43 protein-coding genes and 1 pseudogene are annotated in these 53,805 nt (G+C 62.2%); 27 read left to right on the plus strand and 17 right to left on the minus strand.

Annotated elements, in window-relative coordinates; all coding sequences use genetic code 11:
• Nucleotides 1–189 (plus strand): annotated as a pseudogene (gene tdh / locus AC0L3O_RS31475) (L-threonine 3-dehydrogenase); the annotation flags it as partial.
• Nucleotides 190–251: 62 nt separating this feature from the next.
• Here the strand turns inward: tdh and AC0L3O_RS31480 are convergent.
• Nucleotides 252–707, minus strand: a complete 456-nt coding sequence (locus AC0L3O_RS31480; protein WP_287070675.1) for a MarR family winged helix-turn-helix transcriptional regulator — start codon at nt 705–707, stop codon at nt 252–254.
• A 79-nt stretch (nt 708–786) separates the two neighbouring features.
• Between AC0L3O_RS31480 and hmgA the strand changes: the two genes are divergently transcribed.
• The 6 genes from hmgA (at nt 787) to AC0L3O_RS31510 (ending at nt 5,273) form a co-directional block, all read left to right on the plus strand.
• A complete protein-coding gene (gene hmgA, locus AC0L3O_RS31485; protein WP_473617590.1) occupies nt 787–2,100 on the plus strand; it encodes a homogentisate 1,2-dioxygenase in 1,314 nt (437 codons plus the stop codon).
• Nucleotides 2,101–2,111: 11 nt separating this feature from the next.
• On the plus strand, nt 2,112–3,002 hold the full coding sequence (locus tag AC0L3O_RS31490) for an MBL fold metallo-hydrolase (RefSeq protein WP_473617599.1): 891 nt from the start codon (nt 2,112–2,114) through the stop codon (nt 3,000–3,002).
• A gap of 74 nt (nt 3,003–3,076) precedes the next feature.
• Complete coding sequence (locus AC0L3O_RS31495; protein ID WP_287174344.1) at nt 3,077–4,090, plus strand: fumarylacetoacetate hydrolase family protein; 1,014 nt, start codon at nt 3,077–3,079, stop codon at nt 4,088–4,090.
• A 27-nt stretch (nt 4,091–4,117) separates the two neighbouring features.
• Entirely contained in the window at nt 4,118–4,666 is a 549-nt protein-coding gene (locus tag AC0L3O_RS31500; RefSeq protein WP_473536988.1) for a DinB family protein, read from the plus strand.
• A gap of 51 nt (nt 4,667–4,717) precedes the next feature.
• Complete coding sequence (locus AC0L3O_RS31505; RefSeq protein WP_128170246.1) at nt 4,718–4,975, plus strand: BrnT family toxin; 258 nt, start codon at nt 4,718–4,720, stop codon at nt 4,973–4,975.
• Nucleotides 4,962–5,273, plus strand: coding sequence for a BrnA antitoxin family protein (locus AC0L3O_RS31510; RefSeq protein ID WP_027153896.1), 312 nt, complete (start codon nt 4,962–4,964; stop codon nt 5,271–5,273). Before AC0L3O_RS31505 ends, AC0L3O_RS31510 begins: the two co-directional genes overlap by 14 nt.
• A gap of 8 nt (nt 5,274–5,281) precedes the next feature.
• Here the strand turns inward: AC0L3O_RS31510 and hppD are convergent, their stop codons facing one another.
• Nucleotides 5,282–6,394, minus strand: a complete 1,113-nt coding sequence (hppD, locus tag AC0L3O_RS31515) for a 4-hydroxyphenylpyruvate dioxygenase (protein ID WP_128170248.1) — start codon at nt 6,392–6,394, stop codon at nt 5,282–5,284.
• A 139-nt stretch (nt 6,395–6,533) separates the two neighbouring features.
• On the opposite strand from hppD, the gene AC0L3O_RS31520 reads away from it, so the two are divergent.
• Nucleotides 6,534–7,001, plus strand: a complete 468-nt coding sequence (locus tag AC0L3O_RS31520; RefSeq protein ID WP_023803215.1) for an Lrp/AsnC family transcriptional regulator — start codon at nt 6,534–6,536, stop codon at nt 6,999–7,001.
• Here the strand turns inward: AC0L3O_RS31520 and AC0L3O_RS31525 are convergent.
• The 4 genes from AC0L3O_RS31525 to aztA form a co-directional block, all read right to left on the minus strand.
• Nucleotides 6,998–7,336 carry a protein tyrosine phosphatase family protein gene (locus AC0L3O_RS31525; RefSeq protein WP_287257746.1) on the minus strand — a complete coding sequence of 113 codons (339 nt, stop codon included), beginning with the start codon at nt 7,334–7,336 and terminating at the stop codon, nt 6,998–7,000. The genes AC0L3O_RS31520 and AC0L3O_RS31525 overlap by 4 nt on opposite strands.
• A 147-nt stretch (nt 7,337–7,483) precedes the next feature.
• Complete coding sequence (gene aztC / locus AC0L3O_RS31530) at nt 7,484–8,416, minus strand: zinc ABC transporter substrate-binding protein AztC (RefSeq protein WP_128170250.1); 933 nt, start codon at nt 8,414–8,416, stop codon at nt 7,484–7,486.
• A gap of 19 nt (nt 8,417–8,435) precedes the next feature.
• Nucleotides 8,436–9,311 carry a zinc ABC transporter permease AztB gene (aztB, locus tag AC0L3O_RS31535; protein ID WP_023803212.1) on the minus strand — a complete coding sequence of 292 codons (876 nt, stop codon included), beginning with the start codon at nt 9,309–9,311 and terminating at the stop codon, nt 8,436–8,438.
• Nucleotides 9,311–10,135 carry a zinc ABC transporter ATP-binding protein AztA gene (aztA, locus tag AC0L3O_RS31540; protein WP_023803211.1) on the minus strand — a complete coding sequence of 275 codons (825 nt, stop codon included), beginning with the start codon at nt 10,133–10,135 and terminating at the stop codon, nt 9,311–9,313. The genes aztB and aztA overlap by 1 nt, the downstream gene beginning before the upstream one ends.
• Nucleotides 10,136–10,357: 222 nt before the next feature.
• Between aztA and AC0L3O_RS31545 the strand changes: the two genes are divergently transcribed.
• On the plus strand, nt 10,358–10,702 hold the full coding sequence (locus AC0L3O_RS31545; protein ID WP_023803210.1) for a RidA family protein: 345 nt from the start codon (nt 10,358–10,360) through the stop codon (nt 10,700–10,702).
• A 45-nt stretch (nt 10,703–10,747) separates the two neighbouring features.
• Here AC0L3O_RS31545 and hutC read toward each other — a convergent pair whose 3' ends face one another.
• Both hutC and AC0L3O_RS31555 read right to left on the minus strand, forming a co-directional pair.
• A complete protein-coding gene (hutC, locus tag AC0L3O_RS31550; protein ID WP_128170252.1) occupies nt 10,748–11,494 on the minus strand; it encodes a histidine utilization repressor in 747 nt (248 codons plus the stop codon).
• Nucleotides 11,491–12,843 (minus strand): formimidoylglutamate deiminase, encoded by a 1,353-nt coding sequence (locus AC0L3O_RS31555; protein WP_023803208.1) that lies wholly within the window; start codon nt 12,841–12,843, stop codon nt 11,491–11,493. Before AC0L3O_RS31555 ends, hutC begins: the two co-directional genes overlap by 4 nt.
• A 98-nt stretch (nt 12,844–12,941) precedes the next feature.
• Here AC0L3O_RS31555 and hutI point away from each other — a divergent pair, with 98 nt between their 5' ends.
• The 8 genes from hutI (at nt 12,942) to AC0L3O_RS31595 (ending at nt 30,816) form a co-directional block, all read left to right on the plus strand.
• Nucleotides 12,942–14,177, plus strand: coding sequence for an imidazolonepropionase (hutI, locus tag AC0L3O_RS31560; RefSeq protein WP_473536986.1), 1,236 nt, complete (start codon nt 12,942–12,944; stop codon nt 14,175–14,177).
• Nucleotides 14,174–15,709: a histidine ammonia-lyase gene (gene hutH, locus AC0L3O_RS31565; protein WP_036262624.1), complete on the plus strand. Its 1,536-nt coding sequence runs from the start codon at nt 14,174–14,176 to the stop codon at nt 15,707–15,709. The genes hutI and hutH overlap by 4 nt, the downstream gene beginning before the upstream one ends.
• 64 nt (nt 15,710–15,773) lie before the next feature.
• Nucleotides 15,774–16,592: an N-formylglutamate deformylase gene (hutG, locus tag AC0L3O_RS31570; RefSeq protein ID WP_473617591.1), complete on the plus strand. Its 819-nt coding sequence runs from the start codon at nt 15,774–15,776 to the stop codon at nt 16,590–16,592.
• Nucleotides 16,593–16,632: 40 nt separating this feature from the next.
• Nucleotides 16,633–18,303 carry a urocanate hydratase gene (hutU, locus tag AC0L3O_RS31575; RefSeq protein WP_128247823.1) on the plus strand — a complete coding sequence of 557 codons (1,671 nt, stop codon included), beginning with the start codon at nt 16,633–16,635 and terminating at the stop codon, nt 18,301–18,303.
• Nucleotides 18,304–18,311: 8 nt separating this feature from the next.
• A complete protein-coding gene (locus AC0L3O_RS31580) occupies nt 18,312–18,902 on the plus strand; it encodes a HutD/Ves family protein (protein ID WP_128247822.1) in 591 nt (196 codons plus the stop codon).
• 245 nt (nt 18,903–19,147) lie between these two features.
• Nucleotides 19,148–27,706, plus strand: a complete 8,559-nt coding sequence (locus AC0L3O_RS31585) for a glycoside hydrolase family 94 protein (protein ID WP_473617593.1) — start codon at nt 19,148–19,150, stop codon at nt 27,704–27,706.
• Between the two features lie 360 nt (nt 27,707–28,066).
• Complete coding sequence (locus AC0L3O_RS31590) at nt 28,067–29,839, plus strand: glucan ABC transporter ATP-binding protein/ permease (RefSeq protein ID WP_473617594.1); 1,773 nt, start codon at nt 28,067–28,069, stop codon at nt 29,837–29,839.
• Nucleotides 29,840–30,051: 212 nt separating this feature from the next.
• The gene (locus tag AC0L3O_RS31595) at nt 30,052–30,816 is read left to right on the plus strand and encodes a heme ABC transporter permease (RefSeq protein WP_023803199.1); all 765 of its coding nucleotides are present in this window, start codon (nt 30,052–30,054) and stop codon (nt 30,814–30,816) included.
• A gap of 88 nt (nt 30,817–30,904) precedes the next feature.
• On the opposite strand, the gene AC0L3O_RS31600 is transcribed toward AC0L3O_RS31595, so the two are convergent.
• Nucleotides 30,905–31,963, minus strand: coding sequence for a D-TA family PLP-dependent enzyme (locus AC0L3O_RS31600; RefSeq protein WP_473617595.1), 1,059 nt, complete (start codon nt 31,961–31,963; stop codon nt 30,905–30,907).
• Between the two features lie 150 nt (nt 31,964–32,113).
• On the opposite strand from AC0L3O_RS31600, the gene AC0L3O_RS31605 reads away from it, so the two are divergent.
• The gene (locus AC0L3O_RS31605; RefSeq protein ID WP_128170261.1) at nt 32,114–32,800 is read left to right on the plus strand and encodes a D-lyxose/D-mannose family sugar isomerase; all 687 of its coding nucleotides are present in this window, start codon (nt 32,114–32,116) and stop codon (nt 32,798–32,800) included.
• A gap of 17 nt (nt 32,801–32,817) precedes the next feature.
• Here AC0L3O_RS31605 and AC0L3O_RS31610 read toward each other — a convergent pair whose 3' ends face one another.
• The 7 genes from AC0L3O_RS31610 to AC0L3O_RS31640 are packed head-to-tail and all read right to left on the minus strand — an operon-like array spanning nt 32,818 to nt 39,079.
• The gene (locus AC0L3O_RS31610; protein WP_287257741.1) at nt 32,818–33,093 is read right to left on the minus strand and encodes a hypothetical protein; all 276 of its coding nucleotides are present in this window, start codon (nt 33,091–33,093) and stop codon (nt 32,818–32,820) included.
• Nucleotides 33,090–33,986, minus strand: a complete 897-nt coding sequence (locus AC0L3O_RS31615) for an RDD family protein (protein WP_128170262.1) — start codon at nt 33,984–33,986, stop codon at nt 33,090–33,092. Before AC0L3O_RS31615 ends, AC0L3O_RS31610 begins: the two co-directional genes overlap by 4 nt.
• The gene (locus tag AC0L3O_RS31620) at nt 33,973–35,004 is read right to left on the minus strand and encodes a stage II sporulation protein M (RefSeq protein ID WP_128176938.1); all 1,032 of its coding nucleotides are present in this window, start codon (nt 35,002–35,004) and stop codon (nt 33,973–33,975) included. The genes AC0L3O_RS31615 and AC0L3O_RS31620 overlap by 14 nt, the downstream gene beginning before the upstream one ends.
• On the minus strand, nt 35,001–36,311 hold the full coding sequence (locus tag AC0L3O_RS31625; RefSeq protein ID WP_023803194.1) for a DUF58 domain-containing protein: 1,311 nt from the start codon (nt 36,309–36,311) through the stop codon (nt 35,001–35,003). Before AC0L3O_RS31625 ends, AC0L3O_RS31620 begins: the two co-directional genes overlap by 4 nt.
• The gene (locus AC0L3O_RS31630; RefSeq protein ID WP_023803193.1) at nt 36,308–37,264 is read right to left on the minus strand and encodes an AAA family ATPase; all 957 of its coding nucleotides are present in this window, start codon (nt 37,262–37,264) and stop codon (nt 36,308–36,310) included. The genes AC0L3O_RS31625 and AC0L3O_RS31630 overlap by 4 nt, the downstream gene beginning before the upstream one ends.
• Nucleotides 37,251–38,456, minus strand: coding sequence for a DUF4350 domain-containing protein (locus AC0L3O_RS31635; RefSeq protein ID WP_287239464.1), 1,206 nt, complete (start codon nt 38,454–38,456; stop codon nt 37,251–37,253). The genes AC0L3O_RS31630 and AC0L3O_RS31635 overlap by 14 nt, the downstream gene beginning before the upstream one ends.
• Nucleotides 38,453–39,079 carry a DUF4129 domain-containing protein gene (locus tag AC0L3O_RS31640; protein WP_287174317.1) on the minus strand — a complete coding sequence of 209 codons (627 nt, stop codon included), beginning with the start codon at nt 39,077–39,079 and terminating at the stop codon, nt 38,453–38,455. Before AC0L3O_RS31640 ends, AC0L3O_RS31635 begins: the two co-directional genes overlap by 4 nt.
• A gap of 150 nt (nt 39,080–39,229) precedes the next feature.
• Here AC0L3O_RS31640 and AC0L3O_RS31645 point away from each other — a divergent pair, with 150 nt between their 5' ends.
• The 9 genes from AC0L3O_RS31645 to AC0L3O_RS31685 all read left to right on the plus strand — a co-directional run bounded on the left by AC0L3O_RS31645 (nt 39,230) and on the right by AC0L3O_RS31685 (nt 51,754).
• Entirely contained in the window at nt 39,230–40,012 is a 783-nt protein-coding gene (locus AC0L3O_RS31645; protein WP_023803190.1) for a hypothetical protein, read from the plus strand.
• Nucleotides 40,013–40,167: 155 nt separating this feature from the next.
• Nucleotides 40,168–40,662 carry a glycerophosphoryl diester phosphodiesterase membrane domain-containing protein gene (locus tag AC0L3O_RS31650; RefSeq protein WP_128170268.1) on the plus strand — a complete coding sequence of 165 codons (495 nt, stop codon included), beginning with the start codon at nt 40,168–40,170 and terminating at the stop codon, nt 40,660–40,662.
• Between the two features lie 23 nt (nt 40,663–40,685).
• Complete coding sequence (locus tag AC0L3O_RS31655) at nt 40,686–40,886, plus strand: hypothetical protein (protein ID WP_023803189.1); 201 nt, start codon at nt 40,686–40,688, stop codon at nt 40,884–40,886.
• Between the two features lie 114 nt (nt 40,887–41,000).
• A complete protein-coding gene (gene metH / locus AC0L3O_RS31660; protein WP_473617597.1) occupies nt 41,001–44,810 on the plus strand; it encodes a methionine synthase in 3,810 nt (1,269 codons plus the stop codon).
• Between the two features lie 236 nt (nt 44,811–45,046).
• Entirely contained in the window at nt 45,047–45,913 is an 867-nt protein-coding gene (locus AC0L3O_RS31665) for a class I SAM-dependent methyltransferase (RefSeq protein ID WP_023803186.1), read from the plus strand.
• A gap of 361 nt (nt 45,914–46,274) precedes the next feature.
• Nucleotides 46,275–48,887 (plus strand): bifunctional diguanylate cyclase/phosphodiesterase, encoded by a 2,613-nt coding sequence (locus tag AC0L3O_RS31670; RefSeq protein ID WP_287239645.1) that lies wholly within the window; start codon nt 46,275–46,277, stop codon nt 48,885–48,887.
• 383 nt (nt 48,888–49,270) lie between these two features.
• Entirely contained in the window at nt 49,271–49,498 is a 228-nt protein-coding gene (locus AC0L3O_RS31675) for a hypothetical protein (RefSeq protein ID WP_023803181.1), read from the plus strand.
• A gap of 406 nt (nt 49,499–49,904) precedes the next feature.
• Nucleotides 49,905–50,291 (plus strand): endonuclease/exonuclease/phosphatase family protein, encoded by a 387-nt coding sequence (locus tag AC0L3O_RS31680; RefSeq protein WP_473536990.1) that lies wholly within the window; start codon nt 49,905–49,907, stop codon nt 50,289–50,291.
• 62 nt (nt 50,292–50,353) lie between these two features.
• Nucleotides 50,354–51,754 (plus strand): phospholipase D family protein, encoded by a 1,401-nt coding sequence (locus tag AC0L3O_RS31685; RefSeq protein WP_473536974.1) that lies wholly within the window; start codon nt 50,354–50,356, stop codon nt 51,752–51,754.
• A 148-nt stretch (nt 51,755–51,902) separates the two neighbouring features.
• Here the strand turns inward: AC0L3O_RS31685 and AC0L3O_RS31690 are convergent, their stop codons facing one another.
• Entirely contained in the window at nt 51,903–52,985 is a 1,083-nt protein-coding gene (locus AC0L3O_RS31690) for a sensor histidine kinase (protein ID WP_473617598.1), read from the minus strand.
• Between the last annotated feature and the right edge of the window lie 820 nt (nt 52,986–53,805).

The following is a 53,805-nucleotide window of genomic DNA, read 5'->3' on the forward strand; positions in this document are numbered from 1 at the left end:
AAGATGCTGCATCTCAAGGGCATCTATGGCCGCGAAATGTTCGAGACCTGGTACAAGATGATCGCGCTGGTGCAGGGGCCGCTCGATGTCAGTGGGCTGATCACCCACCGCATCGGCGTGGACGACTTCCAGACCGGCTTCGAGGCGATGAAGAGCGGCAATTCCGGCAAGGTGGTGATGGACTGGTGAGTGTTGGCCGGGTGCCGTTCCGGAAACGTTGGAGGGGTGGGAAGGATCGCTGCGTAGCAGTTTCATAGCTGCGTCGTTGATCTATCCAATGCCCCCTTAAGTGCCGCCATTCCTTCCGTGACCGCCGCTCGCTCGCTCGCGTTCAGCCTTCCCAGCAAGTCCCGCTCGAACGCTTTTGCCAACGGCACCATCTCGCGATAGGCGGCTAGGCCCGCGTTGGTCAGCGTCAGGTGCTCGACACGGCGGTCTTTTTCATCAGGTTTTCGCGTCAGCCAGCGGCGCCGTTCGAGCTCGGCGACGGCGCGCGAAACCTTGGTCTTGTGCATGGCCGATTGTTCGCCGAGCGCTGTTGCCGTCATCGTGCCGTGCTGGCCGAGACCGGCCAGCGTGCGCCATTCGGGCCGCGTCAGGCCGTGGCGGTCCTTGTAAACCCTGGAAAATTCGCGGCTGACAGCATCGGCAAGGCGATAGAGCCGGTAGGGCAGGAAGCTTTCAAGTTCGAGGGTGTCAGCCTCCATGGTCTGCTCCATCACGATTGATAGTTACATTTTCGATGGTTACAAATGAAACCAATTTGGTCAATCCAGGGAGGATGCCATGGCCTTTTCCTACATGCCGGGGTTCGGCAACGACTTCGAAACCGAGACTTTGCCCGGTTCGCTGCCGCAAGGGCGGAATTCGCCGCAGCGGCCGGCCTACGGCCTTTATGCCGAGCAGCTTTCGGGCTCGCCCTTCACCGCGCCACGCGGCACCAATGAGCGTTCCTGGCTTTATCGCATCAGGCCGAGCGTCAGGCACACCGGCCGCTTCAAGGTGGCGGATTATCCGCTGTGGAAAAGCGCGCCGAATGTCGGCGATTACGAACTGGCGCTTGGCCAGTACCGCTGGAACCCGGTGCCGATGCCGAAGGAACCCACCGACTTCATTGCCGGCATGCGCTCGATCACCACCGCCGGCGACGTGCTCGGCCAGACCGGCATGGCCGCCCATGTCTATGTCGCCAACCGATCGATGGCCGACGACCATTTCTTCAACGCCGACGGCGAGTTGCTTATCGTGCCGCAAGTGGGCGCGCTGCGCTTCGTCACCGAGATGGGCGTCATCGAATTGCGACCGGGCGAGATCGCCGTGCTGCCGCGCGGCCTCGTGTTCAAGGTCGAACTGGTCGATGAAACAGTGCGCGGCTATGTCTGCGAGAACTACGGCGCCAAGCTGACGCTGCCGGATCGTGGCCCGATCGGCGCCAATTGCCTGGCCAATCCGCGCGATTTCAAGACGCCTTGCGCCTGGTTCGAGGACAAGGAGACGCCGTGCCGGCTGATCGTGAAATGGTGCGGCCAGTTTCATGTCACCGAACTCGATCATTCGCCGCTGGATGTGGTGGCGTGGCACGGCAACTACTCGCCCTACAAATATGATCTGGCAACGTTTTCGCCGGTCGGCGCCATCCTGTTCGACCATCCCGATCCGTCGATCTTCACGGTGCTGACCGCGCCGAGCGGCGAAGAGGGCACCGCCAACATCGACTTCGTCATCTTCCCGCCGCGCTGGCTGGTGGCCGAAAACACGTTTCGCCCGCCCTGGTATCACCGCAACATCATGAGCGAGTTCATGGGCCTGATCCACGGCCAGTACGACGCCAAGGAAGAGGGTTTCGTTCCCGGTGGCATCAGCCTGCACAATCTGATGCTGGCCCACGGGCCTGACGCAACAGGTTTTGAAAAAGCCTTCCACGCGGATCTGAAACCGGTCAAGCTCGACAACACCATGGCCTTCATGTTCGAGACGCGATTCCCACAGATGCTGACCCGCTACGCCGCCGAGGTTGAAACCCGGCAGGACAATTACATCGACTGCTGGGCCGATCTGAAGAAGCGCTTCAACGGCACGCCCGAGGGCGACTGGTCTTGAGCGCTGATCCAATGCGGGATCGGCTGGTGCTGCTGGGCTCGAAGGGCGGCCCGGCGCTCCGGCCGGGCGGTCGGTGGCCGAGTTCGTCGCTGCTGATATTCGGCGGACGTACCATTGTCGTGGATTGCGGGCTTGGCGTGACGCACGGGCTGGCCGAGACCGGCATCAGCCTGAAGTCGCTCGACCTGGTCTTCATCACGCATCTGCATTCCGACCATGTGCTGGAACTCGGTCCGCTGATCCACACCGCCTGGACGGCGGGTCTGGCGACACCGGTCACCGTGTTCGGCCCGCCCGGCACCTGCCATTACTGGCAGCGCTTTTGCCAGGCGATGGAATTCGACATCGAGATACGCATAGTCGACGAAGGCCGGCCTGATATCGCAGATTTGGTTTCGATCATCGAGTTCGGCGAAGGCCGGGTGATGGAGGAGCGCGGCCTGAAGGTTTTGGCGCTACGCGTCGACCATCCGCCGGTGAACGACTGCTTTGCGCTGCGCTTCGAGCATGCCGGACAGAGCGTGGTGTTTTCCGCCGATACGGCGTTCTTTCCGCCATTGGCGGATTTCGCCAAAGGCGCCGACATTCTCGTCCATGAAGCCATGCTGGAAGACGGCATCGAGCGGCTCGTCGCGAAAACCGGCAATGGCGCGCGGCTGAGGGAGCATCTGCTCGCCAGCCATAGTTTTGCTGAGGAAGCGGGGCGCATCGCCAGTGACGCAGGAGCCAAAAGACTGGTGCTCAACCACCTCATCCCGGCCGATGATCCCGAGATCGGCGAGGCCGACTGGATCGCCGCCGTCAGGAAAACATGGGCCGGAGACTTGACGATTGCCCACGACGGCCTTGTTGTGGGACTGGAGCATGATCCCGAACCGAAGGACCGCGTTAGCGAAAAGTGAGAACCGGTTTTCGGAAGAGATCATAAGAACAAAATTCAAAGCGGCACCAAAGCCGCATCAGGAGAGGAAACCGCATGAAGCTTGCCACATTGAAGGACGGGACGCGCGACGGAAAGCTGGTCGTCGTCTCGCGCGACCTGACGCGGTTCACCGATGCCTCGTTTCTGGTGCCGACGCTGCAGTCGGCGCTCGACGACTGGAACCGGATCGCGCCGCATCTGGCGACAATAGCGGAATCGCTGGAGAACAATGCGGTGCCGTCAGCGCGCTTTCACGAGCATGATGCCCATTCGCCGTTGCCGCGCGCCTACCAGTGGGCCGATGGCTCTGCCTATGTGAATCATGTCGAACTGGTGCGGAAGGCGCGCGGCGCCGAGATGCCGGCAAGCTTCTGGACCGATCCGCTGATCTACCAGGGTGGTTCGGACAGTTTCATCGCGCCGCGTGATCCGATCCGCACGGTCGACGAGGCTCTTGGCGTCGACATGGAAGGGGAAGTCGCTGTCGTCGTCGACGATGTGCCGATAGGCGCAAGCCTCGATGCGGCAAGAGCCGCGATCCGGCTGGTCATGCTGGTCAATGACGTCACGCTGCGCTCCCTCACCGCGCCAGAGCTTGCCAAGGGCTTCGGCTTCTTCCAATCAAAGCCGTCCTCGGCGTTTTCGCCCGTCGCGGTGACGCCGGACGAACTTGGCGAGGCCTGGGATGGCGGCAAGGTCAACCTGCCGCTGCTGGTCGATCTCAACGGCAAGCCGTTCGGCCGCGCCAACGCCGGCGTGGACATGACATTCGATTTTCCGGCGCTGATTGTGCATGCCGCGAAAACCCGGCCGCTGGCCGCCGGCACCATCATCGGTTCGGGCACGGTCTCCAACAAGCTCGACGGCGGGCCTGGCAAGCCTGCCTCGGCGGGCGGCGCCGGCTATTCCTGCATAGCCGAGTTGCGCATGATCGAGACCATCGAGGCTGGCGAACCGACAACCCCGTTCCTGGGCCTTGGCGACATTGTGCGCATCGAGATGAAGGACAGGATCGGACATTCGATTTTTGGTGCGATCGAGCAGAAGGTCGAGAAATACATCAGGTAAGATTGCACTGGGAGGACGTCTGAAACGATGAACCTGCTGGACCATTTCAGCCGCATGGCGCGCAACAATCTCTGGTCGAACGACCGGCTCTATCGCGCCGTGCTGCAGCTTGAGCCCGGCGAATTCGAAGCCGAGCGAACCAGCTTCTTCCCGTCGATCATGGCAACGCTCAACCACATCCTGGCGGTCGATCATCTCTATCTCGATTTTCTCGAAGAGGGCGACCTTGGCGCCGCGGCCCATGACGATTTCGTGCCGTTCGATGAACCACAAGCGCTGTTTGACGCCCAGGGCGCATCCGACCGGCGACTGATCGCCTTTTGCGATCATTTGTCGGCGGCCGATCTCGACCGCCGTGTCATCACCGACCGGCGCGAGGACGGAAAAATACCGGAGCGCATCAGCGGTCTGCTCGCCCACCTCTTCATCCACGACATCCATCATCGCGGCCAGGTGCACGCCATGCTGTCCGGCACCTCGGTAAAGCCGCCGCAGCTCGACGAATTCTTCCTCGACTATGATCTGAAGCTGAGGAGAGCGGAGGTCGAGCGGTTGGCGATTGATGGCGGCAATTAATTGTAGTTACGAAAATTCTTGACTTAATTATTGTAGGTACATAAATTTCGGATGAAGATCGTCTGGGACGAACCGAAACGGTTGGCCAACATCGAAAAGCACGGGTTGGATTTTGCCACACTGGATGAGGAATTTTTCCTTACGTCAACGATCCGTGCGGCCAAAGCTGATCGTCTCATGGCAATTGGTCGGATGATTGACGGGATCGTTGCCGTGATCTTTGCCCGGCTCGGCTCCGAGGGCATCTCGATCATTTCGATGCGCCCGGCCAACCCGGCTGAAAGAAGATTGTACAATGACAAAACCTAAGCTGCAGACAAAATTCGAACCGGGGCGCGGCTACAGCAAGGAAGATTGGGATGCCGTTTCGGACAATCCGGAATGGACAGAGGAGGATTTTCGAAACGCTCGTCCCTTCGCTGAAGTATTTCCGGACCTCGCCGAAAGCATTCGCCGTTCGCGCGGGCGGCCGGCGCTCGACAATCCCAAGAAACAGGTGACGCTGCGCCTCGACAGCGATGTGGTCGCTCGCTTTCGCGCCGGCGGTCCCGGCTGGCAGAGCCGGATTAACGACATTCTGCGCAAGGCCGCCGGCTTGCCCAAATAGGCGTCGCCTCACTCCGCCGCCTGCACCTTCAGCACGCCGCGCTTGATCTGGTCCTGCTCGATCGATTCGAACAGCGCGCGGAAATTGCCCTCGCCAAAACCCTCGTCGCCCTTCCTCTGGATGAATTCGAAGAAGATCGGCCCGATTACGGTTTTCGAGAAGATCTGCAGCAGGATCTTGGTCGTGCCGCCGTCAACCACGCCTTCGCCGTCGATCAGGATGCCGTGCTTTTTCATCCGCTCGATCGGCTCATCATGGCCGTGCACGCGGGCATGAGACATCTCGTAATAGGTTTCCGGCGGACCGGGCATGAACTTCAGCCCGTTGGCTGCCAGCCTGTCGGTGGCGCCGTAGATCTCGTCCGTGCCGACAGCGATGTGCTGGATGCCTTCGCCATTATACTTCTTCAGATATTCGGCTATCTGGCTGGTGTCGTCCTTGGACTCGTTGAGCGGGATGCGGATCTTGCCGCAGGGCGAGGTGATCGCGCGGCTGACCAGGCCGGTGATCTTGCCGTCGATGTCGAAGAAATGGATCTGCTTGAAGCCGAACAGGTCACGATAGAAATCCCACCATTTGTCCATATTGCCGCGATAGACATTGTGGGTGAGGTGGTCGAGATAATAGAAGCCGACGCCTTCCGGCTTCGGGTCGGGCTCGCCCAGCCAGTCGAATTCGGCTTCGTAGGCCGAGCCTTTGTCGCCGTAGACCTCGATGAAATAAAGCAGCGAGCCGCCAATGCCTGATATCGCCGGCACATCGAGCGCCTTGTCGGCGCCTTCATAGGGTGTGGCGCCTTTGGCGACAGCATGGTCGAACGCGTGCTTGGCATCGACCACCCGCCAGGCCATCGAGGAAGCGCAGGGGCCGTGCTTGTCGACGAATTTCATCGCATGCGAGCCGGGTTCGGCATTGACGACATAGTTGATGTCGCCCTGCCGCCAGACGGTGATGTTCTTGGTGCGGTGCTTGGCTACCGGTACATAGCCCATGCGGGTAAAAAGCTCGGCGAGCTTTTCCGGTTCGGGATGCGCGAACTCGACGAATTCGAAGCCGTCGGTGCCGGCGGGATTGGCCTTGCTGATCGTTGCGGGCGGTGCATCGTGCGGGAAGGGACCCATGGTGTTGTCCTCCTAAGCTGCTTGGCCGCAAAGGGCCATTTTGACGCTACTATAGCGCGGAGCAGGCGCATGGTGCTTGCATTCAAACGCTTTAAACGAATAAATCATGCGGGAATTGTGCATGGTGGATGAAAAAATCATGGATGAGGCGCGCATAGACCAGTTTGACCGCAAGATAATGGCTCTCTTGCAGGGCGACGCACGGCTGACCAACAACGATTTGTCGGAACGGGTGAACCTGTCGGCGTCGCAATGTTCGCGCCGCCGCCAGAGGCTGGAGGAGGACGGCTATATCAGGGGCTATCGCGCGGTGCTCGACCGCGACAAGCTCGGCTTCTCACTGGTCAACGTCATCTCGGTGACGCTCGCCACCCACAACCGTGACAATGCGCGGCGCTTCGGCGAGTTGGTGGCGCGGTTGCCGCAGGTGCAGGAGGCGCACGCGCTGACCGGCGAGATGGATTACATCCTGAAAGTGGTGACGCCCGACCTGAAATCGCTGTCGGAATTCGTCAACGGCGTGCTCCTGCCGCACGAATCCGTGCAGCATGTGAAGACGGCGATCGTGCTGGAAACGCTGAAGGAAACCGGCGCGCTGCCGATTTAGCCCTTCGACTGCTGGATCAGCCCAAAAAGGTTGGTGCAGCGTGCGCCGGAACGGCAATAGGCGAACACCGGGCCTTCGAGCTCATCGAGCGCCTCAGCCTGGTCCTCGACATTTTGGGCGGTGATCTGGCCGCTGACGACCGGGATGTAGCGAAAGGTAAGCCCGGCGGCTTCGACTGCCGCTTTGACGGTGTCCGCCGAAGGCTGGCCGGGCTGCTCGTCATCAGGCCGGTTGCAGATGACGCTCTTGAAGCCGGCGGCCTTGATGGCGGCGACTTCTTCGGGCTGGATCTGGCCGGAGACCGAATAGTCCTCGGTGATCTGACGATATTCCATATTTCCTCGCAAAACTGGTTTGGCCGCAGTCTTTAAGACTCCCCGACGAGATCGGCAATCCGCGCAGAATGAAATCCCACTGCGCAGATAGTTATTTTCGACGGAGAATCCAACAGAGCCGGCGCGGCCCGGCTGGCCAGGAAGGCATCAGCTTCCGAGGATCGCGCCTTTGATCTGGGCGATGTTGTTGTGCATCAGGTCGATATAGGTCGATGCCGGGCCGTCGGGTTGCGACAGCGCATCCGAATAAAGCGTGCCGCCAACCTTGGTGCCGGTCTCGCTGGCGATCTGCTCGATCAGCCGCGCGTTGGTGATGTTCTCGATGAAGACCGCCGCCGCCTTGTCCTGCTTCACCTGGCTGACCAGCTTGGCGACGTCGGCAGCGGACGGCTCCGACTCGGTCGACACCCCTTCGGGCGCCAGGAAGGTGAGGCCATAGGCCTTCTCGAAATAGCCGAAGGCGTCATGCGAGGTGATGACGACGCGCTTCTCTTCCGGGATCGACTGGATCGCCGCCTGCACTTCGCCCTCAAGCACGTCGAGTTTCTCGGTATAGGCGGCGGCATTGGCCTTGTAGCTGTCGCAACCCCCAGCGTCGGCGGTGCAGAAGGCATCGGCGATGTTCTTCACATAGATCTTGGCGTTGGCGATCGACTGGAAGGCATGCGGATCGGTCTCGCCATTAGTATGGGCGCCTTCAGCGGCGTCGGCATCGGCGAATTCGGGTTTGAAGTTGATCGGCGTGACGCCCCTGGTCAAAACGGCGATCGTCGCCTTGGAGGCACTGGCGTCGACCAGGCGCTGCAAAAAGCCTTCGAAATGCAGGCCGTTGACCAGCACCACATCCGCACCCGCCATCGCCACCGCGTCAGCCGGGCTCGGCTCGTAGACATGGGCATCGCCATCCGGCCCGACGATGGTGGTCAGATTGATCCGGTCGCCGCCGACATTTTTGGCGAAATCGGCAATGATCGTGAAGCTGGCGACCACTTTCAACGGCTCCGCGAGGGCCGACGACGCGCCAAAGGCTGACAATGTCATAACGCCCACTGCCAGGGCGGCGCGGATCGATTTCAGCATGGACAGCACTCCTTTGGGATCAGGCGGTTCTGTGGCGGTGATGGATAATGCGGGCGCGCAGGATGCCGCGCGTGCCGAACAGGATCGAGGCAAAATAGACAACGCCGGCCGACAGGATGATGGCCGGGCCGGAAGGCAGCGACACGTGGTAGGACAAAAGCAGCCCGGCGACGCAAGAGGCAAAGCCGATCAGCACCGCCAGCACGCACATCGGCTCGACGCGCATGGTCCAGAAGCGGGCGGCAGCCGCAGGCAGCATCATCAGCCCGACCGATAGCAGCGTGCCGAGCGCCTGGAAGCCGCCGACCAGGTTGAGCACAACGAGGCCGAGGAAGATGAAATGCACCGGGCTGCCCAGCCGGCTGACCGAACGCAGGAACAGCGGGTCGAGACATTCGGCGACGAGCGCCCGCCAGAAGATGGCGAGGCTGACCAGCGTGACCAACACGATGCCGCCGATCAGTGTCAGCGCTTCATTGTTGAGCGCAAGCACGGTGCCGAACAGCACATGCATGAGATCGACGCTGGAGCCGCGGATCGATACCATCAGCACGCCGATCGCCAGCGAAATCAGGTAGAAGGCCGCCATCGAAGCGTCCTCGCGCTGGATGGTGAAGCGCGAGACGGCGCCGGCGCCGAGCGCGACGATGATGCCGGCAATCAGCCCGCCGATGGTCATCGGCAGGATTTCCAGCCCATAAAACAGGAAACCGGCGGCAGCACCCGGCAGGATGGCGTGGGCCATGGCGTCGCCGGAAAGGCTCATGCGCCGCAACATCAGGAACACGCCGACCGGGCAGGCGCCGAGCGACAGCATCAGCGAGCCGGCAAGCGCCCGCTGCATGAAGGCGAATTCGGCGAACGGAGCAACGAGAAGACCGTAGAGCGTGTCCATCATGCTGCCCGCGGCCCGGAGCCGTGATGATGGTCGTGCGCATGGTTGTGCCCAGGGTCGTGCCCGGGGCCGTGACCGTGATCACCGTGTTTGTCCGGCTCGCACCAGGGCGCGTTCTCCTCCCAGGCTTCGTGGAAGCGGCGCGCGCGCAACAGGTTTTCCGGCCGCAGTGTTTCCCTGGTTTCGCCCCAGGCGATTGGCTGGCGCGCCAGCAGCAGCGTCTCGGGGAAGTTCTGGCGCACCAGTTCCAGATCGTGGACGACAACCAGGATCGTGCGTTCCTCGCCATGCCAGCGCTTGATTAGTGCGATCAGGTCGCCGACGGTCTTGGTATCGACGGCGTTGAACGGTTCGTCGAGCAGAATGAGATCGGCGTCCTGCAGCAGCACGCGAGCGAACAGCGTGCGCTGCAGCTGGCCGCCCGACAGCGTGTCGATCGGGCGCTTCTCGAAGCCGCCGAGGCCGACGGCCATCAGCGCCTGGCTGACCGATTCGCGATCTTCCCTAGTGTAGCGGCCGAGCAGCCCGCGCCGTGGCCACAGGCCGAGCGAAACCAGATCAACGACCCGGGCGGGAAAGGAGCGGTCGAGTTCCGACTGTTGCGGCAGATAGGCGGCGCGCACGCCGGGCGCCCGGACAACCGTGCCGGCCATCGGCTTCAACACGCCGACGATACCCTTCATCAGGGTCGACTTGCCCGATCCATTGGCGCCGACGACTGCTGTCAGCGACCCGCGGCGGATTGTGCCATCGAGATGATGGATCGCCGGATGGCTGTTGTAGCCCAGCGTCAGGTCGCGGAATGTCAGGCAGGTTTTGGTCATGTGACGATCCGTGGGACACCACTAGTACGGCAGCGGGGTGGATATGTGATGTTATTACATTAGTCAACAAGTCAATCCGGCGGAATTGCGGCGACCGGAGCAATTTGCGTGTGCCTATTTTCGCCCCACGCCTGCTGGCTCAAGAGGATTCGCTCATGCAACCTTGCCGCCAGCGAACCGCGACTCTAAAGAGGCGCGACCCACAAAGGAAGGAAACGTCCAATGAGCATTCGTCGCATCGATGTTGGCCCACGCATGAGCCAGATCGTCATCCATGGCAACACCGTCTATCTGGCTGGTCAGGTCGGCGAACCAGGCGGAAACGTCGGCACCCAGACCAGGGACATCCTGGCGGCCATCGACGAATTGCTGGCCAAGGCCGGCACCGACAAGACCAAGATCCTGCAGGCGATCATCTGGCTGGCCGATATGAGCACCTTTGCCGAGATGAACGCGGCATGGGACAAGTGGGTGCCACAGGGCCATACCCCGGCCCGCGCCACCGGCGAGGCCAAGCTTGCCGGGCCGGAATACCTGGTCGAGATCATCGTTACCGCCGCCATTTGAGATGCGGCTCTTTACTCTCCCCCTCGAGGGCCCTCGAGGGGAGGGTTACCCCTGCGACGGTGTGAACCGCGCGACCAGCGTGTGGCTGTCGGCCGCATAGGTGAAACGGACATGGGTGACCGGGTGCTCGGCGCTCCATGTCCGTCGCTCGACCACCAGGCAGGGGGCGCCGGACTCGATTTCGAGTGCGGTCGCAATGTGTCTGTCGGCGGCGACGGCGCGGATGCGGTGCTCGGCGGCACTCCATGGCACGCGGGCGATCAGCCACGGCCCAGGCGCGACGGCAAAAAATTCCTCGTTGGCGGCCTCGGCCACAGCGGCCAGGTTGATCAGCCGCTGTTCGTGGGCGAACGGCCGCTTGCCGGCGAAATGCCGGCATTCCAGCGCCAGCACCGGCCCGTTGCAGTCGAGTTCCAGCAAGGCGCGATCCTCGGCGCTGCTGCGTCTTTTATGTCGTGCCACACGCTCGTAGCGATAGGGCAGGCCGAGCGCCTCGACCTCGATCCTGATGTCATGGATTTCCAACACCGCGGCTTGCGACTGCGGCCGCCGGACAAAGCTGCCAGAGCGGCGGCGGCGCTCTATCAGCCCCGCCTTGGCAAGCTGCGACAGCGCCTTGTTCACCGTCATGCGCGAACATTTGTACTCGGCCGTCAGTTCGTGCTCGAACGGGATGCGGTGGCCGGGCGCCCAGGCGCCGGACAGGATTCGTTCGCTGATGTCGGACAGGATGCGTTGATGCAGCGAGAGGGGCTCGCCGCCGTCCGCATCCATTGTCTGGATCATGCTCATGCCGAAAGCGCCGTCATCACCGTGCGAAAACGCTCGGCAATAAAATCGCGCCTTGCATGCCTGCCACTGCTGACCAGTTTCTTGCCATGCACCCAGACACAATCGACCTTGGAACCGTTGGCGAAGATCCAGGTGTCGAGCACTGCATCGCCCGTCTTGCCGGCAAGCGAGGGGTGCTTGCCATCGAGCGAGATGAAATCGGCTGGGGCGCCGGCGGCGATCCGCGAGGGGCTTGCGCCGAGCGCTGCGCTGCCGCCGTCGAGCGCGGCATCGAACAGTGCGCGCCCGGTCGAACCGCCGGCGACCGCCAGCAGGTTGCGGGCACGGTGGGCGAGGCGCTGCGAATATTCGAGCTGCCGCAATTCGTCCGGCAGGCCGATCAGCACGTTGGAATCGGAGCCGACGCCGAAGCGGCCGCCATGTTGCTTGAACAAAGGTGCTGCAAAGGTGCCGTCGCCGAGATTGGCCTCGGTGATCGGGCAGAGGCCGGCGATTGCTCCGCTTTTCGCCATGGCCGCCGTTTCGGACTCGGTCATGTGGGTGGCGTGGATCAGGCACCAGCGACCATCGACCCTGGCATTGACGAGCAGCCATTCGACCGGCCGCGCCCCGGACCAGGCAAGGCAGTCCTCGACCTCCTTCACTTGCTCGGCGATGTGGATGTGGATCGGTCCGCCGGGTGCCATTGTCGCGATGTTTTCCAACTGCTCCGGTGTCACGGCGCGCAGACTGTGCGGGGCGATGCCGACGACCGCGTGATTCAAGGTGCGAACGGTTTCGTGACATTTCTCAACAAGCCGCGAGAACCGATTCATATCGTTGATGAATCGCCGCTGGCCTTCATTCGGCTCTGCGCCGCCGAAAGAGGAATGTGCATAGAAGACCGGCAGCAGCGTCAGCCCGATGCCGGTGTCGGCAGCCGCGGCGGTGATGCGGTCGGCCATTTCGGCGACGTTGGCGTAGGGCTGGCCGTCGCGGTCGTGATGCAGATAGTGAAACTCGCCGACGCGTGAGAACCCAGCCTCCAGCATCTCGACATAGAGCTGCGCGGCGACCGCCTCGACCTGATCCGGCGTCATCGACAGCGCGAAGCGATACATCACCTCGCGCCAGCTCCAGAAACTGTCGGATGAAGGGCCGCGCAGCTCGGCTAGACCGGCCATGCCGCGCTGGAAGGCGTGGCTGTGCAGGTTCGGCATGCCTGGCAGCAGAATGGCATGGCGTTCGTCGCCGGGCTGGGATGCGGTGTTGGGCTCGACCGTGGCGATGTGGCCATCACTGACGACGATCCGGGCATTGGAATGCCAGCCGTCGGGCAGAAGCGCCTGTTCCGCAAAGATCGCAGTCACGTTTTCTCTCCGATTCCCTTGTCCCGTGCAATGATACCGCTTGCAGTGCGTTTCAATATGTATATACATAATCACCGCCGATTGAAACGGAAAAGATGATGGCTGGAGAGAGCAAAAGCCGGACAGGGGAGATCCGCCTCTGGCGCAATGCGCGTCTGGCGACCATGGCCGACAGCGCCGCCGGACTGGGTATCGTCGAAGACGGCGCGATCGCCGCGCGCGATGGCCTGATCGTCTATGCCGGCCCGGGAGCCGGCATGCCGGCAGCCTTCAGCCAGAACGCCGAGAATGTCGATTGCGAAGGCCGCTGGATCACACCCGGCCTGATCGACTGCCATACTCATCTGATCCACGCCGGCAATCGCGCCAACGAATTCGAGATGCGGCTGGCCGGCGCCACCTATGAAGAGGTCACCAGGGCCGGCGGCGGCATCGTCTCGTCGGTCAAGGCGCTGCGCGCTGCCAGCCAGCAGGAATTGGTTGCGCAGTCGCTGCCGCGCCTCGACGCGCTGATCGCTGAAGGCCTCACCACCATCGAGGTCAAGTCGGGCTACGGACTCGATCTCGAAAACGAGAAGAAATCGCTGCGCGCCGCGCGGCTCTTGGGCGAAAACCGTCCAGTAACGGTTACAACGAGCTTCCTCGGCGCGCATGCTCTGCCGCCTGAAGCGAAAGGCGACAAGGACTCGTTTATCGATCTGGTCGCAAACGAGATTTTGCCGGCCGTCACCGCCGAGGGCCTGGCCGACGCGGTCGATGGTTTTTGCGAGGGCCTCGCCTTTTCGCCAGAGCAGATTTCTCGCGTGTTCGACGCGGCGAAAGCAGCAGGCCTGCCGGTAAAACTCCACGCCGACCAATTGTCCAACCTGCACGGCGCAGAACTTGCGGCGCGCTATGGCGCCCTGTCGGCCGACCATCTCGAATACACTGACGAGGCGGGTGCGGCGGCGATTGCGAGGGCCGGGACCGTGGCGACGATCCTGCCCGGCGCATACTATTTCATCCGTGAGACTAAGAAGCCGCCGATCGGCCTGTTTCGCCAGCACGGCGTCAGAATGGCGGTCGCCACCGACTGCAATCCCGGCACCTCGCCGCTGACCTCGCTGCTGCTGACCATGAACATGGCGGCGACTTTGTTTGGTCTGACTGTTGACGAATGCCTTGCCGGTGTCACCCGCGAGGCCGCCCGCGCGCTCGGACTGCTCGGACGAACCGGCACGCTGGAGGCTGGGAAATCGGCCGACCTGGCGATCTGGGACATCGAGCGCCCGGCCGAGCTCGTCTACCGCATGGGCTTCAACCCGCTGCATGCCCGCATCTGGAGGGGACAATGAGTGAACTCAAACTCAAGCCGGGCAACACGACGCTGGCCGACTGGCGCGAAATCTATCGTGGCGCGATGCCGAAGCTGGACGCGGCCTGCTGGCCAAAGATCAAGGCCAGCGCCGAGGCCGTTGCCCGCATCGTCGCCAAGGGTGAGCCGGTCTATGGCATCAACACCGGTTTCGGCAAATTGGCCAGCGTCCGTATCCCCGCCGCCGATCTCGAGACGCTGCAACGCAACATCGTGCTGTCGCATGCCGCCGGCGTCGGCGAACCGATGCCGGTCGCTGTTTGCCGGCTGATGATGGCACTGAAGCTGGCCAGCTTGGCGCAGGGCGCCTCCGGCGTGCGGCCGCAGACCATTGAGCTGCTCGAAGCGATGCTCGCCAACGACGTCATTCCGGTGGTGCCGGCGCAAGGCTCGGTCGGCGCATCCGGCGACCTCGCGCCACTGTCGCATATGACAGCGGTGATGATCGGCGTCGGCGAATGTTTTACCCCGCATGGCCGGTTCCCGGCCAAGGTCGCCTTTGTCTCGCACGGGCTGGAGCCGGTCACGCTTGGCGCCAAGGAAGGGTTGGCGCTGCTCAACGGCACGCAGTTCTCGACCGCCTATGCGTTGGCCGCCTTGTTCGACGCCGAAGTGCTCTACCAGTCGGCGCTGGTCGCCGGTGCGCTCTCGACCGATGCCGCCAAGGGTTCCGACGCCCCCTTCGATCCGCGCATCCACCTGCTCAGGAGGCATCCTGGCCAGATCGAGACGGCAGAGGCGCTGCGCAACCTGATGGCCGGCAGTGCCATCCGTGAATCGCACCGGGTCGGAGACGAACGCGTGCAGGACCCGTACTGCTTGCGCTGCCAGCCGCAGGTGATGGGTGCAGCGCTCAGCGTGCTGCGCCAGGCCGCCGGCACGCTGGGCACCGAGGCCAACGGCGTCACCGACAATCCGCTGATCTTCGCCGAGGACGACACAGCACTTTCCGGCGGCAATTTCCACGCCGAGCCGGTCGCCTTCGCCGCCGACATGATCGCGCTCGCCGTCTGCGAGATCGGCTCGCTGTCGGAACGGCGCATCGCCATGCTGGTCGATCCGGCGCTGTCGGGCATGCCGGCCTTCCTGACGCCGAAGCCAGGCTTGAATTCCGGCTTCATGATCCCGCAAGTGACGGCGGCGGCACTCGTCTCGGAAAACAAGCAAAAGGCCTATCCGGCCAGTGTCGATTCGATCCCGACCTCGGCCAATCAGGAAGACCACGTCTCGATGGCGGCACATGGCGCGCGCCGGCTGATCGGCATGATCGAGAATGCGACGGCCGTCATCGGTATCGAATTGCTGGCCGCCACGCAGGGCTGCGATTTCCATGCGCCGCTGGCATCGAGTGCGCCGCTCGAAGCGGTACGCAGGCTGGTCAGGGCCGAAGTGCCGCATCTCGACAATGACCGGCATTTCCACCCGGACATGGAAAAGGCCATCGCCATGGTGCGCAGCGGCGCTGCCGTGAAGGCAGCGGGCGCGGTGGCGCTGCCGGGAATCGCGTCGTGAGGGCGCACACCTCGATAGGTCGCGATCCTACGCGCCGTAGAGCGCCGGCGCAGGGAGACCATTCATGACTTTACCCTCCTGGCTCACTGTAACGCCCGGCACCGCCCCGCTGCTGGTCTCGATCCCGCACACCGGCATCGATCTCGTCGGCCTTGAGAACCGGCTGGTGTCGCCTTGGCTCGGCCGCCGCGACGCCGACTGGTGGATCGACAAGCTGTATGACTTTGCCGAAGACCTCGGCGCGACGGTGGTGCATACCGCGATCTCGCGCACCGTCATCGACGTCAATCGCGATCCGTCTGGAGTCTCGCTCTATCCCGGCCAGGCAACCACCGGCCTGTGCCCGACCGAGACCTTCGACGGCGATCCGCTCTATCGTGTCGGGGAAGAGCCTGATGCCTCGGAGGTCGACGAGCGCCGCGAAAAGTACTTTGTGCCTTACCATGCCGCCATGCAGGCCGAGATCGACACGCTGCGCGCCGTGCACCGGAAGATCGTCCTCTATGACTGCCATTCGATCCGCTCGATGCTGCCGCGGCTGTTCGAAGGCACGCTGCCGGTGTTCAACCTCGGCACCAATGACGGCAAAACCGCCGACCCGGGCTTGCAGGCAATGGTTGGCCAGATCCTCGCCGAGACCGGCGAGAGTTTTGTCGTCAACGGCCGCTTCAAAGGCGGCTGGATCACGCGCCATTTCGGCCAGCCGCACAACAACGTCCATGCGCTGCAGATGGAACTGTCCAACCGCGGCTATATGCGCGAGCCCGAGGGCAAAGGTACGCCCGACAATTGGCCGGTGCCTTACGACCCGGCATTCGCCGCGCCGATCCGCGCCACACTGAAGCGGATCCTGGAAAGCGCGATTGCCTGGGCCGGGCGCTGACGCATCGTCGCGCAGCTCATTCGAAAGGAAAAGTGACGCCATGACCGATCCTCGCCACAACCTCCGCGAAGTCCGCAGCCCGCGCGGCAGCGAGCTCAACGCCCGCACATGGCTGACTGAAGCGCCGTTGCGCATGCTGATGAACAATCTCGATCCCGACGTCGCCGAAAACCCCAACGAACTGGTCGTCTATGGCGGCATCGGCCGCGCGGCGCGCACCTGGAACGACTTTGATCGCATCGTCGCCTCTCTGAAGACGCTTGGAGACGACGAGACGCTGCTGGTGCAGTCGGGCAAGCCGGTCGGCGTGTTTCGTACCCACACCGATGCGCCGCGCGTGCTGATCGCCAATTCCAACCTCGTGCCGCACTGGGCGACATGGGAGAAATTCAACGAGCTCGATAAGAAGGGCCTGATGATGTACGGCCAGATGACGGCCGGCTCGTGGATCTACATCGGCACCCAAGGCATCGTGCAGGGCACCTACGAGACCTTCGTCGAGGCTGGCCGCCAGCATTACGACGGCAATCTCAGGGGCAAATGGCTCCTGACCGGCGGCCTCGGCGGCATGGGCGGCGCCCAGCCGTTGGCCGCGGTGATGGCCGGCGCCTGCTGCCTGGCGATCGAATGCGATCCCGACCGCATCGATTTCCGGCTGCGCACTCGCTATGTCGACGAACGCGCCGACACGCTCGACGAGGCACTGGAAAGGATCGAGCGCTGGACCAGGGCCGGCGAGGCGAAATCGGTCGGCCTGGTCGGCAACACCGCAGACATCGTGCCGGAACTGGTGCGGCGTGGCGTGCGCCCCGACCTGGTCACCGACCAGACATCGGCGCATGATCCGCTCAACGGCTATCTTCCCAAGGGCTGGTCGCTCGCCGAATGGCGCGAGAAGCGCACCAGCGACCCGAAGGCGGTCGAAAAGGCGGCGCGCGCGTCGATGCGCGAACATGTCGAGGCGATGGTGGCGTTCTGGAATGCCGGCGTGCCGACGCTCGACTATGGCAACAACATCCGCCAGGTGGCGAAGGAGGAAGGGCTCGACAATGCCTTTGCCTTCCCGGGTTTCGTGCCGGCCTATATCCGGCCACTGTTTTGTCGCGGGATCGGTCCGTTTCGCTGGGCAGCCCTCTCCGGCGATGCCGAGGACATCTACAAGACCGACGCCAAGGTGCGCGAGCTGACACCCGGCAACACCCACCTGCACAACTGGCTCGACATGGCGCGTGAGCGCATCGCCTTCCAGGGTCTGCCGGCGCGCATCTGCTGGGTTGGTCTCGGCGACCGCCACCGGCTCGGCCTCGCCTTCAACGAGATGGTGGCGAAAGGCGAGCTCAAGGCGCCGGTGGTCATCGGCCGCGATCATCTCGATTCAGGCTCGGTTGCCTCGCCGAACCGCGAGACGGAATCGATGAAGGACGGCTCGGACGCCGTGTCCGACTGGCCGCTGCTCAATGCGCTGCTCAACACCGCCTCCGGCGCAACCTGGGTATCGCTGCATCATGGCGGTGGCGTCGGCATGGGCTTTTCGCAACATGCCGGCATGGTCATCGTTGCCGACGGCACACGCGAAGCGGCCAAACGCCTGGAGCGGGTGCTATGGAATGACCCCGCAACCGGCGTCATGCGCCACGCCGATGCCGGCTATGACCTCGCCATCGACTGCGCCAGGGAGCACCAGCTCAACCTGCCAGGCATCCTCGGCTGAACCGCGCCTTGCGCATCCTCCGGGCAGCCGAATACCGGTCCATGCCGTGGAAGAACGGCGGCGGGGTGACGACGGAAATCGCCGTCTCGCCCGCAGGTGCTGCGCTCGACGATTTCGACTGGCGCGTCTCCATGGCGCGCGTCGAAAGCGGTGGGTCATTCTCCGAATTTGCCGGAGTCGACCGGAGCTTGGCCGTGCTGGAAGGCGAAGGGATCATCCTTGATTTGGCCGGCCGCCCGGCAGCTACGGTGACCAAAACGTCCGCCCCGCTTTCCTTTCCGGCCGATGTGCCGACGGAAGCGGCGCTGATCGCCGGTCCGATCGCCGATCTCAACGTCATGACACGGCGTGGACGGATGACCCATGCCGTCGAACGCCTGGTGATTTCAGCCGCGACGGACATCCAGTCAGCCGCCGATGCGACCCTCATCCTGTGTGTTGACGGCGAGATCTCGGTGGCCGGCGCGGCGCCTGTCCACATCGGACCGCGCGACGCGCTGTTGCTCGGGCCGGACGACGCTCTGTCACAGCGCCTGGAGCCTGCGCGACCAGCGACGCTGTTCGTGATCCGCATCGATCGCGTTTCGGCAAACGATTAACGCCTGTTTCGAAACATGATCACAACACCGGCGAAATATGCCGTAAGCTCAAGCCCAGATCACGAAAAAGCCTGAATCCTTCCGTCGATCAACTCCCGGCGGGAGGGAGGTGGTTCGTCTGCAGGTCTTGGTGCGAAAATAAACTTTCGGCCCTTGTTTCGATGCAACTAATTCCATTTCAATCGGTTCTAGGGACATTGCCGTGGCGGTGACGCCGGTAACGCGTCCCCCATGCGGAATTTTCAATGAATATCCAGACAGACCCCACCCAAATGGAAAAGACAAGCGCGAGCTTTCCGGCCATCACGGAAGAGCCGATACGCTCCAATTTCCTGCCGGAAGAGCGCCTGCGCACGCTGGGTGCAAGCCTCGCCAAGGGTGACGTCAAGGATCTGTTCGGCCTGGAGCCGTTCGATTTCCAGCCACGCGTCCGCGACAGCGCCAGCAAGATTCTCGAAGTCTACCGTTCGACCAATGCCGCGCAGGCGAGAGGCGAGACGATCACGCCGGCGGCGCAATGGCTGCTCGACAACAATTATCTGGTCGAAGAAACCATCTTCCAGGTCAAGCGCGACCTGCCACGCCGCTTCTATCGTCAGTTGCCGACCCTGAAACTGTCCGACGGCGCCAGCGTGCCGCGCGCCCTTGCGCTGGCCTGGACCTATGTCGCCCATTCGGACAGTTCGGTCTCGGCGACCATGTTCAAGGCGATCGTCGAAGGCTTTCAGGCCGTCGAGCCGCTGAAGATCGGCGAACTCTGGGCGCTGCCATCGCTGCTGCGCTTCGTTTTGATCGAAAATCTTCGCCGGATCGCGGTTCGGGTCAGTCGTACCCGGCAGATGCGCCAGATTGCCAACGAGGTCGCAGACCGCGTGCTGGCACTCGATGAAACCGCCGACCGTCAGGCGATCCTGTCGAACTACGTCGCCCATGCACAAGACACCACCTTTGCCACCCAATTGCTCTACCGCCTGCGCGACGGGTCGCAAAATGCCGGCAGGGCGCTGGAATGGCTGGAGGGCGAGCTTGAAAGGTCCGGCTCCGATGCCGAGGAAATCATCATCAGCGAGCATCGCACGTTGTCCAGCGGCAACGTAACCACCGGCAACATCATCCGCGGCCTCAGGCTCATCAACGATATCGACTGGACGGTTTGGTTCGAAGACGTCAGCCGCATCGACACCTTGCTGCGCGAGCGCACCGATTTTGCCGCGCTCGATTTCTTCTCGCGCGACCAGTACCGGACCGCGATCGAGGAAATGGCGCGCCGCTCCGATCGTTCCGAATTCCGCGTTGCTGAAAAGGCGATCGAACTCGCCGGCCATGCCGCTGTCGCCGATACCACCGTCACCGGTCCGACCGCTCACACCGACGTCGGGTTCTTTCTGGTCGGTCCGCGCCGGCTGGAACTGGAAAAGGCGATCGGCTATCGGCCGACGGTCAGCGTCACGATCAAACGGGCGTTCCACAAGACCGGATGGCTGGGCATTGTCGTGCCGGTGTTCGCGCTGACGGTCCTGCTTCTTGTCCTCTCCGGCAACGCCCTTGCCAGTCTCGGCCTGTCCATACCGTCGATCGTCCTGATGCTGGCGCTGTTTGCCGTGCCGGCCAGCGAAGGCGCGCTTGCCTTCTTCAACACCGTCGTATCGTTGTTCCTGAAGCCGACGCGCCTCGTCGGCTACGACTATAAACGCGGCATGCCGCCCGAGGCGCGCACGCTGGTGGTGGTGCCGTCGCTGATCGGCTCGCGCGACGACGTCGAGGAGAACATCCGCAACATCGAAGTGCACCACCTGGCCAACACGGCGGACGAAATCCATTTCGCTCTGCTTTCGGACTGGCCGGACAGCAAAACCGAAATCGATGCGGCGGATATCGAGATCCTCCAATATGCTCGCGACGAGATCGCGCGGCTGAACGCCCGCTATCCCAGCGAAGGCGCGCCGCGTTTCTATGTCCTGCACCGCCGGCGGCTCTACAATGAATCCCAGGGCGCCTGGATGGGCTGGGAACGCAAGCGCGGCAAGCTCCACGAACTGAATCTTCTGCTGCGTGGCGACAGCGACACCACCTTTCTGCCGCTGGACGTGCCGTTGCCGGAAAAGGTCATCCATGTGATGACGCTGGATGCCGATACGCGCACCACCCGCGATGCCGTCGCCAGTTTGGCTGGAAAGCTTTGCCATCCGCTCAACCGCCCGCATTACGATGCGGCAAAGCGCGTCGTCACCGCCGGCTACACCATCCTGCAGCCGCGCATCACCGCTCCGCTGACCAGCGGCGACGACGCATCCTTCTTTCAGCGGGTCTTTTCTGCCAATCGCGGCCTCGATCCCTACGTATTTGCCGTCTCGGACATCTACCAGGACGTCTTCGGCGACGGCTCCTTCACCGGCAAGGGGCTCTATCACGTCGACGCCTTTGAGGCGGCGCTGAAGGGCCGCATCGAAGAAAACACCGTGCTCAGCCACGATCTGCTCGAAGGCGCGTTGGCGCGCGCGGCACTGGTCACCGACGTCGAACTGGTCGAGGACTATCCGACCCGCTATTCGGTCGACGCGTCGCGCCACCATCGCTGGGCGCGCGGCGACTGGCAGCTTCTGGGCTTCATTCTCAATCCGCGTTCCGGCGTGCCGGCGCTGTCGCGCTGGAAGATGGTCGACAATCTGCGCCGGTCGCTGACGCCGATCTTCTGGGTGATGGCCGCGATCGCCGGCTGGACGCTGCTGCCCTTCACCCAGGCGGCGCAATGGCAGGCGCTGCTGATCCTCACACTTTTCATGGCGCCCACATTCGACATCGTCCACGCCATCCTGCCGAAAAGCGGCGACCAGACGCCGCGCGGTCATTTCTCGGCGCTGGCGCGCGACGTCGTCTTCGGCACCGCCCTGGTGGCTCTGAAGATCGTGCTGATGGCGCATCTGGCCTGGATGATGGGCGATGCCATCATTCGCACGCTCTACCGCCTGTTCGTCAGCCGGAAGAACATGCTCGAATGGCGCACTGCCTCGCAGGCTCACAAGATCGGCGACAACGATCTCGGCTCCTATTACGGCATGATGTACGGCGCTGTGATCGTCGGCGTCGTCGGCCTCGCCATCCCTGTTGTGGCCGATTCCACCGGAGCTTTCGTCGCCTTCTTCTTCGCGCTGTTCTGGATCGGCTCGCCGGCCTTCGCCTTCTTTATCAGCCGCTCGGCCGAAACCGAGGACCGTTTGCGCATATCGGCGGCGGACATCCATGTGCTGCGCACGATTGCGCGGCGCACATGGCATTATTTCGAGACCTTCGTGACGGCCGAGCATCACAATCTGCCGCCCGACAATTTCCAGGAAAGCCCGGCGCCTGTCGTGGCCCCCCGCACCTCACCGACCAATATCGGCGTCTATCTCCTGTCAGTTGTTTCGGCGCGCGATTTCGGCTGGATCAGCCTGTCCGACGCCACCACCCGCATCGACGCGACGATGTCGACTATCGAGAGCATGCCGCGTGAGCGCGGCCATCTCTTCAACTGGTATGACACGACGACGCTGAAGCCGCTCTATCCGCTGTACATTTCCGCTGTCGATAGCGGCAATCTCGCCGGCCATCTGGTGGCGGTGGCGGCAGCCTGTGCCGAATGGGCGGAAGCGCCTGCAGTCCACCTTCAGGGCGACTTCGAGGGTATCCTCGATACGGTGACGATCCTCGACGAAAGCCTGGCGGAGTTGCCTGACGACCGCCGTCAGTTGCGGCCGTTGCGCCAGCGACTTGCCGATCGCCTCGATGGCATGCGACGCGCGGTCGAATCGATCAAGGCACAGCCCGAGATGGCTTCGATCCGCACCATCAATCTGGCCGTTCTGGCCGGCGAGATCCGCAAGCTCGCCATCGCCATCCATACTGAGGCCGCATCGACGCAGAGCGACACCATCGCCGACTGGGCGGCGAGACTGGAAGCCACCTGCGAAGCGCATGTCCATGACGCGCATAGCGACGACACTGCCGTCGAGGCGCTGCGGGCCAAGCTTCTGTCGTTGCGCGAGCGTACGCGCCGCTTTGCCTTCGAGATGGATTTCTCCTTCCTCATGCGCAAGGAACGCAAGCTTCTGTCGATCGGCTACCGGGTCGAGGAGCATCAGCTCGACGAAAGCTGCTACGACCTGCTGGCTTCCGAGGCGCGGCTGACCAGCCTGTTCGCCATAGCTAAGGGCGATCTGCCGACGGAGCACTGGTTCCACCTCGGCCGGCCGATCGTCGAGATCGGGTTCAAGGGCGCGCTGATGTCCTGGTCCGGCTCGATGTTCGAGTATTTGATGCCGCCGCTGGTGATGAAGGAGCCGCAAGGCAGCATCCTTAACCAGACCAGCAAGCTCATCATCAAGCGCCAGATCCAGTACGGCCGCTCGAAGGACGTGCCTTGGGGGATTTCGGAAGCGGCCTACAACGCCCGCGATCGCGAACTGACCTACCAGTACACCAATTTCGGCGTGCCCGGGCTGGGCCTGAAGCGAGGTCTCGGCCAGAACACGGTGATTGCCCCTTATGCGACCGTGCTGGCGGCGCAGTTCACCCCGCGTGAATCGGTGCAGAACCTGGCCAGGCTGCGGCGGCTCGGCGCCCTTGGCCGGCACGGCTTCTACGATGCGGTCGATTTCACGCCGCAACGCGTGCCGGAGGGCACCGACCATGTCGTCGTGCTGAACTACATGGCCCACCATTCCGGCATGTCGATCGCCGCCGTCGCCGACGCCATCTTCGAAGGACGCCTGCGCGACCGCTTCCACAGCGATCCGGTGATCGAGTCGGCCGAGTTGCTGCTGCAGGAAAGAGCGCCGCGCGACATCCCGACCGCCACCGTCAGGACCGAGGCCGACGAACGGTCGAAGGACGAAACGGAAGCCGAAAGCCCCGATACGCGCATCGTGCTCAACCCGCTCAAGGCGCTGCGTTCGACCAGCGTCATGTCCAATGGCCGCTACTCGGTCATGGTTACCGCGACCGGCTCCGGCTATAGTCGCTGGGGCGAGCTTGCCGTCACGCGCTGGCAGCCGGACCCGACCGAGGATCGGCTTGGCTCCTACATCTTCCTGCGCGACTCCGGCACCGGCGACTGGTGGTCGGCCACCGCCGAGCCGAAGCGTGCCACCCACGAAGAGGTGCGGACGCTGTTCTCCGACGACAAGGCGAGCTTCGTCAAGTCAGTGGGATCACTGCGTTCGGAGGTCGAATGCATCGTCATTTCGGAAGGAAATGGCGAAGGCCGGCGGGTGACGCTCTACAATGACGGCCCGGTCGACCGGCATATCGAAGTGACCTCGTTCGCTGAACTGGTGCTGGGCTCCGAAGCATCCGACAACGCGCATCCGGCGTTCTCGAAAATGTTCGTGGAAACCGAAATCGCTGCGAATAACGCAGCGATCTTCACCACCAGACGTAAGCGGGAAACGGACGAGCCTGATGTCGCCATGGTGCATTTCGTCACCGACCCGTCTGGGTCGACGCGCGACGCCGAGGCCGAAACCGACCGGCGCGCCTTCATAGGCCGCGGCCGCACCATTACCGAGGCCGCCGCCTTCGATCCCGGCGCCAAGCTTGGCGGCCATTCCGGCTTCACGCTGGATCCGGTCGCGGCACTTCGCCGACAGGTGCGCGTGCCGGCCAACAAGAAGATAGCGCTGACCTTCTGGACTGCCGTCGGCGCCAACCGTGCCGAACTCGAAGAAGCCATTGCGCGGCTTGATCATCCGGAAGCCTTCGCGCGCCAGGCGATGCTCGCCTGGACCCGCTCACAGGTGCAGACCCGGCATCTCGGTCTCAGCCTTGCCGATGCCGCCAATGTGCAGAATCTGGCGCGCTACCTGATCTATCCGGATCCGTTCCTGCGGCTTCCGGCCGAATCGATCGCTTCCGGGCTCGGTAGGCAATCGGGCCTATGGCCGACCAGCATATCCGGCGACTTTCCGATTTTCCTGGTCAGGATCGGCGATGTCGCCGATCTCGAAATCGTTGCTCAGGCGCTCCGCTTCCAGGAATACATGCGCGCCCGAGGCATGATGATCGACTTTGTCGTCATCAACGAGCAGGCTTCGTCCTACGTGCAGGACCTGCAACGGGCGGTCGAGACGCTGTGCGAAAACAGCCGCCTGCGCGGCAAGGAGCTAGGACCCCGCCAGCACATCTTCGCGGTGCGCCGCGACCTCATGGACGAGGCGACCTACAAGACGCTGCTGGCCACTGCTCGCGTCGTTCTGCACACGCGCAACGGCACCATCTTCGATCAGATCGAGCGCGCCGAGGCCGCTGCGCTGCAAGCGCGGGACGCCTTGCAGCCGGCGGGTGCAGCAGCGCTTCGTGAACCGTCTCCGCCGGCGCCACAGACGTGGGCCCAAGCCTCGTTCGACGGCAGTGCCGACGGCAGCGGGCTTAACCAGTGGAACGGTTTTGGCGGTTTCGAGGGCGACGGACGCCACTATGTCGTGCGCCTTGCTGGCCGCCGCACGACGCCGCAGCCCTGGATCAACGTCGTCTCCAACGCCTCGTTCGGTTTCCACGTTTCGGCTGAGGGCGCTGCCTTCAGCTGGAGCCGAAACAGCCGCGACTATCAACTGACGCCGTGGGCGAACGACCCGGTCACCAACCGGCCAGGCGAGGGCATCTATATCTACGATCATGCCAGCGGCCGGGCGTTCTCGCCGCTGGCCGCCGTGGTCCGCGATCCCGCCATGACCTACGAAACATGGCACGGGCAGGGGTTTTCGACCTTCCGTTCGAAGCGCGGGCCGCTGTCGATGGACCTTACCCATGTGGTGGATTCCGTCGATCCGGTGAAAATCTCCCGGTTGCGCATCCAGAATTCCGGTTCGGGGCCGGCGCGCCTGCGCGTCTATGCCTATGCGGAATGGGTTCTTGGCAGCCATCGTTCGCGCACGGCGGCGACCATCGTTCCCTCGAGGGATGCTGCGACGGGCGCGTTGCTGGCGCAAAATCCCTACGGGCTCGATTTCAGCGAGCGGGTCGCCTTCCTGGCCGCCGACGGCGCGGCACACTCGGTGACGGCCGACCGCGGCGAGTTCATCGGCCGAAACGGTACCAGCGAACTCCCGCAAGCCGTGCTCAGCGGCGCAAGCCTGTCGGGCCGCGTCGAGGCGGGCGACGATCCTTGTGCGGCAATTGCACGCGACGTCGACATCCCTGCCGGCGGCGACGTGACGCTGCTCTGGCTGCTCGGCGATGCAGCCTCTGCCGAGGAAGCCAGCGCGCTGGTACAGCATCATGGCAGCAAGGATTTCGATCAGCGGCTGACTGACAATGAACGCACCTGGCGAGGGTTTCTCGACACCATCCAGGTCGAGACGCCGGACAGGGCGCTCAACGCGATGGTCAACCACTGGCTGCCCTATCAGAGCCTTGCCTGCCGCATCCGCGCCCGCTCGGCGTTTTACCAGGCGAGCGGCGCCTTTGGCTTCCGCGACCAGTTGCAGGACACGCTGGCCCTGCTTCTCCATGATCCGAAACTGGCGCGCGACCAGATCCTCAACGCGGCGCGGCGGCAATTCCCCGAAGGCGACGTGCAGCATTGGTGGCTGCCGCGAACCGAGGCAGGCGTCCGCACCATGATTTCCGACGACGTGGTCTGGCTCGCCCACGCCACGGCACACTACTTGCTGGTGACCGGCGATACCGCGATCCTCAGGGAACAATTGCCCTTCATCGAAGGGCCGTCGCTGGAAGAAGGTGAGCACGACGCCTTTTTCACGCCGGAGATATCGAAGAAGACCGCTTCACTCTATGATCATTGTGCGCGCGCACTTGACCTTGCCATCAAGCGCAGCAGCCCCGCCGGACTGCCGCTGATCCTCGGCGGTGACTGGAACGACGGCATGAACCGTGTCGGCGAGCACGGTAAGGGCGAGAGCGTCTGGCTGGGTTGGTTCCTGCTGAAAACGCTGGGCGACTTTGCAGCTGTCGCCAAGGCGGAAGGCGACGCCAAGCATGCGCAAGCCTGGACAAAACACGCCGGCGTGCTGAAGCGGGCGCTGGAAAGCACGGCCTGGGACGGTGAATGGTACCGTCGCGGCAGCTTCGACGACGGCACGCCGCTGGGGTCGCGCGGCTCGCAGGAATGCAAGATCGACTCGATTGCCCAGTCGTGGAGCGTGCTGTCGGGCGAGGGCGATCCGGCGCGATCGACGACGGCGATGCAGCAGGCGATGAAAATGCTCGTCGACGACGAGCTCAACATCGTAAAGCTTTTCACCCCTCCCTTTTCCAGGACGGAACAGAACCCAGGCTACATCAAGAGCTACCCGCCGGGTGTCCGTGAAAACGGCGGCCAGTACACCCACGCAGCGACATGGTTCGTCATTGCGCTCGCCGAAATGGGGCGCGTCGACGACGCCTACCGCTGCTTCTCGATGCTCAACCCGGTCAACCATGCGCTCGACGAGGCCGCTGCCGAGCACTACCGCGTCGAGCCTTACGTCGTCGCGGCGGACGTCTACGCCGGGCAAGGCAAGGGCGGCCGCGGCGGCTGGACCTGGTATACCGGCTCGGCCGGGTGGCTTTATCGCGCGGCGGTCGAAGGCATCCTCGGCATCGAGCGCAGGGGCGAGCGCATCCAGTTCAGGCCGAAACTGCCCAGCCATTGGGATGGCTATGCGGCAACGCTCAAGGTGCTGGGGGCCGAGCTCAGGGTTCAGGTTGTCCGCGACAAGAAGGCCAAAGCCGTCTCGCTCGAGGTAAATGGTAAAAAGACGAAGGCTTCGTCTTTCGAACCGAAAGCCGGCGACAAGGCCGATCTGGTCGTCAGGATACCGGCGTAGCTTCAAGGATTTGGAGCGTCTTTGTACATCTTGAGGATGTGCGTTATTTAAAGTTGCTCGAGCAATTCTATTGCGCATGAGATGTCCCAAAAGCCGATGCAGGCTTTTGGGATTCGTACATGCCAAGTTGCTGATTAAAATTTCGGCAGTGCTTCCGGCCTGCCACGATTTTGCCGCAAGGCTGACATTTTACCTTTTTTCTCAAACCGTTAGGTGATCACGACAGATTTCGCAGCGTCGCCATCTTTTGTTCGCGAATTGGGAACTGAAGGGGTACGAGGGCATTGTTTCGCGACACGTCAACGAGTACGAGTCAGAAAATGATGCAGTGCACAATAACAATTTGCCGGAGTAGCTGAAGTGTCCCTTCTGCAAATCTACTGGAGAGCGCTCGGTTATCTCGCTGCCGACAGAAAACGCGTCGCGTTTATCTGTGGGGCGAATGTCGCGCTTGCGATTATCGCCATCCTTGAGCCGATCATGTTCGGACGGGTGATCGATGCCATTTCCGATAGCGGCTCGGTTTTTTCGACGCTCGGACTATGGGCCGGTATCGGCGTCTTCAACGTCATCGCCTTCGTTCTGGTGGCGCGCGGCGCGGACCGTTTTGCCCATGCGCGGCGCAGCGAGGTTCTTTGCCAATCATTCGAGCGCGTAATCACCATGCCGCTTGCCTGGCATCATCAGCGCGGCACCTCCAATTCCCTGCATACGCTGCTGCGCGCGGTCGAGACCTTGTTCAGCCTCTGGCTCGAGTTCATGAGGCAGCATTTGTCCACGGTTGTCGCGCTGGTTCTGCTGGTGCCGACGGCGCTCAGCATGGACATTCGCATGTCGATGGTCCTGCTGGCGCTGGGCGCGCTTTACGTCGGAATTGGCCGGCTGGTGATGCGTCGCACCAGGGAAGGCCAGGCGTCCGTGGAGCGGCATTTTCACCAGGTGTTCGCGCATGTGAGCGACTCGGTCAGCAATGTCGCCGTGCTGCAGAGCTACAATCGCATCGGCCACGAGACCGACGCCTTGAAGCGCTATGTCAAGAACCTGCTTGATGCCCAGTATCCGGTGCTCGACTGGTGGGCGTTGGCCAACGCCCTGCACCGTCTGTCGTCGACCATTTCGATGATGGTCGTGCTGTTGATCGGCTCCTATCTGGTCATGCATGGCCAATTGCGGATCGGTGACGTCATCGCGTTTACCGGCTTTGCCACGCTGCTGATCGCCCGGCTCGACCAGATGTCGGCCTTCGCCAACCAGATTTCGGAAGCCAGGGCCAAGCTCGAGGAATTTTATCGCCTTGAGGACTCCGCGGCCGAGGCCGCCGAGCCGGACGGGTTGCGTGACCTGGTCAACGTCACTGGTCATGTGCGTTTCGAAAACGTCAACTTCGAATTCGCCAATTCGGGGCAGGGCGTGAACGACGTGTCGTTCGAGGTCCATGCCGGCCGGACCGTGGCCATCGTCGGCCCGACCGGCGCAGGCAAGACCACGCTGATCAATCTCCTGCAGCGGGTCTTTTCGCCGTCCAGCGGCCGGATCCTAATCGATGGCATCGATACCCGCACGGTGACCCGCAAGTCGCTGCGCCACTCGATCGCCACCGTGTTCCAGGATGCGGGCCTGCTCAACCGCTCGATCGAGGACAATATCCGCGTCGGGCGCGCCGAGGCGACCTATGATGAGGTCCACGCCGCCGCGAACGCCGCTGCCGCGCAGGATTTCATCCTGTCGAAGAGCAACGGCTACGATACGGTCGTCGGCGAACGCGGTGGACAGCTTTCGGGCGGCGAGCGCCAGCGTATCGCAATCGCGCGCGCCGTGCTGAAGGATTCACCCATCCTGGTGCTCGACGAAGCGACCAGCGCGCTTGACGTCGAGACGGAAGACCGCGTCAAGGAAGCGATCGACGAATTGCGGCGCGGCCGCACCACCTTCATCATCGCGCACCGCCTGACCACTGTTCGCGATGCCGATCTGGTCGTCTTCATGGACAAGGGCAAGGTGGTCGAAATGGGTGGCTTTGCAGAATTGTCGATGCGCAATGGCCGCTTCGCCAGCCTGCTGCGCGCCGGCGGCCTGCTAAACGAGGAGGAAGTCCGCCGCCTCAGCCGAACCATCACGGACGCGGCCGCCTGAGTTCTTCCCTTCTCCCCTTGTGGGAGAACGTGTCGCCGAAGGCGACGGATGAGGGGTGCTCCAGCTTGGCGCCGGCCTCCCTCAGGCCAGCACCCCTGATCGGACCGAGCTTCGCTCGGCCACCTTCTCCCACGGGGGGGAGAAGGCAAGACCCCGCCTGCGACACGGTGCTGTAGTTGCCCCAAGCCTGTCACCGGTTTATGTAAAGCTGCATGAGTGACATGACTTCGCGCCTCAGCGGCTGGATGGATTTCGCCAACCCGACGCGGTTTGTCGGGTTGGCCGACAAGGTGGTGCCGTGGCTGGCAACCATCGCCACACTCCTCCTGGCCGCCGGGCTCTACATGAGCTTCACGGCGCCGGAGGATTTCCAGCAAGGCATCACCGTACGTATCATGTACATCCATGTGCCCTTCGCCTGGCTGGCCATGATGTGTTTCACGCTGATGGCGGTTTCCGCGTTGGGCACGCTGGTGTGGCGCCATCCGCTGGCCGACGTCGCGCTCAAATCGGCGGCACCCATCGGCGCCGTCTTTACAGCGCTCGCGCTGATCACCGGTTCGATCTGGGGCAAGCCGATGTGGGGCACCTGGTGGGTGTGGGATGCGCGGCTGACCTCGGTGTTCGTGCTGTTCCTGATGTATCTCGGCATCATTGCGCTGACGCGGGCCCTCGATGATGCCGCGCGCGCCGCCTGGGCCGCTGCAGTCATCACCCTGGTTGGATTCATCAACATCCCGATCATCAAATTCTCCGTCGACTGGTGGAACACGCTGCATCAGCCGGCTTCGGTGATCCGGCTCGGGGGGCCGACCATCGATCCCAGCCTGTTGCGGCCGTTGCTGGTGATGGCTTTGGGCTTTACCGTGCTGTTCTTCGCGCTGCATCTGATGGCGATGCGCACGGAAATCCTGCGTCGCCGGGTCATTGCCATGCGCCGCGTCGCGGCACGGCAGGCCGAACGGCAATCAGCCTGACTCACTTCAGCTTTGCCCCTCGCAGGCTCAGGGGGTCAAAGCTCGAAAGCCAAGCAATTGGCTTTCCGTCCGCTCCGCGGACCGCTTCTCATCCCATGCGGCCGCGCGCCGCCACCGGCAGCGTCTCCAGCACCTGTTCTCCGGCGATCAAGTGAACTTCGTCGAACAGATTGGTGACGACGCAGCAATGGTCGGGCACGATGCGCACGCGCTCGCCGATACGCAGCCTGGCGTCGCCGGAAAGCGTGACGTTGCCGTGCTCCTCACTGAGGCTGGTGACGGTGGCGCCGGGAGTACCCAGCAATTCGCCGAAATCGGGCAGCCCCAGCGTATCGCTGGACAAGGCCTTGCTGCCGGCATCGAGGATGGCCCGTGTCGGCGTCGGATGGCTGACCACCGTCGACAGCACCGTCAGCGCGCAATCGTCGAGGCTGCCGACGCCCTTGGCGACCTGGTAGCGGTCGAGATAGATGTAGGTGCCAGGGCGGTACTCGGTGACGACGGAAGCCTCGCTTGCGCGCCACAAATCCGGCGTGCCGCCGCTGGAGATGCGTTCGCAGGCGAGGCCGGATGCGGCGAGCGCCTGGCGCGCATCGGCGAGCCAAGTCTCGGCCTCGGCGGCGCGGCCTGCCGCCGGATAGGTCATCAGCCCGCCGAAGGCGAGCCCCCTGGCCTTGTCGATCTCCCTGGCCAGCGCGACAGCCTCGCTGGCCGACTGGACGCCGCAGCGGCCCATGCCGGTATCGCACTCCACCAGCACCTGTAGCGGCCGGCCTAGATCGGTGAAGGTGGCGGCGAGACCCGCAAACGTCTCCATGCTGTCTGACGTCACCGACAGCGTCACGCGGTCGTGCAGCGCCTTGAGGCGCTCCAGCTTGGCCCTGCCCAGAATGTTGTAAGGCAGAAAAATGTCGGTGAGCCCAGCATCGGCCATCACCTCGGCTTCACCGATCTTTTGGCAGGTGATACCGACCGCACCCGCTGCGATCTGCTTCTTTGCCCAGTAAGGCAGTTTGTGGGTCTTGATGTGCGGCCTGAGCTTCAGCCCTTGGCGGTCGGCGTGGGCCTGCGCCCGCGCGATGTTGGCTTCGGCGCGGTCGACGTCGATCAGGATCGCCGGCGTATCGAGTTCGTCTATGCTCAGCATGGAATGCCACCATCAGGAAACTGGTTGCCGTTATGACCTTGATCGGACCGGATGTCATGAGGCCAGCTCATGCAGTTTACGTCGACACCGTACCGGCGTTCGGCTATTCGGTTTGGAGATCGCCTAGGCCGACTGGAAGGAACCACGACCATGAAACGCTCCGCTATCAACGACATCATCCGCGACGCCGATGCCTTCATCCGTTCGTTCGGCTACATCATGCCGCCCTTCGCCTATTGGTCGCCGGAAGAGATGAAGGCTCGCCGGCAGGATTCGTCGGCCATCTTCTCCTCCCGGCTCGGCTGGGACATCACCGACTACGGCCAGGGCAAGTTCGACGAGCTCGGCCTCTTCCTGTTCACCGTTCGCAACGGTCGCTACGAGGACATGAAGAAGGGCATGGGCATGCTCTATGCCGAAAAGATCATGATCTCGCGCAAGGATCAGCTGTCGCCAATGCATCGCCACAATATCAAGGCCGAGGACATCATCAACCGTGGTGGCGGCAAGCTGGTGCTGGAACTGTTCATGCACGATCGCGATGGCGGCATCGATCCGAAGGCCGAGGTGTCGGTGCCTGTCGACGGAACCATCCACAGGCTGCCGGCGGGCGGGCTGCTGAAGCTCGATCCGGGCGAGAGCGTCACGCTTTTGCCAGGCGTCTGGCATGCGTTCTGGGCCGAGGGCAAGGATGTGCTGATCGGCGAGGTGTCGACCGTCAACGACGATCTCACCGATAATGTCTTCCGCGAACCGATCGGCCGCTTCGCGGACATCAACGAGGATGTAGCGCCGCTGCACCTGCTCGTGTCCGACTATGAGAAGTGGGTGGGCTAGGAGACAGCCTTGCTGCTCTAATTTGCTCGATTGAGGAGCGCGCGCAGTCTGCGCACTTCGGCGATCAGGCGAGGAACATCCTGGCGCGCGGCTGCCATGAAATCCTGGTCCGCGACCGTCGCGCCGGTCATTTCGATGTCTTCGCCGCGATCCGCCCCTTGGCCGGTCTGGATGAAATTTGAGCCGCCTAGAAAGTCCCGGCCCTCGACCCATGATTTCCACGGGCCAGCTTGGGCCGCGGCAGCTCGGGCTTCCATCCCTTGAAGTTCAAGCTCGGATAGAGATGTGTTCATGGCAGCCTCGTTGGTCCAGCGTTGCTACCGCGCGCGTGCTTGTCGGCCTTGCGGGTGCCGAGAAGAAGCTTGCGTTCGAGATGCGCCCTGAGATCCGCGTAATACGCGGTCAGGAACGGACGGGCGTCATGCGCCTGCGGCGTTGAGCCGATCTTGCGTCCGATCGTCTCAGCCACCGCCCGCAGCGCGAAATAGTCGTCGCGGCGCAGCACCTCCTCCAGCTTGTGCAGTTCGGCGATGCCATAGGCATCGAGCTGGGCGTGGCTGAACTGAAAAGTCCTGGCGACCGGATCTTTTCGTGCCGACAGATCCTCCATCAGCGTGCGCTTAGGCGCCTCGACGACCCAGGTTCCCGCCAGGAGGTCGCCAATCCGCAACCGGTCGCGATTGAAGAGCGGGAACAAGGCGAACAGCAGCGCCCATATCAGTCCGAAGACTGTCGTTAGCGTATCGGCGACGCCCATTCCACTCCGTCCGGCGATAATCGACAGCGGCAGAAAGACTTCGATCTCGCGCATCAGATTGCGGGCGATGACCTGATCGACCGACAGGCCGGCTCCGTTGCGTGATGCCACCCTGATGCCGATGATCCGCTTGCCGGGCGTGGACGCACGCCGGCCCGCCTCGAAGGCGATGAAGTAGACGTTTCGCAGAAAAAAGATCACGATGATCCAGACGATGAAAAGCGGCTGCAATTTATCGGTGCCGAAACCTGTTACTCCGAACAGCGCAACTATCGTGACCGCGATTGCAGCCGTGGCGATAAACACGACATCGAGCAGGAAAGCGGCAGCGCGGGTGCCGGCGTCGGCCAGCTTTATCTGGAGATCGACACCTTCAGGCGTGATCAGCGAGCGCATCGTCGCCAGCGCAGCGCGCCTAGCGGTCGCCATTGCGCACCACCTGGAACAGGTAGAAGTAGCCGATCCACAGTGCGAGCATGCCGGTGCCAATGGCATAGCGGGTGACGTCGCTGGTGATCGTCTGCCTGCCGATGCCCTCGAGCAGTCCGGCAAACAGCAGCATGACCGAAACGCCAACCATCGCGGTCGCCGCTATGCGTCCGGCATGGGCGGCTGCCGTCATGCGGGTCAACTCGCCGGGAAAGGCGATGCGCGTGCCGATCCGCATGCCGGCAGCGCCGGCCAGTGCGATGGCGAACAATTCGGTGGTGCCGTGAATGGCCAGCCAGCCGCCAAGCTCCATGCCAAGCCCCTTTGCCCAATAGACCTGGAACAGCGCACCCAGCATGCAGCCGTTGAACAGCATCAGCAGCACCGTCGGCACGGCGAAAGCAAATCCAAGCGCGAAGGCGAGGATTGCGACCTGGACGTTATGGGTGAAAAGATAAGCGGCAAAGCCTGAGAGAAAGCCATTGTCGCCATCATAAAGCATGCTGCGCAGTATCTCGGCCGAAGCGTCGGGACCGCGGCCGGCAGCCAGGCCTGACGGGATGATCGCGTCGAACCAGCCCTTGTCGGACGCTACCAGCCAGGCGCCGGCGCCGATGCCGACAATCATCAGCGCCACCGACACCAGCGTCTCGCGCCACAAATCGCGGATGGCACCCGGCCAGTCGTGCAGGAAAAAATCGGCGATGCGCTGGCGCAGCCCGCGGCGTGCCCCGTAGAGATAAAAATAACCCCGCAGCGACAGGGATTCGAGATAGGCGATCAGTGCGCTGTCGAGGGATGTCGCTCTCGCCACCGAAAGCGAAGATAATGCCGACCGGTAGAGCAGCGGCAGCGACAGCAGCTCTTCTTCCGACAGTGTTCGCGGCGCGCGTTTCTCGACGCGGGCGAGTAGCGCCTCGAACGCCTTCCAGTCGGCCTCGCGCTCCCGACGGAAGCTGGCCAGCGACTGGCGTACGGCATCACCGCGTCCAGCATCGCCGGGAACTGGCGCAGTCACAACAAATCCTCGCGCTTGAACTGCAGGTAGCGCTCGACCAGCGCCGGCCCCAGCCTGTGATGGTCGGCTTCGATCACATGCGCGCCGAGCAGCCGCAACCGGCCGATGACGACCTGCCTTTCGCGCAAAAGCCCGCCGGCGACGACGGCGCGGGCGACATCCTCGCCTGATGAAGGCGGCATGTCGGCCAAGCTCTCCAATTCGACATCTCTGATCATCATGAACAACACCAGATGCCGCTCGGTGAGCCGGCCGACGGTACGCAGCATCAATTCCGCGCTGATCGGATCGACGAAGTCGGTGAAGATGATCACCAGAGAGCGCCGGTCGAGCCGTGCCGCAAGCGTGGTCAGCGCCAGGGTGAAATTGGTCTCCTCGTTGGAATAGTCGATCTCAACCGCCCGCTTCTGGATCATTGCAAAGCTGGCCGAGCCGCGCACCGCGCCGCTGGCGACGCGCGGCCGCGCATCGAAGCTGAACAGGCTGACCATGTCGCCGCCCTTGAGCGCAATGAACGCCGACAGCAAGGCGGCAGCCACCGCCCGGTCCACCTTCGGGAGGCCGTCGACCGGCTCGCACATCAGGCGTCCGCTGTCGATGGCCAGCACGATGTTGTTGTTCTCCTCGATACGGAACTCGCGCGCCAGAAGCCTGCCGTGGCGGGCGCTGCGCTTCCAGTCGATCATCCGCCGGCCCATGCCGGGCTGATAATCCTTGAGCGCCTCGAATTCCCGGCCGTGGCCGGCCCGGCGCTGCGCATGCCCGTCGGGCAGGGCGTTGCGCTGCAGCAGCGTGATCGCCTGGTCGCGGGCGCTGCGGACGTCGGGCAACACTGCCACCTTGCTTTCCATCGGCAGGACGACCTGGTTCCAGACCAATCCGAACGGCCCGCGCCAGCGCAGCCACAGACGATCGAAGCTGGCGATGCCGCGCCGCAGCGCCTGGAACCGCAGGTCGAGAGATCCGCCATCTCCGGTGGCAGCCAGGGGACCGCCGGTACCGCCGATCGGCGCCAGGCGCGCATCATGACCGACGCGCGCCTCCAGGGTTGGCATCCGGCCTGAAAAACGGGCGGCGACGTGGACGGTGAACTGGCCGCCGACGCCGACCTGCGGCGGCGCGTGGAGGCTGGCGGCCAGCGATTTCCGCCCGCGTCCCGCCGCGGTGTCCACCGCCAGGAAGGCCAGCAGCAGGCAGATCCACAGCAATCCGAGATACCACAGCGACGGCAGCGCCAGCGCGACCAGGAAGGCCGGCACCGCGCCCGCCGCTGCCGCCCACACCGCTCGGCCGCTGGGATAGATCAACGCGGCGCTTCCGTCTGGTCGACCAGGTCGGAGACGATCTGCTCGACCAGCCGGCCATCGATCTGCGCGGCCGGCGACAGGATGACGCGATGGCGCAGCGCCGGCACCGCCAGCGCCTTGACGTCGTCTGGGATCACATAGGCGCGCCCGTCGAGCGCTGCCCGCGCCCGCGCCGCCCTGGCCAGCATGGCGCCCGCGCGTGGACTGGCGCCAACCTCCAAATCGGCGGTGTCGCGTGTGGCGCGCACCAGCGCCGCGATGTAGCCGACGACGTCGTCGACGAGGGTGACGGAGCCGACGGTTTCGAGTGCCTTCTCCAGCGTCTTGCGATCCGTCTGGGCCTTGATGCCGTATTGCGCGATGTCGTGCGAGGCGGAGCCGCCGCCGTGATGGATGATGATGGCCCGTTCCTCCTCGGGACCGGGATAGCTGACCCGATGCTTGAACAGGAAGCGGTCGAGCTGTGCTTCGGGCAGGGGATAGACACCCTGATGCTCGATCGGGTTCTGGGTCGCGACCACCATGAAGTTGCGGCCCAGCGAATGCGTGGTGCCGTCGAAAGTGACCGCATGCTCCTGCATCGCCTCCAGAAGTGCTGCCTGTGTCTTGGGCGGCGTGCGGTTGATCTCGTCGGCAAGCAAAAGATCGCAGAAGATCGGACCGCGCGTCAGCGTGAACTGTCCAGTCTGGAAATTGTAGATGTTCGATCCGACGATATCGCCAGGCATCAGGTCCGGCGTGAACTGGATGCGCCCGTAGGCGACACCCAGAGCCTGCGCGAAGCAGCGAGCGGTCATTGTCTTGGCCGTGCCCGGAGGGCCTTCCAGCAGGATATGCCCGCCGGCGAACAGGGCGGTCAGCATCAGGTCGACCGTGTCGTGCTGTCCGGTGATCGCCTTGGCCACTTCTTCCCTGATCCGTGTCGCCAGGGCCTTCACATCACCGACGTTCACCGAGCCTCCTTGCCGTCCAATCGTGCAGCCGCTCGGCTGCCTCGTGCATTTGTGTCAGGTTTTTCGCCTCGCCGGCGGCTTGCGCCCGCGCGGTGAATCCGCTGACTTCGTCCTTATCGCGAGAATCGAGCCAGCGGTCGAGCGCTTCGCCTTGCAGCCCCTGCGGCGCTCCCAGCAGTGCGCCGGCGCGCACCCGCATCAAGGCCGCGTAACGGCCTCCCAGTTCCTCGAGCCGCCCGGCGCGCCGCAACAGCATGGCCGTCGTATCCACCAGCGCACGCTTGCCGAAGGCAATGGCGCGCTGCTCGGCGCGCGGCGGGCCGAAACGGCCGAGGCCGCGCAGGAAAGCCAGCGCCGCCGCGGCCAGGATCGTCAGCGTCAGCGCCAGAAACGGCGGTTCGACCAGGAGCTTGGCAAGGTCGTATTTTCGCCCCGCGCCATGCAGCGTGAGATCGAACATGACCTGGCCCTTCTCGGGTTGCAGCAATGCAATCAGGTCGAGCGCGGCTGCCGCCTTGTCGGGATTCCCAATCGCGGCGTTGTTGATCAGGTCGGGGTCAGTCAGGACATAAAAGGGCTTGCCGTCCACTTCGGTGAGCACAGCCTTGTTGTTGCCGGCTACTATGATTGGATGCTCGTCCGCCACCCACTGCAATTCATCGGGGGCGGCAACAAGCTGGCCCTCGATGTCGAGTTGCTGCACCGTGCTTTGGCCGACGCCGATCTTTGCATTGGCGATCCGGCCGAGCCATTGGTTCACCACGGGATCGGGCAATCGCCCGAATTTCATCTTCCAACCTTCGTGCTCTTCCAGCGGCAGGGTTTGCCATTTCGGCAGCACGAAGAGGGTATTCAGGTCCTGCCGAAGTTCGAGGATGTGGTCGAGCGCGGCGGGATCGCTCTCTGGCGAAATGGTGACGATCAGCAGCATGTCGGTGCCGAGATCCTGATCGGTCCGCGCCATGGCTGGCGTCTCGCCGGTGAGCCGCAACCATTCCGCCAGGCCGGCATAGCCGACGCCGCTTTTCGACAGCGGCGTGGCGCTGCCATTGCCGGGTTGCCGGAAGTCGGGCGCATAGGTGGACAGCAGGAAGAAACCCGCTGCCGCAAGCAGGCTGGCGAAAATGCCCCAAAACAGCGTTCTTCGATTGAACGGTTCCTGTGCCGCTGGTTCGACCGTCGCAGCGCTCATATCCAGGCATCCCGGAAGACGAACCGCTCATAGGCGCCGCGTGCTTGCCGCCAGCCTTCGGCGCCGACCGGCCGGCGCGCGAACAATGCGGCTTCAACGATGCGTGCGATCTCGGCAAACGCCGCGCGGGCCTTGGCGGGAACCGAAGCAGCAGCGGCGATGTCGCGCGCCGTGAGCGACGGGCGCAAAAAATCCGGCAGCCGGCCGGCAATATCGGCGACACTGCGGCGAAGCAGGAGATGAACCGCTTCGTCATAGTCGCCTCGCGCGGCCAGCGCGTCGGCTTCCGACAGCAGGATCTGCGCGGCGCCGGCGTCGGGACGCCATGCTTCCTCCGCGTCGGTTTCGCGCCGTGCGCGCTGCCAAGGCAGGCGCCAGGCGATACCTTTCATCTCGAGGAAGACCAGGAGCAGGATAATCGCGACACCTGATAGCACCGCGCCCCAGAACAGATAGATCATATAGGGACCGAGCGACGACAACAGGTCCAGCAGCGGCTTCAGCCAGTCAGGCGGCTGAGGCGGTACATAGGCCGGCAGGTCGAACTGGATCGACTTATCCGAGATCAACTGCTCATGCGCTCTTGCCAGCCATTCGGCTTCCGCTGTGCCTGGCTGTGCCACTGCCAACTGTCCCCTGCAACCTGTGGTCCCCAGTCGACACTGGCAATGCACAACGGCAATTGCAAGTGGGCTAGACGTCGATCTCCAATGTTGGCACATTTGATGCGGGGATCACCAGCCGATATGCGGTGATTAAGCGGGGGACGCATCATGGTTTCAACGACATTGGAACGGCCGGACAAGTTTCGCATCGGCAGGGTTTTCAACGACAGCTTTGCTGTCATCAGCCGCAATATCGGTCTGTACCTTGGACTCGCGCTGCTGTTCTCAGGTCTGCCGGCGACAGTTCTCCGACTCTGGACCGAATCGACCTTGAGCGGGACTGCACTGGGCGACCCGACCGCGGTGGCCGATCCTAGTATGATGTTTTGGAATTCTTCCGTCGGCATTGCCGCCGGATTAGTATCCTTTATCCTGTCGCTGCTGCTCCAGTCGGCACTCGTGCGGGCGACGATCGAGGATTTGAACGGCAAACGGCCGTCCTTTGGCGACTGCATCCAGATAGCCATCCGCTATTTGCTCCCAACCCTGGGGATCGGCCTGCTCGTAGTGCTGGGGGCGGGCCTTGCTTCATTAGCTCTGCTGGTCCCCGGAATCATATTGTGGCTTGGTTGGTCGGTGGCTATTCCAGTTCTGATACAGGAGCGCCTAGGTGTGCTCGGCAGCATGTCGCGCAGCCGCGTCCTGACCAAGGGCAGCCGCTGGGCGCTATTTGGTCTTTTCCTTATCCTTATGATCATCACGATGGTCATTCAGTCGGTGATGGCGGCTATCGTTCTCCTGCTAGACGGAATTGTCGCCGATGTGGCGGCAACCATGCTGTCGACCGTGGTTTCTATGGTGCTGTCGGTAGCCACGGCGGTCAGCTATGTCGAACTGCGTCAGGTCCAGGAAGGCACCAGCGTCGACGAACTGGCGGAAATCTTCTCATAGCGGCAAGGCCGCGTTCATCGCATCAGGATCCGCCTGGACTGGACGGGTTACATCATGTCTTCAACGACACTGGAACGACCGGACAAGTTTCGCATCGGCAGGGTTTTCAACGACAGCTTGCCGTCATCGGCCGTAACGCCGTTCAGGCGTCACTGGTGCGCGCCACCATCGAGGACCTGAACGGCAAGCAGCCTTCGTTCGGTGACTGCATCGCGAGAGCAGTCTCCTTCCTCCTGCCGACGTTCGCCATTGCCCTGTTGGTTGGTTTAGGCGTGGGCCTCGGTTTTATCCTGCTGATTGTGCCTGGCATCATGTTGGCGCTCCGTTGGTCGGTCGCGGTGCCGGCACTGGTGCAAGAGCGGCTCGGCGTATTCGGCTCGATGGCCCGCAGCCACGATCTGACCAAGGGAAGCCGCTGGGCGCTGTTCGGCCTGTTCATTATCCTGATCATTATCGCCATTGCCATCGAGTTGGCGCTCGGCACTGCAACCGCGCTGTTTGGAGGGGGGATAGTGGGTGCGGTGGTGGATGCATTGGTGACGAGTGTAACGTCTATGGTGATGTCGATCGCCACCGCAGTCAGCTATGTCGAGCTGCGGCAGGTTAGGGAAGGCACCAGCGTCGACGAACTGGCGGAGATCTTCTCCTGACGCGAGAGGTCGCCTACCACATCATGAACGAACCGATCCGCGTCGGAGACCTTGCCGGCGCTCACGTCGGCGATTGCCTGATCGACGATGGCCGCGCCCTCTCTCCCGGATGTCCACAACGATTACCCGGTGCTGCTGTCGGAAATGACCCCGACGAGCCGAGCGACCTGTTCGGGATGCTGCTCAGGGCGGCATCGGCGAAGACTGCGCAGCCGGCGTTGTAGTGCCGGCGGGTAGCATTCCCGGCGGCAGGGGTGACAGCAGCAGACAAATCCCGTATATTCACATAAAGATGTCTTTATGTCGCTTAAGCGCGACCGTCGCCCTGAGGACGAAATATGTCGCAAAACCCATCGTCGTTGGACGACCTGTTCGGCCCCGTCGCGGCCAAGCCCGACGGTTCGGAAGTGCTTGCTGCGCTGACGGCGGCGGCGCGCGAACGCATCCTCATCCTCGATGGCGCCATGGGCACGCAGATCCAGGGCCTGGGCTTCGACGAGAACCATTTCCGTGGCGACAAATTCGCCGAGTGCGCCTGTCACCAGCAGGGCAACAACGACCTGCTGATCCTGACGCAGCCCAAGGCGATCGAGGAGATTCACTATCAATACGCCATCGCCGGGGCGGACATTCTTGAAACCAACACCTTCTCCTCGACCTCCATCACCCAGGCGGATTATGGCATGGAGGACGCGGTCTACGCTCTGAACCGCGACGGTGCACGGCTGGTGCGCAGGGCAGCGGCAAGGGCCGAGCAGGAGGACGGCAAGCGTCGTTTCGTCGCCGGTGCGCTGGGACCGACCAACCGCACCGCCTCGATGTCGCCCGACGTCAACAATCCCGGCTACCGCGCCGTGACATTCGACGACTTGCGCCTTGCCTATGGCGAGCAGCTGCGCGGTCTCATTGACGGCGGTGCCGACATCATTCTGATCGAGACCATTTTTGATACGCTGAATGCCAAGGCGGCAATCTTTGCCTGCAACGAGATCTTCATCGAGAAGGGCGTGCATCTGCCGGTGATGATGTCCGGCACGATCACCGACCTGTCCGGCCGCACGCTGTCGGGCCAGACGCCGACGGCTTTCTGGCATTCGGTCCGCCACGCCAACCCGTTCACGATAGGCCTCAATTGCGCGCTGGGCGCCAAAGCCATGCGCGCGCATCTGGACGAAATATCCGGCGTCGCCGACACCTTTGTTTGCGCCTATCCGAATGCCGGCCTGCCCAACGAATTCGGCCAATATGACGAAAGCCCGGAGTTCATGGCTGCGCAGATCGAGGATTTCGCGTGCGACGGCCTGGTCAATATCGTCGGTGGCTGCTGCGGCTCGACGCCCGACCACATCCGCGCCATCGCACAGGCCGTGAAGAAATATCCGCCGCGCGCTGTTCCCGACATCGAGCCGCAGATGCGCCTTTCGGGGCTCGAGCCGTTCACGCTGACCGACGAGATTCCGTTCGTCAATGTCGGCGAGCGCACCAATGTCACCGGCTCGGCGAAATTCAGGAAGCTGATCACCGCGGGCGACTATGCCGCGGCGCTCGAAATCGCCCGCGACCAGGTCGCCAACGGCGCGCAGATCATCGACATCAACATGGACGAAGGCCTGATCGATTCGAAGCAGGCAATGGTCTGTTATCTCAACCTGATCGCCGCCGAGCCGGACATCGCCCGCGTTCCCGTAATGATCGACAGTTCCAAATGGGAGATCATCGAAGCCGGCCTGAAATGCGTGCAGGGCAAGCCGCTGGTCAATTCCATCTCGATGAAGGAGGGCGAGGAGGCTTTTCTGCATCATGCGAAGCTCGTCCGCGCGTATGGCGCGGCGGTGGTCGTCATGGCCTTCGATGAGGACGGCCAGGCCGACACCCAGGCGCGCAAGGTCGAAATCTGCACCCGCGCCTACAGACTTTTGACCGAGCAGGCCGGATTCCCGCCCGAGGACATCGTTTTCGATCCGAACATCTTCGCCATCGCCACCGGCATCGACGAGCATAACAATTACGGCGTCGACTTCATCGAAGCCGCTAGGCAGATCACCGCGACGCTTCCGCATGTCCACATATCGGGCGGCGTGTCGAACCTCTCCTTCTCGTTTCGCGGCAACGAGCCGGTGCGCGAGGCCATGCATGCCGTGTTCCTCTACCATGCCATCCAGGCCGGCATGGACATGGGCATCGTCAACGCCGGACAGCTTGCCGTCTATGACACCATCGATCCCGAACTGCGCGAAGTCTGCGAGGACGTCGTCAACAATCGTCAGCCGAAGGGCGGCGGCAGCGCAACCGAACGCCTGCTGGAACTCGCCGAACGTTTTAGGGGCACGGCGGGCAAGGAAGCGCAGGAACGCGATCTCGCCTGGCGCGACTGGCCGGTCGAGCAGCGCATTTCGCACGCACTGGTCAACGGCATCACCGAATTCATCGACCAGGACACGGACGAGGCGCGGCGCGCCGCCGAGCGTCCGCTGCATGTCATCGAAGGTCCTCTGATGGACGGCATGAATGTCGTCGGCGATCTGTTCGGCGCGGGAAAGATGTTCCTGCCGCAAGTGGTGAAATCCGCTCGCGTCATGAAACAGGCCGTCGCCGGCCTGCTGCCGCACATGGAGGCGGAGAAGCTGGCGAATGCCGCCAAAGGCGTCGACACCGGTGAACGCCAGACCGCCGGCAAGATACTGATGGCGACGGTGAAGGGCGATGTCCACGACATCGGCAAGAACATCGTCGGCGTGGTTCTGGCCTGCAACAATTACGAGATCATCGACCTCGGCGTCATGGTGCCGGCGGCAAAGATCCTGCAGACGGCGCGCGAGCAAAAGGTCGACATCATCGGCCTGTCCGGCCTGATCACGCCCTCGCTCGACGAGATGGCGCACATGGCCGCCGAGATGGAGCGCGAGGGTTTTGACATTCCGCTGTTGATCGGCGGTGCTACGACCAGCCGCGTGCATACCGCAGTAGAGATCCATCCGCGCTATATCAGTGGCCAGACCGTCTATGTCGCCGATGCCAGCCGCGCGGTCGGCGTGGTGTCGGCACTTCTGTCGAACGAGACCAGGGGCGGTTATGTCGACAACGTTCGCGCCGAATACAAGAAGGTCGCCGATGCGCACGCGCGCAGCGAAGCCGACAAGCAGCGCCTGCCGCTGGCCAAGGCGCGGGCCAACGCCCACAGGATCGACTGGTCGGCCTACGCGCCGCCAAAACCGTCCTTCCTCGGCCTGAAAACCTTCGAAGCCTGGGATCTGGCCGAGCTCGCGCGCTATATCGACTGGACGCCGTTCTTCCAGACCTGGGAGCTGAAGGGTCGCTATCCCAAAATCCTAGACGACGAGGCGCAAGGGCCGGCGGCACGCCAGCTCTTCGACGACGCCCAGGCGATGCTGGCCAAGATCATTGCGGAAAAATGGTTCGCGCCAAAGGGCGTCATCGGCTTCTGGCCGGCAAATACCGTCGGCGACGACATCAGGCTGTTCACCGACGATGCTAGGTCGCAGGAGCTGGCGACCTTCTTCACGCTGCGCCAGCAGCTGACCAAGCGCGACGGCAAGGCGAACGTCGCGCTGTCGGATTTCGTCGCGCCGTTGGACAGCGGCAAGGCCGACTATCTCGGCGGCTTCATCGTCACCGCCGGCATCGAGGAAGCGGCGATCGCCGAGCGCTTCGAACGTGCCAATGACGACTACTCGTCGATCATGGTCAAGGCGCTGGCCGACCGTTTCGCCGAAGCCTTCGCCGAACGCCTGCACGAGAAGGTGCGCAAGGAGTTCTGGGCCTATGCGCCGGATGAGGATCTGGCGCCGGACGAGCTGATCGGCGAACCCTATCGCGGTATTCGCCCGGCGCCCGGTTATCCGGCGCAGCCCGACCACACCGAGAAAGCGACGCTTTTTCGACTACTCGACGGCGAGCGCAACGCCGGCGTCAGCCTGACCGAGAGCTTTGCGATGTGGCCGGGCTCCTCCGTGTCGGGTATCTACCTGTCGCACCCCGAAAGCTATTACTTCGGCGTGGCCAAGGTCGAGCGCGACCAGGTCGAGGACTATGCGCGCCGCAAGGCCATGCCGCTAGCCGAGGTCGAGCGCTGGCTCGGCCCTATACTCAACTATGTGCCGACCCCCTTCGCCGAAGCCGCGCAGTAAGGCAGCAGCTTTGACCTGACATCGCGGTCGATGACCAGGTGAATCGCTTCGAGAGCAACGGCCTGGCCCACTCATCATGCGATGAAAGGAGAGGCTTGCCGAATTCGCTGACCAATCGATCAGCCCCGGTGGTGCATCGTACCGCCACGGATTGACGCGCGACACTTTAGCTGCAAGGTATATTAACGTCCTGTTTACCATATATATTGGTCTCGGCAGGGACTTGAGGGGGCAATTTGGAACCGTTTCTGGGCGCGAACCGCCTTAATTGGGATGATCGAGCCGAGCTGCATTCGACCGACACAACGGGCAGCTACCACATAGAAAATGTACTGGCTGGCGGATCCAATCTCTATGAGCTGGAAACGCGCGAGGTCGGTGACATTGTCGGCAAGGATATCGTCCATCTGCAATGCCATATCGGGCTCGACACAATCAGCTTGAAGAATCTGGGCGCGGGCAGCGTGACCGGCCTCGACTTTTCACCGACGGCGATCGCAGCGGCGCGGGATTTCGCTGCAAAGGCAGGCACTGACGTGCGCTTCGTGGAGGCGCCACTGTTCGAGGCAGTCGAAGCGCTTGGCCGGACCTTTGACATCGCTTACGTTACCTGGGGTTCGGTAAACTGGCTTGACGACGTGTTCCGCTGGGCGCGGGTGGTTGCCGATCTCCTGCGGCCCGGCGGCCGGCTCTATCTCGCCGAGGGCCATCCGTTGATGTTCCAGTGTGACCGCAAGGCTGCGGCGCTGGAGTTCAAGCATGACTGGCGAACGCCAATAGCTCGACCACTCGCATGGAACGAAGAACTCACCTATACCGGCGACGACCGCATCTTGAAACATCCGCGCTACTATGAGTGGATTCATCCGGTCAGCGACGTGGTGAACGCGCTGATTTCAGCTGGGCTGACGCTGGATTTTCTCAATGAGCATGACACGGTTTCGTGGCAGCACTTTTCATTTGCCGTGAGGGCCGGCAAGGATATGTACGGCTTGCCAGAGAACTCTCCCAAGATTCCAATGGCCTATTCCATTGGCGCGACGAAGCGTAGCGTCGGCAAGATACCCTACCTGGTTACCGCCAAGGCGATTGAGGGCCACTAATGCATGTCGCGCAAAAGCATGCCATCGGGCTTGAACCGAGGGTGTGCGGCGGTTTTGCAGTAACGACATGCATAAAACAAAACTTGAAGCGCGCATGAATCCATTCAGCCGCGACGCGCTTTAAGTCGTCAGCCGGAGCCGCAGGTCCGTGTCAGCCACTCCGGCCACCTCAGGCGGTTGGAGGGTGCAAAATTTTTTAGGACCCGTGAAGGTCAAAATTAAACATTGATAGCTAATATACCTTGGTCGGGTTGGCCCAGAACCTGAATAGTATCTGAGGAATCGCCTATTGGCTCCTTTCCGCGCTAGGTTCGGCGGTATCAAGAAGGCCGTTTTCTCGTCGGCAAATATCCCGGCGGCAATGGCGGTGATCGTTATTGCCGTTGGCACAGCGTTCGCGGACCACCAGAACAAAGTCGTCTCGGATCAAGCCGCCCGAGCGGATGTCCTGGCCAAGGTCAATCTTATCCGTGCCAAGCTTGAAGGCAACATCAACGGAAACCTTCAACTGGTGCAGGGACTGGTCGCGGCGGTCGTGACTGAGCCCTATATGGGACAGCAACGCTTCGCCTCGCTGGCGAGCAACCTGTTTGGCAGGGGCTCGCAATTGAAGAATATTGCCGGCGCGCCCGATCTGGTCATTTCTCTGATGTACCCGATGAATGGCAACGACAAGGCGATAGGCCTCGATTACCGCAAGGACGAGCGGCAGCGTCTGGCCGCGCTCAGGGCGCGAGACAAGCGCGAGCTAATTCTTGCCGGTCCCGTCGACTTGAGGCAGGGAGGGCAAGGCTTCGTCGGCCGTATTCCCGTCTTTGTACGCAGTGCGGGCAACACCGAAAGGTTCTGGGGCATCATTTCGGCCGTCGTCGACGTTCAGCGCCTCTATAAGGCGAGCGGCCTGCTTGACGATGATCTCGGGATTGACATAGCGCTGATCGGTAAGGACGCTCTCGGTCCAACCGGAGAGCAATTCTTCGGCAATGAGCGCGTCGCCAAAAGCAATCCGGTGACAGCCGACGTTCTGCTCCCGTCCGGTTCGTGGCGGATCGCAGCCATTCCCAAAAACGGCTGGCCTTCGACGCCCGACAACGCGTGGTTCTTGCGCGCCATCATGGCGGTGGCCGGGGCATTGGTTGTGATCCCATTCCTGGTGACCGGTCGCCTGATTGGCGAGAGACAGCGCAACTATGCGGAACTGAGTCGATTGTCGAGACGCCTGGAACTCGCTCTGGAAGCGTCGGCTATTGGCGTTTGGGAACACGATCTCGCGACCAACGAACTGACGTGGGACGACCGCGTCAATGAAATATACGGCAAACCAGCTGGGGAGGGCCGCGGCTACCTGGACTGGGCGGGAGCAATCCACCCGGATGATTTGGCTGGCGCCAACGCCGATTTCGACCGCGCGATGGTCGACGGCGGGCCATATTTGTCGGAATACCGGATTATTCGGCCGGATGGCGAGATACGCCATGTCCGATCCAAGGCGATAATTTACCGGGCCGCAGACGACACCCCAAAAATGATTGGCGCCGAATGGGATGTGACAGCCGATGTCCTGTTGAACAAGGACCTGGTACGCGCAAAACAGCTTTCCGAGTCGAAAAATGCAGAACTCGAGTCGGCCAAGGCGCGCATAGAGCACATTGCGCTCCACGATTCGCTGACCGGTTTGCCCAACCGGCGTTACCTCGACCAGGTGCTGGAAGACTACGCGGCAAACGCCAGGCGGACCGGCGGGTATGCCGCACTGCTCCACATAGATCTCGATCGGTTCAAGCACATTAACGATACGCTTGGCCACGCCGCAGGCGACGCAATGCTTGTTCACGCCTCGACCGTGCTCCGATCCAAGGTCGATGGCGAGGGATTCGTCGCTCGGATCGGAGGAGACGAATTCATCGTCCTGTGCGCGGTGCATGACGATATCGAGCAACTGGCGCTGCTCGCTGACCGCGTCATCAGCCAGATGCGGGAACCGGTCTACTATCAGGGCCATCGATGCCGTTTTGGCGTGAGCGTGGGAATTGCAGTCGATAACGGAAAAGATGTCGAAGCCAAACACCTGCTGGTCAACGCTGACATCGCGCTTTACCGGGCAAAGAGTCGTGGGCGCAATCGATACGAGTTCTTCACCGAGGCGATGCAAAGCGAGATCGTCGAGACAAAACGGATTGCCGACGAAATTCTCGGCGGCCTTGAGCGCAACGAGTTCATTCCCTTCTACCAGCCGCAATTTGACGCAAAAACCCTTGAAATTGTTGGGGTTGAGGCGCTGGCGCGATGGCGGCATCCGGAGAAGGGCATTTTGGCGCCCGACGTCTTCCTAAGGATTGCGGAAGAATTGAATGTCGTCTCGATCATCGATCGAAACATATTAGAGCAATCGCTTTTGGATCTCGAAGGGTGGTCTGCTGCGAATCTCCATATTCCGCGGGTGTCAGTCAATGTTTCGGCACGCCGCCTTCAGGATGAGGAACTCATAAAGAGTCTTAGGGAACTAAATATCAAGAAGGGAACAGTTGCCTTCGAGCTCGTTGAGTCAATTTTCCTTGACGAAAATGATGATTTTGTTACCTGGAATCTTGAGCAGATAAAAGAGCTCGGCATTGACATAGAAATAGACGATTTTGGCACGGGCTACGCCTCTATAGTCAGCTTGCTCAAGCTGCAGCCTCGCCGGTTGAAGATAGATCGCCAATTGGTCATTCCTATTGTCAAATCGCCGCAACGAAGGCAGGTCGTCTCATCGATCATTGAAATCGGCAAATCCCTGGGTATCGAGGTCGTAGCCGAGGGTGTCGAGACGATGGAGCACGCACAGACACTCAAGAGCTTGGGCTGCGACATATTGCAGGGTTATGCCTTCGGGCATGCGTTGGATGCCGACGGACTAAAGGCATTTGTTCGATCTCGGCGTCTGCGCCCGAAACGGGTTTTGGATGAACCGCTCCGGTTGGGGAGAGTATAAGCGCATAAGCCTCACGTCACAGAGTAGCGCTTCGCTTGAGTCTTGGGATTTGGAGATTGGCCGATCACGGCAGCGAAGTTCTGGGGGCCTATGCACCCGATGAGACCTGGCCCCGGACAGCTGATCGGCGACCCCTATCTCGGCATCGGCCCGGCAACGGAGGCAGGACCAAACGCACAATGGCAGCCTTGGCGGTTGTCCAGGCAATGGCGCGGATATGTCGGCAGACGATCGATGATCTACCGGATTAACTGGTGAAACGTCCGGCTCTTCTGCAGGACGTCGTTGCCGATCGCCCGGCAATCGCAGCGGCCGGCGAAGCAGGCCGAAGTGCACTTGTCACTGACCAGGGAACGATATCGGCCCCCATGTGTTAGAAATCCATGGACACTTTGGAACCCCAGGGCCACGGGACGGTGGCCGACATTTTGACATCGGAAGTTGCCAATGCCAGGCAGCGCATCCACCGGACCGAGCTCGCGCTTCAACGTACTGAAGAAATGCTGGCCGAGAACCTCGCGTTGCGCAACAGGATACGAACTGCGGTCGAGGCCGCAGACCGCTTGGTGAAGATCGATCCCCCCAGCTTTGAAGGACGTCGCGCGGGTTGAACTGGGCCGGCGTTTCATTCGTCGCGCCCTTCAGGCCACCGGCGCCACCACTCTCGCTCCAGAACTTTGCCAACCACATCTACGTCTGGGCTGCACGCTCGCGAACAGCCGGAACCAACGGCGACCACAAGCGGTTTACCAATCGAAGGGACCGCAATGGATTCGGAATAATGGAACTTTTAGATATGGAACTGGCGCGAGCCCGACAGCGGCTTAATCGGGCCGAGCGCTCCCTTGAGCGTGCGAACGAGATGCTGGATGATGACTGCGGTGTCGGCATCAATATCGCGCTATGCAGCAGGATACGGGCTGCGCAACAGCGCGTAATTGAGGCCAGATCGCGGTTGACGAAGATCGATCCCACTAGCGCTGACGGAGTTCGCACGGGTTGATCCGGCCCGTCGACGTGCCGCCTCGGGCATATAGGACGATCGGTTCGGCACTCCGGCGGTCGCGCACCAAGCAAGCCAACGCACTGCTTGAGGCGACGCGTTCGGTCCTAAGGCCAACCATTTTGCTTGGCGATCTCAACGAATGGCGGGTGCACAGCAGATCCTCGTTGCTGGCGCTACTGCCGCATTTTGGTCCAATTCACACCGTGCTGTCCAGTTTCCCTTCGCGATTCCCTTTGCTTGCGCTCGATTGGATCCTGGCCAAACCACCAAGTCTGATTTCCAGCCTCGAAGTGCACCATACATCGCTATCTCGGATCGCCTCCGATCATCTACCGATCATGGCACGATTAAGTCTCCAGGGGATTCGACAGCTACATTTGCAACCAGATTACCTTTGAAGGGTTCTTGCTACGATTTTGAGCGAGGCCGGGTTTCTATCGCTGAAAGGGTAGAAAATTTTATGGAAGTATCCATTACGCGGATTGCACACGACAACATCAAAGCAGGCAAGAGCGGCTTGCTGCTGGTCCCGGACAATTATGACGCCTTCGCCGGGCGCGTTCTGGCGGCAAGGAGTGCCGTTCGCAGTCTCGATCTCATGTACTACCTTTGGCACGATGACCACACTGGCCGCTTGCTCTTGCAGGAAGTTTTCCGGGCCGCTGAGCGCGGTGTGCGAGTTCGCATGCTCCTTGATGACGCCAATCCGCGAAAGAACGATGCGGCCTATCTGGCCTTGAGCAATCATCCAAACATCGAGTTGAAGTTGTTTAATCCGAGCGGCGTCAGGCAACGCAGCGTCATGCGCGCTGTGGAAATTGTATTGCGACTATTTGCGTTGACCCGGAGGATGCACAACAAGGCATGGATCGCTGACGACAACGTTGCTATCGTAGGCGGGCGCAACGTTGGCGATGCCTATTTCGACGCAGCAGAAACCAATTTTCGCGACTTAGACGTGCTGCTCCTCGGTCCTGCCGTGCAGCAAACCGCCGAAATATTTGAGGCATTCTGGGCTTGCGAGGACGCGAAATCAATCAGTGTCCTGGGTCCAGCCGCGGAGAACGAGCATTCCGATTTGTTTTCGGGAAGCGATCTCGAAACCGAATCAATGCTTTTGAACGGGATCGGTGACCGAGGGTCCATCGCAGAGTTCATCGCGGCCAGCAACGACGTGCATTGGGTGGATCGAGTTCGGGTGATTTCCGATCCTCCAGAGAAGGTGAGAGGTTGGAGACGTCGCAGCTGGCTTACCAAGGAGTTGCTTCCCCTCATAAAGTCGGCGCGCAACAATCTGGAAATTGTATCTCCCTATTTCATCCCTGGCAAAAGGGGCTCCGCGGTCCTGATGGACCTCGTCAGCAATGGGGTTGACGTTTCCGTTTTGACCAATTCCTTGGCCGCTACAGACGTCGCCGCGGTTCATGGGGCTTATGCAAACTATCGCAAGCGATTGCTGAGGAATGGCGTAAGACTGTTCGAGCTCCAGCCCTTCACTCGCGGTCAGGGAATTTCGGTGTTTGGCTCCAAGGGTGCCAGTCTGCACACCAAATCGTTCACGGTTGACGACAGGGCTGGGTTCGTCGGTTCCTTCAATTTTGATCCCCGGTCAGTGTCTTTGAACTCGGAGATGGGCGTGCTCTTTGAGGATGCCGAATTAGTCGGTGAACTTCGGCGCTTTTTTCAAGCGGAGATATCACTAGAAACCAGCTATCGGCTGGAACTAAAGAACAATGTGCTGCACTGGCATGGATGCGAAGAAGGCAAAATCCAAGAATACACACACGAACCAGAGGCCGGAATTTTTCGCCGGGTTCTGGCGGCCTTGGTCCGCCACCTTCCGGTTGAGTCTCAGCTTTAGCCAGACCCACGGCGGGATCGACGCGGCGTTCTTGCCGCGAGCCGGGTACGGCATACCTGAAGAACGGCGACGTGAATGTGCCAAGCACAGCGCCCCGGGGCCGCGGTGGAAAGGCCGGGAGCATGCAGCATCCGCCCTCTGGCAATTGTCAGCTTGCTGCCGCCGATCGCGTGAAGACGATGGTGACCTTCGTCCCTTCGCTGGCGCTCGAGGCGACGTTGAACTTTGCCTCGGCGTTCTCTGTCAGCGAGCGCGCGATCAGCGCGCCGAGCTTGCCGGGCTTGGGCCATGTCTCCCCTTCCGGCAGGCCGATACCGTCGTCCGCAACTATCACCAGGCAGCCGTCGCCATCGGCGATGCTGTGCAGCTTTATCGTCCCGCCTTCACGCCCTTGGAATGCATGCTTGAGTGCATTTGTGAGCAATTCGTTCACGACCAGTCCCGTTGGCATGGCGACGTTGATCGATACCGGATAGGTATCCACCTTCATGTCGAGGCGGATCCCCTCAACTGCATGCGACCCCATCACCGCGGAGGCGATCTGGCTAAGATAAACGCCGAGATCGACCTCATCCTTCTGCTCGTCTGCCGATAGCGTCTGGTAGAGGATCGCCAGAGCGTCGACGCGGCCGGCGAGCCTCTCAAATCTTTTCTGGTCGGGCTCGGTCGCGTTACGGGTTTCTAGACGGATCAATGCGGTGATCATCTGTAAGTTGTTCTTCACCCGGTGCTGCAGTTCGCGCAACAGGGTGTCCTTCTCACGGACGCGCTCCTCCACCAAGCGCGCTTCTTCAGATTCGCCATGGGATGAGACGTCGACCAGAGCCACCAGTCGGAAGCAGTTCGTGCCGTTATCGTCCACGATGATGTTTGAATAAACGTCGACAAGAGCCGGGTTGGCCCCGACGGGCTCCAGCCGGAAAGTGCCGACGAAATCGGTTTCCTCGACCAAGGCCTCGGGCAGAGGCCGGCCCTTCTGCTGGTGGATGCCAATGCCGGAAAGTGCTCCCCAGTTTTGCCGGGTAAGCTCGGCTGCCTTCAGGCCTGACACTTTTTCGAATTCTGGATTAGCATAGACGACGCGCTCCTTCGCGCCTAAGTCCGACACGGCGATAGCGATCGGCACCTGGTCAAGAAATTTTTTGAACTGCTCGCTTTCCAGCGCGGTGGCAAGGTCCGGTGTATCGAGCAATTGCTCAACTGCCTCAGCCTTGTCTGAATCTGATGTCATCTTGGTCGCCTGTGCTTTGCGTGGGAGCCTCAGTCTCAGTCATGCACTTTGCTCGACACCGACAACGCTGGAAGCGGCTGCGCGATGTCAGGAGTAGGACGAGCCCGCGTCACGGAGCGGCAGAGCCATGGGCAACACAGGCCGTCTTGCTGAGAGTTCAGTCAACCTTGCGTCACTTTGCACGGCCACGACCTTTTTTCCAACAGCGTTGTGCCAAAATCCCGTCTCTGCCAATCGAAATTGACGATCTGCACGTCGCCGGAACTGCCGACGGAATATTTCCGCCATTTGCAATGGGCTCACCTGGCAGCGGCGGCGCCGGTGGCGGCATGCGGTGGCCAAACCGCACCCCGCATGTGCTCATCCAGGTCTGGCTGCTTCGCCGCGACACGATCGGGCGAAACGGTATGCTGCGCCGGTTCCGGCCGCTTTGGAGTTGCCCGGGTTGGCTCGCGGGACCTATCGGGTCATCGCCTGGGATACCGCGGCCGGCAGGCAAACGGGGGAATGGCAAGCGAATTCCGACATGGCTGAAACTTGATGTGCCGCCGTTCTCTGCCAATGTGGCGCTTGCCATTCGCCGAACCTGAGCAGGATGGAGACTGCGCCTGAAGGTATTCATTTGCTCGCTGATCTGACTTGTCATTGCCCAAGGTCTTTGCAACTTCGTCGCCAATGCCGATGTCAGTGATCTGCGCCAAGCGAAGTTGCGCGGAGATCTCACGAGATCTGCGCATTAGGTGTTGCGCTCGCCCGAACGCGACTGCTGGTTTGTGGCATCGGCCGATCCGCCCAGCGTGTCGGCGACCGTGGCACCTCG

It is taken from the genome of Mesorhizobium sp. WSM4810, from assembly GCF_055811235.1.

Bases quoted from the DNA above. Each gene is read 5' to 3' on its own strand.
- AC0L3O_RS31480 (WP_287070675.1), bottom strand. From the start codon at position 707: ATGGAGGCTGACACCCTCGAACTTGAAAGCTTCCTGCCCTACCGGCTC.
- hmgA (WP_473617590.1), top strand. From the start codon at position 787: ATGGCCTTTTCCTACATGCCGGGGTTCGGCAACGACTTCGAAACCGAG.
- AC0L3O_RS31490 (WP_473617599.1), top strand. From the start codon at position 2,112: ATGCGGGATCGGCTGGTGCTGCTGGGCTCGAAGGGCGGCCCGGCGCTC.
- AC0L3O_RS31495 (WP_287174344.1), top strand. From the start codon at position 3,077: ATGAAGCTTGCCACATTGAAGGACGGGACGCGCGACGGAAAGCTGGTC.
- AC0L3O_RS31500 (WP_473536988.1), top strand. From the start codon at position 4,118: ATGAACCTGCTGGACCATTTCAGCCGCATGGCGCGCAACAATCTCTGG.
- AC0L3O_RS31505 (WP_128170246.1), top strand. From the start codon at position 4,718: ATGAAGATCGTCTGGGACGAACCGAAACGGTTGGCCAACATCGAAAAG.
- AC0L3O_RS31510 (WP_027153896.1), top strand. From the start codon at position 4,962: ATGACAAAACCTAAGCTGCAGACAAAATTCGAACCGGGGCGCGGCTAC.
- hppD (WP_128170248.1), bottom strand. From the start codon at position 6,394: ATGGGTCCCTTCCCGCACGATGCACCGCCCGCAACGATCAGCAAGGCC.
- AC0L3O_RS31520 (WP_023803215.1), top strand. From the start codon at position 6,534: ATGGATGAGGCGCGCATAGACCAGTTTGACCGCAAGATAATGGCTCTC.
- AC0L3O_RS31525 (WP_287257746.1), bottom strand. From the start codon at position 7,336: ATGGAATATCGTCAGATCACCGAGGACTATTCGGTCTCCGGCCAGATC.
- aztC (WP_128170250.1), bottom strand. From the start codon at position 8,416: ATGCTGAAATCGATCCGCGCCGCCCTGGCAGTGGGCGTTATGACATTG.
- aztB (WP_023803212.1), bottom strand. From the start codon at position 9,311: ATGGACACGCTCTACGGTCTTCTCGTTGCTCCGTTCGCCGAATTCGCC.
- aztA (WP_023803211.1), bottom strand. From the start codon at position 10,135: ATGACCAAAACCTGCCTGACATTCCGCGACCTGACGCTGGGCTACAAC.
- AC0L3O_RS31545 (WP_023803210.1), top strand. From the start codon at position 10,358: ATGAGCATTCGTCGCATCGATGTTGGCCCACGCATGAGCCAGATCGTC.
- hutC (WP_128170252.1), bottom strand. From the start codon at position 11,494: ATGAGCATGATCCAGACAATGGATGCGGACGGCGGCGAGCCCCTCTCG.
- hutI (WP_473536986.1), top strand. From the start codon at position 12,942: ATGGCTGGAGAGAGCAAAAGCCGGACAGGGGAGATCCGCCTCTGGCGC.
- hutH (WP_036262624.1), top strand. From the start codon at position 14,174: ATGAGTGAACTCAAACTCAAGCCGGGCAACACGACGCTGGCCGACTGG.
- hutG (WP_473617591.1), top strand. From the start codon at position 15,774: ATGACTTTACCCTCCTGGCTCACTGTAACGCCCGGCACCGCCCCGCTG.
- hutU (WP_128247823.1), top strand. From the start codon at position 16,633: ATGACCGATCCTCGCCACAACCTCCGCGAAGTCCGCAGCCCGCGCGGC.
- AC0L3O_RS31585 (WP_473617593.1), top strand. From the start codon at position 19,148: ATGAATATCCAGACAGACCCCACCCAAATGGAAAAGACAAGCGCGAGC.
- AC0L3O_RS31595 (WP_023803199.1), top strand. From the start codon at position 30,052: ATGAGTGACATGACTTCGCGCCTCAGCGGCTGGATGGATTTCGCCAAC.
- AC0L3O_RS31600 (WP_473617595.1), bottom strand. From the start codon at position 31,963: ATGCTGAGCATAGACGAACTCGATACGCCGGCGATCCTGATCGACGTC.
- AC0L3O_RS31605 (WP_128170261.1), top strand. From the start codon at position 32,114: ATGAAACGCTCCGCTATCAACGACATCATCCGCGACGCCGATGCCTTC.
- AC0L3O_RS31610 (WP_287257741.1), bottom strand. From the start codon at position 33,093: ATGAACACATCTCTATCCGAGCTTGAACTTCAAGGGATGGAAGCCCGA.
- AC0L3O_RS31615 (WP_128170262.1), bottom strand. From the start codon at position 33,986: ATGGCGACCGCTAGGCGCGCTGCGCTGGCGACGATGCGCTCGCTGATC.
- AC0L3O_RS31635 (WP_287239464.1), bottom strand. From the start codon at position 38,456: ATGAGCGCTGCGACGGTCGAACCAGCGGCACAGGAACCGTTCAATCGA.
- AC0L3O_RS31645 (WP_023803190.1), top strand. From the start codon at position 39,230: ATGGTTTCAACGACATTGGAACGGCCGGACAAGTTTCGCATCGGCAGG.
- AC0L3O_RS31655 (WP_023803189.1), top strand. From the start codon at position 40,686: ATGAACGAACCGATCCGCGTCGGAGACCTTGCCGGCGCTCACGTCGGC.
- metH (WP_473617597.1), top strand. From the start codon at position 41,001: ATGTCGCAAAACCCATCGTCGTTGGACGACCTGTTCGGCCCCGTCGCG.
- AC0L3O_RS31670 (WP_287239645.1), top strand. From the start codon at position 46,275: ATGGCGGTGATCGTTATTGCCGTTGGCACAGCGTTCGCGGACCACCAG.
- AC0L3O_RS31675 (WP_023803181.1), top strand. From the start codon at position 49,271: ATGGACACTTTGGAACCCCAGGGCCACGGGACGGTGGCCGACATTTTG.
- AC0L3O_RS31685 (WP_473536974.1), top strand. From the start codon at position 50,354: ATGGAAGTATCCATTACGCGGATTGCACACGACAACATCAAAGCAGGC.
- AC0L3O_RS31690 (WP_473617598.1), bottom strand. From the start codon at position 52,985: ATGACATCAGATTCAGACAAGGCTGAGGCAGTTGAGCAATTGCTCGAT.